Origin of the sequence: Desulfitobacterium sp. THU1 (genome assembly GCF_038181555.1) — a bacterium.
GTDB lineage: Bacteria > Bacillota > Desulfitobacteriia > Desulfitobacteriales > Desulfitobacteriaceae > Desulfitobacterium.
Window position 1 is genome coordinate 288,358 of sequence record NZ_JBBWUA010000001.1, and the last position, 57,671, is coordinate 346,028.

48 protein-coding genes and 2 pseudogenes (1 of these 50 running past the window's edge) are annotated in these 57,671 nt (G+C 42.7%); 35 read left to right on the forward strand and 15 right to left on the reverse strand.

The features are described from left to right. The 5 genes from AAC978_RS01310 to AAC978_RS01330 all read right to left on the reverse strand — a co-directional run. Positions 1-1,036, reverse strand: partial view of a glycosyltransferase gene (locus tag AAC978_RS01310; protein ID WP_341546156.1) — the 5' portion only. The gene continues 227 nt to the left of window position 1, outside the view; 1,036 of the gene's 1,263 nt are visible here — the first part of the coding sequence; the start codon lies at positions 1,034-1,036; its stop codon lies beyond the left edge, outside the window. Positions 1,037-1,158: 122 nt separating this feature from the next. Next, a complete protein-coding gene (locus AAC978_RS01315; RefSeq protein WP_341546157.1) occupies positions 1,159-1,359 on the reverse strand; it encodes a hypothetical protein in 201 nt (66 codons plus the stop codon). 70 nt (positions 1,360-1,429) lie between these two features. Continuing rightward, positions 1,430-2,788 (reverse strand): glycosyltransferase family 4 protein, encoded by a 1,359-nt coding sequence (locus AAC978_RS01320; protein ID WP_341546158.1) that lies wholly within the window; start codon positions 2,786-2,788, stop codon positions 1,430-1,432. Further along, entirely contained in the window at positions 2,785-4,116 is a 1,332-nt protein-coding gene (locus AAC978_RS01325; protein ID WP_341546159.1) for an O-antigen ligase family protein, read from the reverse strand. The genes AAC978_RS01320 and AAC978_RS01325 overlap by 4 nt, the downstream gene beginning before the upstream one ends. A 112-nt stretch (positions 4,117-4,228) precedes the next feature. Beyond that, positions 4,229-5,341, reverse strand: a complete 1,113-nt coding sequence (locus tag AAC978_RS01330; protein ID WP_341546160.1) for a DegT/DnrJ/EryC1/StrS family aminotransferase — start codon at positions 5,339-5,341, stop codon at positions 4,229-4,231. A gap of 260 nt (positions 5,342-5,601) precedes the next feature. Between AAC978_RS01330 and relB the strand changes: the two genes are divergently transcribed. Together relB and AAC978_RS01340 are read left to right on the forward strand one after the other, a co-directional pair. Further along, complete coding sequence (relB, locus tag AAC978_RS01335; RefSeq protein ID WP_341546161.1) at positions 5,602-5,823, forward strand: type II toxin-antitoxin system RelB family antitoxin; 222 nt, start codon at positions 5,602-5,604, stop codon at positions 5,821-5,823. Continuing rightward, a complete protein-coding gene (locus AAC978_RS01340) occupies positions 5,820-6,083 on the forward strand; it encodes a type II toxin-antitoxin system RelE family toxin (protein ID WP_341546162.1) in 264 nt (87 codons plus the stop codon). Before relB ends, AAC978_RS01340 begins: the two co-directional genes overlap by 4 nt. A 70-nt stretch (positions 6,084-6,153) precedes the next feature. Here the strand turns inward: AAC978_RS01340 and AAC978_RS01345 are convergent, their stop codons facing one another. Next, positions 6,154-8,214: a cell wall-binding repeat-containing protein gene (locus AAC978_RS01345; protein ID WP_341546163.1), complete on the reverse strand. Its 2,061-nt coding sequence runs from the start codon at positions 8,212-8,214 to the stop codon at positions 6,154-6,156. Between the two features lie 449 nt (positions 8,215-8,663). On the opposite strand from AAC978_RS01345, the gene AAC978_RS01350 reads away from it, so the two are divergent. From AAC978_RS01350 to rfbB, 11 genes and pseudogenes are all read left to right on the forward strand, one after another. Beyond that, positions 8,664-10,295: an N-acetylmuramoyl-L-alanine amidase gene (locus AAC978_RS01350; RefSeq protein ID WP_341546164.1), complete on the forward strand. Its 1,632-nt coding sequence runs from the start codon at positions 8,664-8,666 to the stop codon at positions 10,293-10,295. A 492-nt stretch (positions 10,296-10,787) separates the two neighbouring features. Next, positions 10,788-13,430, forward strand: a complete 2,643-nt coding sequence (locus AAC978_RS01355) for a cell wall-binding repeat-containing protein (protein WP_341546165.1) — start codon at positions 10,788-10,790, stop codon at positions 13,428-13,430. A 298-nt stretch (positions 13,431-13,728) separates the two neighbouring features. Further along, positions 13,729-14,829: a TolC family protein gene (locus AAC978_RS01360; protein WP_341546166.1), complete on the forward strand. Its 1,101-nt coding sequence runs from the start codon at positions 13,729-13,731 to the stop codon at positions 14,827-14,829. Between the two features lie 297 nt (positions 14,830-15,126). Then, positions 15,127-15,582 carry a hypothetical protein gene (locus AAC978_RS01365; RefSeq protein WP_341546167.1) on the forward strand — a complete coding sequence of 152 codons (456 nt, stop codon included), beginning with the start codon at positions 15,127-15,129 and terminating at the stop codon, positions 15,580-15,582. A gap of 21 nt (positions 15,583-15,603) precedes the next feature. Further along, positions 15,604-16,413 (forward strand): S8 family serine peptidase, encoded by an 810-nt coding sequence (locus AAC978_RS01370; protein ID WP_341546168.1) that lies wholly within the window; start codon positions 15,604-15,606, stop codon positions 16,411-16,413. Between the two features lie 180 nt (positions 16,414-16,593). Further along, the gene (locus AAC978_RS01375) at positions 16,594-16,890 is read left to right on the forward strand and encodes a hypothetical protein (RefSeq protein ID WP_445900265.1); all 297 of its coding nucleotides are present in this window, start codon (positions 16,594-16,596) and stop codon (positions 16,888-16,890) included. Positions 16,891-16,898: 8 nt separating this feature from the next. Then, a complete protein-coding gene (locus tag AAC978_RS01380; protein ID WP_341546169.1) occupies positions 16,899-17,390 on the forward strand; it encodes a fibronectin type III domain-containing protein in 492 nt (163 codons plus the stop codon). Between the two features lie 794 nt (positions 17,391-18,184). Then, entirely contained in the window at positions 18,185-20,098 is a 1,914-nt protein-coding gene (locus AAC978_RS01385; protein WP_341546170.1) for a cell wall-binding repeat-containing protein, read from the forward strand. A gap of 304 nt (positions 20,099-20,402) precedes the next feature. Continuing rightward, positions 20,403-20,740 (forward strand): annotated as a pseudogene (locus tag AAC978_RS01390) (NAD-dependent epimerase/dehydratase family protein); the annotation flags it as partial. A gap of 145 nt (positions 20,741-20,885) precedes the next feature. Continuing rightward, positions 20,886-21,761 (forward strand): glucose-1-phosphate thymidylyltransferase RfbA, encoded by an 876-nt coding sequence (gene rfbA / locus AAC978_RS01395; RefSeq protein ID WP_341546171.1) that lies wholly within the window; start codon positions 20,886-20,888, stop codon positions 21,759-21,761. Next, positions 21,758-22,741, forward strand: coding sequence for a dTDP-glucose 4,6-dehydratase (gene rfbB / locus AAC978_RS01400; protein WP_341546172.1), 984 nt, complete (start codon positions 21,758-21,760; stop codon positions 22,739-22,741). Before rfbA ends, rfbB begins: the two co-directional genes overlap by 4 nt. On the opposite strand, the gene AAC978_RS01405 is transcribed toward rfbB, so the two are convergent. After that, positions 22,731-23,657, reverse strand: coding sequence for a DUF3102 domain-containing protein (locus tag AAC978_RS01405; RefSeq protein WP_341546173.1), 927 nt, complete (start codon positions 23,655-23,657; stop codon positions 22,731-22,733). The two genes, rfbB and AAC978_RS01405, sit on opposite strands and share 11 nt — an antisense overlap. A 321-nt stretch (positions 23,658-23,978) precedes the next feature. Between AAC978_RS01405 and AAC978_RS01410 the strand changes: the two genes are divergently transcribed. The 10 genes from AAC978_RS01410 to AAC978_RS01455 all read left to right on the forward strand — a co-directional run bounded on the left by AAC978_RS01410 (position 23,979) and on the right by AAC978_RS01455 (position 35,368). Beyond that, complete coding sequence (locus AAC978_RS01410; protein WP_341546174.1) at positions 23,979-25,271, forward strand: HD domain-containing protein; 1,293 nt, start codon at positions 23,979-23,981, stop codon at positions 25,269-25,271. Between the two features lie 3 nt (positions 25,272-25,274). Beyond that, positions 25,275-25,757, forward strand: a complete 483-nt coding sequence (locus tag AAC978_RS01415) for a YwgA family protein (RefSeq protein WP_341546175.1) — start codon at positions 25,275-25,277, stop codon at positions 25,755-25,757. A 118-nt stretch (positions 25,758-25,875) separates the two neighbouring features. Beyond that, entirely contained in the window at positions 25,876-26,868 is a 993-nt protein-coding gene (gene galE / locus AAC978_RS01420) for a UDP-glucose 4-epimerase GalE (protein WP_341546176.1), read from the forward strand. A gap of 24 nt (positions 26,869-26,892) precedes the next feature. Then, complete coding sequence (locus AAC978_RS01425) at positions 26,893-27,237, forward strand: VanZ family protein (protein WP_341546177.1); 345 nt, start codon at positions 26,893-26,895, stop codon at positions 27,235-27,237. 4 nt (positions 27,238-27,241) lie between these two features. Continuing rightward, on the forward strand, positions 27,242-27,334 hold the full coding sequence (locus tag AAC978_RS01430) for a VanZ family protein (RefSeq protein WP_341546178.1): 93 nt from the start codon (positions 27,242-27,244) through the stop codon (positions 27,332-27,334). A gap of 427 nt (positions 27,335-27,761) precedes the next feature. Then, positions 27,762-28,856 carry an AAA family ATPase gene (locus AAC978_RS01435; RefSeq protein ID WP_341546179.1) on the forward strand — a complete coding sequence of 365 codons (1,095 nt, stop codon included), beginning with the start codon at positions 27,762-27,764 and terminating at the stop codon, positions 28,854-28,856. 20 nt (positions 28,857-28,876) lie between these two features. Then, on the forward strand, positions 28,877-31,234 hold the full coding sequence (locus AAC978_RS01440; RefSeq protein ID WP_341546180.1) for a S8 family peptidase: 2,358 nt from the start codon (positions 28,877-28,879) through the stop codon (positions 31,232-31,234). A gap of 173 nt (positions 31,235-31,407) precedes the next feature. Next, positions 31,408-32,088, forward strand: a complete 681-nt coding sequence (locus tag AAC978_RS01445) for a hypothetical protein (RefSeq protein WP_341546181.1) — start codon at positions 31,408-31,410, stop codon at positions 32,086-32,088. Then, complete coding sequence (locus AAC978_RS01450) at positions 32,088-33,182, forward strand: hypothetical protein (RefSeq protein WP_341546182.1); 1,095 nt, start codon at positions 32,088-32,090, stop codon at positions 33,180-33,182. Before AAC978_RS01445 ends, AAC978_RS01450 begins: the two co-directional genes overlap by 1 nt. After that, on the forward strand, positions 33,179-35,368 hold the full coding sequence (locus AAC978_RS01455; protein ID WP_341546183.1) for a ThiF family adenylyltransferase: 2,190 nt from the start codon (positions 33,179-33,181) through the stop codon (positions 35,366-35,368). Before AAC978_RS01450 ends, AAC978_RS01455 begins: the two co-directional genes overlap by 4 nt. A gap of 1,247 nt (positions 35,369-36,615) precedes the next feature. Here AAC978_RS01455 and AAC978_RS01460 read toward each other — a convergent pair. Further along, positions 36,616-36,834 carry a DUF3102 domain-containing protein gene (locus AAC978_RS01460; protein WP_341546344.1) on the reverse strand — a complete coding sequence of 73 codons (219 nt, stop codon included), beginning with the start codon at positions 36,832-36,834 and terminating at the stop codon, positions 36,616-36,618. 60 nt (positions 36,835-36,894) lie between these two features. Between AAC978_RS01460 and AAC978_RS01465 the strand changes: the two genes are divergently transcribed. After that, positions 36,895-37,584 carry a hypothetical protein gene (locus AAC978_RS01465; protein ID WP_341546184.1) on the forward strand — a complete coding sequence of 230 codons (690 nt, stop codon included), beginning with the start codon at positions 36,895-36,897 and terminating at the stop codon, positions 37,582-37,584. 93 nt (positions 37,585-37,677) lie between these two features. Then, positions 37,678-38,046: pseudogene (locus AAC978_RS16165) on the forward strand (helicase-related protein); the annotation flags it as partial. A gap of 147 nt (positions 38,047-38,193) precedes the next feature. Here the strand turns inward: AAC978_RS16165 and AAC978_RS16170 are convergent. From AAC978_RS16170 to AAC978_RS01480, 3 genes are read right to left on the reverse strand one after another with little or no spacing between them, the layout of a single operon-like run. Continuing rightward, positions 38,194-38,499 (reverse strand): type II toxin-antitoxin system RelE/ParE family toxin, encoded by a 306-nt coding sequence (locus AAC978_RS16170; protein ID WP_445900266.1) that lies wholly within the window; start codon positions 38,497-38,499, stop codon positions 38,194-38,196. After that, the gene (locus AAC978_RS01475) at positions 38,489-38,755 is read right to left on the reverse strand and encodes a type II toxin-antitoxin system Phd/YefM family antitoxin (protein WP_341546186.1); all 267 of its coding nucleotides are present in this window, start codon (positions 38,753-38,755) and stop codon (positions 38,489-38,491) included. Before AAC978_RS01475 ends, AAC978_RS16170 begins: the two co-directional genes overlap by 11 nt. A gap of 35 nt (positions 38,756-38,790) precedes the next feature. Further along, positions 38,791-39,138 (reverse strand): DUF3102 domain-containing protein, encoded by a 348-nt coding sequence (locus AAC978_RS01480; RefSeq protein WP_341546345.1) that lies wholly within the window; start codon positions 39,136-39,138, stop codon positions 38,791-38,793. On the opposite strand from AAC978_RS01480, the gene AAC978_RS01485 reads away from it, so the two are divergent. The 5 genes from AAC978_RS01485 to AAC978_RS01505 all read left to right on the forward strand — a co-directional run bounded on the left by AAC978_RS01485 (position 39,108) and on the right by AAC978_RS01505 (position 41,928). Next, on the forward strand, positions 39,108-39,293 hold the full coding sequence (locus AAC978_RS01485; protein ID WP_341546346.1) for a transcriptional regulator: 186 nt from the start codon (positions 39,108-39,110) through the stop codon (positions 39,291-39,293). The genes AAC978_RS01480 and AAC978_RS01485 overlap by 31 nt on opposite strands. 23 nt (positions 39,294-39,316) lie before the next feature. Next, positions 39,317-39,883 carry an ABC transporter permease gene (locus tag AAC978_RS01490; protein ID WP_341546187.1) on the forward strand — a complete coding sequence of 189 codons (567 nt, stop codon included), beginning with the start codon at positions 39,317-39,319 and terminating at the stop codon, positions 39,881-39,883. Further along, positions 39,880-40,215 carry a cell wall-binding repeat-containing protein gene (locus AAC978_RS01495; protein ID WP_341546188.1) on the forward strand — a complete coding sequence of 112 codons (336 nt, stop codon included), beginning with the start codon at positions 39,880-39,882 and terminating at the stop codon, positions 40,213-40,215. Before AAC978_RS01490 ends, AAC978_RS01495 begins: the two co-directional genes overlap by 4 nt. 154 nt (positions 40,216-40,369) lie before the next feature. Further along, the gene (locus tag AAC978_RS01500; RefSeq protein ID WP_341546189.1) at positions 40,370-41,050 is read left to right on the forward strand and encodes a helix-turn-helix domain-containing protein; all 681 of its coding nucleotides are present in this window, start codon (positions 40,370-40,372) and stop codon (positions 41,048-41,050) included. Then, positions 41,038-41,928, forward strand: a complete 891-nt coding sequence (locus AAC978_RS01505; RefSeq protein ID WP_341546190.1) for an IS3 family transposase — start codon at positions 41,038-41,040, stop codon at positions 41,926-41,928. The genes AAC978_RS01500 and AAC978_RS01505 overlap by 13 nt, the downstream gene beginning before the upstream one ends. Before the next feature lie 159 nt (positions 41,929-42,087). Here AAC978_RS01505 and ald read toward each other — a convergent pair whose 3' ends face one another. Next, the gene (gene ald / locus AAC978_RS01510) at positions 42,088-43,203 is read right to left on the reverse strand and encodes an alanine dehydrogenase (RefSeq protein ID WP_341546191.1); all 1,116 of its coding nucleotides are present in this window, start codon (positions 43,201-43,203) and stop codon (positions 42,088-42,090) included. Between the two features lie 205 nt (positions 43,204-43,408). Here ald and AAC978_RS01515 point away from each other — a divergent pair, with 205 nt between their 5' ends. Next, positions 43,409-43,642 (forward strand): helix-turn-helix domain-containing protein, encoded by a 234-nt coding sequence (locus AAC978_RS01515; protein WP_341546192.1) that lies wholly within the window; start codon positions 43,409-43,411, stop codon positions 43,640-43,642. A 124-nt stretch (positions 43,643-43,766) separates the two neighbouring features. On the opposite strand, the gene AAC978_RS01520 is transcribed toward AAC978_RS01515, so the two are convergent. Further along, entirely contained in the window at positions 43,767-45,107 is a 1,341-nt protein-coding gene (locus AAC978_RS01520) for an Ig-like domain-containing protein (protein ID WP_341546193.1), read from the reverse strand. 453 nt (positions 45,108-45,560) lie between these two features. Here AAC978_RS01520 and AAC978_RS01525 point away from each other — a divergent pair, with 453 nt between their 5' ends. The 3 genes from AAC978_RS01525 to AAC978_RS01535 all read left to right on the forward strand — a co-directional run bounded on the left by AAC978_RS01525 (position 45,561) and on the right by AAC978_RS01535 (position 54,096). After that, on the forward strand, positions 45,561-46,580 hold the full coding sequence (locus AAC978_RS01525) for a LysM peptidoglycan-binding domain-containing protein (protein ID WP_341546194.1): 1,020 nt from the start codon (positions 45,561-45,563) through the stop codon (positions 46,578-46,580). 344 nt (positions 46,581-46,924) lie between these two features. Next, complete coding sequence (locus AAC978_RS01530; RefSeq protein ID WP_445900267.1) at positions 46,925-48,517, forward strand: LysM peptidoglycan-binding domain-containing protein; 1,593 nt, start codon at positions 46,925-46,927, stop codon at positions 48,515-48,517. Positions 48,518-49,029: 512 nt separating this feature from the next. After that, a complete protein-coding gene (locus AAC978_RS01535) occupies positions 49,030-54,096 on the forward strand; it encodes a cell wall-binding repeat-containing protein (RefSeq protein WP_341546196.1) in 5,067 nt (1,688 codons plus the stop codon). Between the two features lie 128 nt (positions 54,097-54,224). Here the strand turns inward: AAC978_RS01535 and AAC978_RS01540 are convergent, their stop codons facing one another. Next, a complete protein-coding gene (locus AAC978_RS01540) occupies positions 54,225-54,644 on the reverse strand; it encodes a hypothetical protein (RefSeq protein WP_341546197.1) in 420 nt (139 codons plus the stop codon). Positions 54,645-54,818: 174 nt separating this feature from the next. On the opposite strand from AAC978_RS01540, the gene AAC978_RS01545 reads away from it, so the two are divergent. Next, positions 54,819-55,982: a Fic family protein gene (locus AAC978_RS01545; RefSeq protein ID WP_341546347.1), complete on the forward strand. Its 1,164-nt coding sequence runs from the start codon at positions 54,819-54,821 to the stop codon at positions 55,980-55,982. Between the two features lie 75 nt (positions 55,983-56,057). Here the strand turns inward: AAC978_RS01545 and AAC978_RS01550 are convergent, their stop codons facing one another. After that, entirely contained in the window at positions 56,058-57,557 is a 1,500-nt protein-coding gene (locus tag AAC978_RS01550) for a VanW family protein (protein ID WP_341546198.1), read from the reverse strand. Positions 57,558-57,671: the final 114 nt, after the last annotated feature.

Sequence of the window (57,671 nt, forward strand, 5' to 3'; positions counted from 1 at the left end):
GGATAAGAGGGGCAATCCCTTCCCCCTTCGTACCGATGATCGGTTTCCCTTGAGAGAGTGCTTCCAAATAAACTACACCAAAAGCCTCGTTCCAACTCGGCATCACGAAAATATCACACCGGGCCATCTCCGCCATAGCTTGGGGATGGGGGAGACTCCCTAAAAATTCCACATGCTTCTCTAGGCCTAAAGCCCTCACCTGCGCTTCGAGGTTTTGTCGTTCTGCTCCATCACCGGCGATGCGGTAGAGTAAATTTGGATAATCCTGCAGGAGTTGAGAATTAGCTAGAGCCTCTAAGACATAAGCATGTCCCTTAGGTTCTCGCAAAAAACCCACCGTCAACAGCACAGGCCCTCGTTGTTCATCGTGAATCGCATTTTCGCAGCTAGCTGACTTCTGCACTTCCGCTTGCGCCTTTGCATCTACGTCCTCGAATTCTGCACCATTATAAATCACCCGATACTTACTGAGGCTATCGGCCCACAGCTCCAGACCATAATTCTCACGCAATTTATCGCTGACGAGAACCACGCGCCGAGCTTGGCGTAGGGTATCCTTGACGCTCTCAGCGCAGCGAGGAGAGCGGTTCAAGGTATGAGCGAAATCCTGTCCATGAATGGTGACCACCACAGGTAGATTATATTGTTTTCCCAAAGCCACAGCGGCAGCACCATCGGGATGAGCCACATGAGCATGGATCAGGTCAGGTTTCTTATCACGCACAAGTCGTGCTATCAGCTTGCCCATCCCTAGGCGATAGGTCAGGGGGTAATGAGCAAAGAAATAGCCGCGGGGAAACTCCAGAACTCTCGGGTGGTAAATATCCATACCCTGATGGAGCTCGTGATCGGGTACCTGGGCGTATTTTCCCCATTTCCCCAACCCCTTAAGAGCACGCGGAAACCAAGGAGTTGGATTCACCAGGGTGACCTCGACACCTTGAGCGTGGATGGCCTCGATTTGCTGTTGGACGAATATCCCACTCAGAGGCTGGACAGCCGTCGGGTAGAGGTGGGAGATGACTAGAACGTTCATAGATTGTCCTTTCTTTGGGGCTGCTTTAGAGAGTGTCTCCAGGATTTTGCTATACACGTTCGCTCAGAAAGCTGCGCGCACCCGTTCTAGTGCTCAAGCTTTCCGCTCCGTCGGGACGCTGGCTAAATCGGCTCCTGCCTCATAGCCAGTTGGAAACGTCCTGTTTCCAACCCGACTCCGCTGCAAGCTTTTCGCGAAGAACGGGTAGCTGCTCGCTTTGAAGTCGCTCTCTTCCGTATATCAAAATCCTTGGGTATTCTTTCAAGTGAATAACGGGGACAGGTCCCTTGATTCATGGTTTGCGACTTTCGCGAAACCCTCATTCGAATTTCATCGTATAAATCGCCTCTAGCTACTCGCGTGTTCTATCGATGACTTGCATCCTCAGTAATGCTAGAACTTTCTTTCCTGCCCCCCGAGTATCTGCTCATACACCGCTAATAGCTTCTTTTCTTCGCTTTCCCAGGAGTACTTCTCGTGGAACGCGTCCCAGCCGTTCTGGGCATATTTTAGAGTTTGAGCAGGGTTATCGATGAGAGTGCATATCTCTTGGGCTAAAGATTGGGGGTCGCCGGGATCGGCAATGCGGCCGCATTTATCTTCGCTTAGAATCTGCTCTATGTAGCCAAAACGGGAGCCGACTACGGGTAGCCCGGCTGCCATGTATTCGATGAGCTTTACGGGGATAGCTTTTGTGTAATTCAGGGTCGGGAGTAAGGGCACAAGTGCTATATGGCTGTCTCTGAGGATGCCGGGGACTTGGCTATAGGGGACTTTCCCTAGGACTTGGATATTGCCCTTTTCCAGCCAGCTTTCCATTGGGAGGTACTTCTCAGAGATTCCTCCCAACTCCAGTGGTCCCACTAGCTTACAGACCGCATCGGGATGCTTCTCGCGCACGAGGGGCATAGCTTCTAGGATAACTTCTAGGCCCCGTTCGCGATTGATTCCCCCTAAATACAGAATCACCGGAGCTACAGAGCCGACGGAGACGCCAGAACAGTCAGAGCTATCAAAGCCCTCCCGAGCTTCCTTATTGACCCTTTCAGTGAGTTCCTCAGAAGCTTTTTGAAAACTGGGACCTGCCCCCAGTTCGCATGTCCCCAGTTCGCATTTTGGTCGTTCAAACTGGAACTGCTCTTGCAGAGGAAAATTAAACAAGCTGGCTCCCACTGGATTGTACTGCTTAAATAAACCCTCCATGTGGTGGTTCACCGTCATGATTCCGGCAAAGCGTCGTGCGGCACCTTTTTCCAGCCGTTCGAATACAGCCGCCGCTGTTTTGCGCAAGGGTGCGGGCAGCCAATACCGTGTCTTTAGGCTGTCGGCGTAATACTCATGGACATCATAGATCACCGGCTTGCCCAGCTTCTTTTGGAGGGTTAATCCCGTCCAGATCAGATCAGGATCATGAAAATGATACAGATCGGCGTGCTCCTCCACTGCGGCCTGATAAATAGCCCGCAGATTGCGAACCCGCTGGAGCCTCGAGGAGAAAGGAGGCACATAGCGAATCCGAATCCCCTCCACGATTTCTTCCAGCGGATACCCCGCCGAGACCACAGTTTTCATTTCAGGCACCCCGGTCTCATGAAAACTGGGACCTGACCCCGTTTCGCACGCCTGCACTTGGCGGGGATATGGGGCGATGAGTACGACATCATAGCCTGCCCTTCGCAAAGAGCAGGCTTCCTTATAGAAGATGCGGCCATCCAAAGGTGGATGGGCAGATGTTAGGATGCAGATTTTCAATATTCTTCCCTCGCAGTGTTATACACCAAGCCGATAATGATGCAGAAGATCGTCATGAGCTGAAGATTATAGAACACCCCGGCCATGAAATTATAGAGGAAAACCGCCGGCAACAGGGCAATATAAGACATACCAATCCAAGTCTTTACATCAAAGTATTCCTTCATGCGTCCGGCCGCTTCGACACGATAGCGTTTCAGGGCGAAAAGCCAAGGCTGAATGAAGAACCACAGATAGATGGCCAGCCCCACAAACCCATAACGGCGGGTGAAAAGAGCATACTCATTATCTACCACCGTAGTCATGGCGTATTTTTGAGTACCCCAGCCGAGGACCGGGGATTGCCAGATGGACCCCACCGCGGCCCCGAGACGCTCCACATGGCCGATGAAGGAGTTGCTGGTGGAGAAGTTGAAGCCGTCCGTTAAACGCACGAAGAAGCCGTCGGAGGCTGTGGCAAAAAGCAACATGGTCACGAGGAACAACGCCCCGATCCGCAGTAGGATTCCTTTGCTTTTCCTATAATAGAAGAAAGCCCAAACACTTAAGATCGTCAAAACAATCCCGATTCCCGCCAAAGCGGTGCGGGAGATGGTCAAATACTCGACCTTTATTACTAACCCGATCAGAATCAGCAGAATGAAGGGAAAATATATCTTCGATTCCACAAAGTAATAGCGAGCCACCAAAAAGGCTAAAGTCATAACCGTGAACGTTCCGAACACATTGGGATTATCAAAGGTTCCCAGGACCCGCGCCGGGTTGCCGAGAATCATGGTTTCCCAGTGGCTCGGATTAAAAAAGGGCGAAAACCAAGCGTTTAAATTAAACAGGTTCAGACTTTGGGCAAAACTGAATAGAATTAGGAAGCCTAATGCTCCTAAGAAGGTATAACTCAGGACCGCAAACTCAGCATCCCGAAAGTTGATGGAGAGGACTAAGGTAACCACAAGGAAATATTTGAAAAAGGTCACCAGCTCCATCACATCCCGTAAACCGTATGCTCCGGCGCCGAGAATGACGACCCCGTAAAAGTTTGAGATAGCATAGGAAAGGACCAGGCAGCTAAAAATGAGCACAATCCGCTTCAAGGCCGAACCCTGCAGACGCAACTCCTCCCGGGCATCCGCTGAAAAGCGAAAGCCTTTGAAGATGAAAGCCAAGATATTCAGACCAAAGACGCCAAATAAAAGCAACTCATCGACCCGAATGTTCGGGAGCGTTGGGTGGATTTCAAAGGAAGGAAGCAGCATGGCCGAAAGCATCACTAGGAGCAAAACAATTAAACGACTATCGTTGCCTTTAGTCAGCCCATTATTCCAAAACATAAATTCCTCCTCAGTACTATATAGAACACCGGACTAACCACTCTTAGGTTCCCTGCCCCTTTAGGCAATGAGTATTAAAGGGTGGTTAGGTCCAGTATGGACTCGACTAAACTTAACCCAAGACCTCAAGGATGACCTGGACAATCTCATGCAACTGACCATCAGTTAATTCGGGATAGCAAGGGATAGCTAAAGCTTGGGTGCAAGCTTCCTCAGCGAGCGGGAAATCTCCTACCTGATAACCGAGATCCACAAAGGCTTTTTGCAGGTGCAACGGAACTGGATAATAAATAGCATTAGCGATGGCCTTGGCCGTTAAAGCAGCCATGAGCTTTTCTCGTTCTGGGGTTCTCAGTACATAAAGATGGAACACATGCTTCAATCCAGCCTCTTGATAAGGCAAAACAACCTTGCCATCGGCGGCCAAAGGAGCTAATAGCTCATCATAGAAAGCAGCCTTATCAGCCCGTGCCTGATTCCACTCATCGATATAGCGCAGCTTCACCCGCAGAATCGCTGCTTGCAGCTCATCAAGGCGGCTGTTATAGCCGATCTCATCATGGTAATACTTCGTCTTACAACCGTGGAAGCGCAGGACGCGAGCTGCCTCTGCCAATGCATCATCATTGGTGACAATCATACCGCCGTCCCCGTAGCCGCCCAAGTTTTTGGTCGGGAAAAAGCTAAAGGTTCCCGCATCCCCCAAGAAGCCGGCTTTATGTCCTTTATATTCTGCCCCTATCGCTTGGGCTGCATCCTCAATCACTTTTAAATTGTACTTCTTAGCTAGCCCTAAGATGGGATCCATATCCGCCATTTGGCCAAAAATATGTACTGGAATAATCCCTTTGGTCTTCGCCGTGATCTTACCTTCCAGCTGGGCCACGTCCATATTCAGGGTCTGAGGATCAATCTCCACAAACACCGGTGTTGCCCCCACCTGGGCAATGCTCTCCGCAGAAGCAAAGAACGTAAAAGGACTGGTGATCACTTCATCCCCGGGGCCGATTCCACAAGCCTTTAAAACAATCACTAAAGCATCTGTACCATTGCCCACGGCCACGGCATGCTTCGTACCGCAGTAGGCAGCGATTTCCTCTTCAAAGGTTTTCATCTCAGGGCCGAAGATAAATTTACTTGAATCCAGAACCCCTAAAACGGCCTGGTCAATTTCCTCTTTAATCGCAAGATATTGGGCTTTCAAATCTAACAATGGAATAGACATCGTCAATTCGTCCTTTCATCACATAGTGTATTATAATTAATTCGATTTAATGGGTTAAAATTCTACACTTAAGGGTACAACGAATAAGATTACTTTTCAAGGACTGTACATTGTTTCCGTAAAAAAAGTAGTGTAGGATCTTCCATAGTGCAGGCGAAGAATACTGCAGCTAAATTGCTGTTCGTGTGGTTGACAAAAAACGGAGTTTTGCAATACAATGTATTACAAAAGAATGTTGCAAACGAAAGGTGGTTTGCCCGATGACAATTTCTATTCGGCTTAGTCCGACTGAAGCAGAACTCATTAAGAGCTATGCAATACTAAAAAACCAAAGCGTATCTGATGTGATGAGGAAAGCAATTCTTCAGCAGATCGAAGATGAATATGATCTTGAAGTTTATGAAAAAGCAATGGCCGAATATCACAAAAATCCTGTGACCTACTCCCTTGAGGAAGTTGAAAAGGAACTGGGATTAAGATGATGTATCACGTCATCCTTACTGATGGAGCCAAAAAGGAAATTAAAAAGCTGGATAGGCCGATTGCCCTTCTTATTCTGGCTTGGATACGCAAGAATTTAGAGGGGTGCGATAATCCCCGACTCCATGGCAAAGCGCTTAAAGGCAATTTAGATAGTAGATGGAGTTATCGGGTGGGCGATTATCGTTTGCTTGCTGAGATACAGGACAGTGAAGTTATCATATTAATAGTGAGTGTCGGTCATCGAAGAGAAGTATATTAAAGCTAGTACTAAAGGGAGTGTTGTCTACTATATAAGTAGTAGACAACACTCCCGATTTTATGCACTGGTTCTACCGCAGATGCTGATTGAGCAGGGGATAGAGTCCCTCGGCGGTTTCTTCATCCACCCAGCCCATAGCCCAAGGACCGACACCGGCCAGGCCAAACTCATTGATTACGCCTAGCTTGGCATTCCAACTGGTGTAATCATCGAAAAATACCGTATGCTCGACACCCTTATCGTCCGTGTACTTAAAGGTTGGGGTACCGACAGGGTCATTACCAGGGTACTTAGCGTAAGTGATTTCGGCACCATAAGTTTGGGCGATCTCCATGGCCTTGGAATAGCCAAAGGCAGTGGAATTATAAGTGGGATTGCCGCTGGCATCCTTGCCGGTGACCACCCAATCCCGTCCGTAGTAGGGTAGTCCCATCATGACCTTGCTCATATCCACCCCTTGATCCTTTACATAGGTAAGAACCTGTTTGATCCAAGGATAAGGAGCGATGGCCCCCGGAGCGGAGGTCCGGTAGTGATGATCATAGGTCATCACATGCATATAATCCACCACATTAGAGAGCGCTTCATAATCAAAGGCATCTAGCCAGTACTGACTGGAGGACATTCGAGGCATCACAGTCATGACCACAATCTTATTCATGGGCTTTAACTCAGCGTAAAGAGATTCCATAAAGGCAGTTAAATCATTTCTCACCCCATCATTAGGGTCCTTAGCATCGCCATAATCCAAAGGAGTCTCAAAATCGATGACCACCCCATCAGAACGGGTGTCTTCAATCAACTTCACAATCTCGCCGATCATTTTTTCTTGAGCAGCAGGACTTTTTAGCAGAGTGTTGATGGAAGCGCCACTGCCGTTGATCAGAGGCAGAACCTTCATCCCTAAGCCGTGAGCCATATTGGTGAGCTGAAGATAATTACTAGAGCCCTCCTCCCAAACCAACTTCAGGGTCCCGTCCGCACCGATGGAGGAGCGCCAGTTGGGGGAGACATAGTCCACATAATCCGTAGCACGATTGGGGATCATGGCAAGTTGATTGAGATAGGTTTCGTATTTGGCATAACCATCCCAGTATTGCAGAGAAATCTTCGGATGCAAATTGCCCGTGCGAATAATGCTCTCCATACCGTAGCTAATCACTCCCCAGCCACCCAGCAGGATAAAGTGTGCACTTTCCTCCCGACGTGCACCCAGATAATCCATGCTCGCTTCCTTAAGATCCTTTTGCGGGACCAAAACAATCGGGTTATTGTTCTTAGCGGCTAAGGCAGCTCCGGCCAGGGCATCCGGGAATTTTGTGCCCGTAGCGACATAAATCGCTTCATTATTAAAGCTTAAGCTATTGAGGATTTCCAGATTGGTTCCATAGCGATCGGTTCCGGCTAAACGATCCACACTGAAGCTCAATTCTTCTAACTGAGTCTTTACCTCAGGGAGAATAACCCCCTCGCCACCAATCAGGGTCACCTCTTTGACTCCCAAGCTTTGCAGGGTTTCCAACGTAACCTCAGGGACCTTTTTCTTCTCAGTCAAAAGCAGAGGAATTCCTTGAGCAGCAGCATAAGAGGAAATGCTCAAAGCATCGGGGAAATCCGTGCCCAAAGCCAAGAAGGCCTTTTCGGTTTGAGGTACAGCGACCTTAGCGATCTCACTGGCCGTAATATAGCGGTCCGTTCCCTCGAGACGTTCCACGGTCAATCCTTCACTGATCAGAGTATTTTCCACTGCTTCTGAGACAGCCCCCCGACTGCCTAAGATGTAAACTGTCGAGGCCTCCAGTCGCTTAATTTCCTCTAACACTCCAGCAGTTAGCTGCTTAGTTTCTGTTAATAGCAAGGGAGCATTCACACTCGTGGTCAGCACCACCCCGGCTAAAGCATCGGGAAAATCATCCCCGCGAGCCAAGACAACGGACTCAGCGTAATCCCATCCCCCTTGGGAGACTTGGATCGCCGTATCGTAGCGAGAGGTCCCCGCTAAGCGCAAAGGTTGAGTTATAGAAGTTTCGGCCTGAACAGCTTGAGGCACCAAAGGCATTATGCCCGAGTTTGTGAATAAAAGGGTGAAGGCTGTCAAAGTCACAACGGCAATTTTTATAGTTTTCTTCATTTTTCTCTCCTTTTTGTTATTCATTGATACTAGGGTTGCTAATAGGGCGACCGACATTTAGGCCGCCCTACATACGTACATAATTAGGAACACAATAAAGAACATAATCATAATTAAGAAGTGTTCTTGGTTTTAGACTAACACTGTCCGTTAAATCTGACACGGTTCTCTGTTGTCTCTGCGAATACTTCGCTAAAAAGCAAAGAAACCCTTTACAAAATAAAGGAGAATAACAAGAGTTAATAAATTTTTAACATATTAAGAGGAAGAAAAGGTGATCCTTGTCAGTCTATTACTATGTAAGGATTCACAGTCCTCGGCAACCGCAAAGGGGACGAACTGACCATCGCTTGCCCAGCAAATGGTCAAGATTCCCAAAAGGATTCAGTAATATCCCGTCGAAACATGCAAAGTACCAAAAGGTTTACAACGATCAAGGAGGGTTTTCCGTGTGGCTACCACCAAAAAAATGGAGCGCTCTCCTCGCCGCTTCCTTTAGTCTTTGGCTATTAGGTCAAGCACCGGTTGCAGCAGCTCCTCTAACAGCAGATGTAGATCGCCTCTACGGAGCAACGCGCATTGAGACAGCTTTAAAGATTTCCCAGGCAGGCTGGGGCGAAGCTCAGACCGTTCTCCTAGCCCGCGGAGATGCCTTCCCGGACTCCTTAGTCTCCGTCCCTCTTTCCAAGCGCTATGATGCCCCCATTCTTCTGACCGGTTCTAAGGGCTTGGACCATGAAGTGCTAGAGGAAATTAAACGACTCAAGGCTCAGCATGTGATCTTACTGGGAGGTGCCGGTGTCATGGGGACACCCATCAGCAAGGCTCTGGAAACCGCTGGACTGACCTGGGAACGCATCGGCGGAGCGGATCGCTATGAGACCGCCGCCCTAGTCGCTGAGCACCTAGGAGGCAATGGCCAGGTGGTCCTCACCAGTGGCGAGAATTTCCCCGATGCCCTAGCCATCGGACCCTATGCCGGTATCACCGAGACCCCCATCTTGCTCACGAAAGCTCAAGAACTTCCCGCTGTCACTCGGCATAAGTTAGAAGCGTTGGGCGCATACCAGCTCAATGAGGAGGCAGAAGCCGTGACCCGGACTATCGTGGTCGGAGGAGAGGGAGTCATTGCCCCCATTACCTTAGAAGGATTAACCGGAATGACGCGGCTAAGCGGCCAAGACCGCTACGAGACCGCTGCCCAAGCCTTTTGGTTCACCCAAGAGGAGTTCGGGACGGACCCGTCCGACGCTCCCGAGGAGCAACGGGCTTTCCTTGTCACCGGGGAGAATTTCCCCGATGCCTTAGTCACCGGCGCCTTAGCCGTCAAACAGAATGCCTACCTATTTATGTCCAGTCATGCCGGACTACCGGCCATCACCTATTCCGCCATGGGCAATGCCACCGTGAATCAGCTCTTGGTCACCATGATTGGCGGGGAAGTCATACTCTCCGACCGAGTCAAAGGTATCGTCGCCGGCACGATTCAACCGCCCTATCTCCTAGCCGGTCTCACCATAGTTGTGGACCCTGGCCATGGGGGTAAAGATGTAGGAGCAGTGGGGGCTAGCGGTTCCTATGAGAAGAACTCGACCCTGCCTGTGGGGTTAAATCTGACGAATCTACTCCGCCAAGCGGGAGCCAAAGTTGTGATGACCCGCACCGGGGATACCCCGCCCTCCGGCGCAAGCTATGTAGAATTAAAAGATTTACAAACTCGGGTCAAAATTGCGAATCAGATTGAGGCTGATGTTTACGTCTCTATACACAACGATGCTTTTTCCAATCCGGAGGCAGGGGGAGTGACAACGTATATTTCCGCGGCTAATCCCAGAGGTGAAGAGGGAAGAAAACTGGCTACTGCAGTTCAGCAAGAAGTGATCAAGCAAGTGGAGCTCCAGGACCGCAAAGTCAAGACGGCCAACTTTTATGTGATTAAAAATACCACGATGCCGGCTATTCTTGTGGAACTAGGCTTTATTTCAAATCCTCAGGAAGAAAAGTTGATCATTAGTCCAGAATTTCAACAAAAAGCAGCTCTAGGGATCTACCGAGGCATTCTAATTTACCGGGGTTATTAGCAAATACCCAACATTAATGGACATAAGCATGGTAATTAAGAAAAAGTTAATAAAAAAATTTACAAAAGGTCTAGAAAAAACCTTGATAATTAGGTAAACTAATCTATGCAACTCGTAGGATGTAAATCTCCCAATTATTTCTTGTGAAAATTTCTGAGAGATTGCAGGAATATTGTTTTCCGCATCGAATAGTTATACGAGTGTAGAACCTGTTTAGGGTTTCTTCATTAACTTTGTCTAAAGGGTAAGCCACCCGAGAGGCGTAAGCCTTCTAGGGGGGACGCCCCCGTTAAAGGGTGGGATGCCTTTAGATATTGCGCAATGTCTAAAGATTTGCGGCTTATATTAAGGGGGTGAGTGACGACCACTGATCATCGCAGGTGAGAGGTACGGTAAATAGGTTGCTTTCTTAATTAAGAAAAACACATATGTGACCGTGACTTCGGAAGACACAAAAACGTTACCACGTAAATGAGAGGAGAAATTCACTACATGAAAAAGACAAAAAAGGCTTTAGCCTCCTTAGCTATCGCCGGTATGGTACTGTCCATGGCTCCAGCTAGCATTTTTGCTGCTAATGCAGACACTGACAGACTCGCAGGTACAGATCGTATCGGTACTGCCCTTGCTATCGCAGACGAAGGTTGGGATTCTGCTAATACAGTAATCTTGGCTCCTGCTGATCAAGCCAATCTCGTTGACTCTCTTGCTGCTGCTCCACTAGCAGGTCAAGAAAATGCCCCAGTTCTTTTAACCTTTAAAGGCAAGTTAGATGCAGGCGTGAAAACCAGAATCGCTGACTTGAAAGCAGGCAAAGTTTATGTTATCGGTGCTATTTCCGATGCAGTTGCTGCTGAAGTAGATGCTATTGATGGCGTTTCTGTTGAGAAACTTGCTGGTGCTGACCGTTGGGCCACTGCTGATAAAATCAATACTAAATTAAGTAAGCCTGCAGGCACTTTCGTTGTTGGTTACAATGCTATTCCCGATGCTCTTTCCGTAGCTTCCTATGCTGCAGCTGAAGACTATGCTATCGTGCTCGCTAATGCCGATGGCACAGTACCAGCTTCCAAGCTTGTTGGCGACAAAACCTACTTAGTAGGCGGATCCGGCGTCGTTAAAGACTACAGCGGCGCTACCCGTCTTGGCGGTGCAGATCGTTATGCTACCAACAAATCTGTCGTAGAAGGACTTTCCTACAACTTTGACAAAGTTTATGTTGCAAACGGCTTATCCATGGTTGACGCTCTTGCAGCTTCTTCCCTGGCAGCTCAAAATGATGCCGCTATTCTTCTGACTAACGGCACTAGTGTTCCTGCTGGCGCAGGCATTAAAGACAAGCTAGGCATGGTTGTTGCTCTCGGCGGAACGGGTGTTGTATCCGATTCTGTTATTAATTCACTCACCGGCGAGCTTGGCAATGTAGTCAAAGCTGCTGTTGAAGAGAAAAACTATGATAACGACACAAAGAATCAATATGTCGCATTTACTGTCAACGGTAAAAAAGTCACAGTCGAAGCTATAAACGCTCAGGGCTGGGATCTGGAATTCACCGCTGGCACTACCAAATCCAGTCCTACAGGATCAGCTATCTTTGCTGATGCAACTACTGGCCTCTTAGAGGATAGCATTGCATTGGACGACTACTATGTACAATTGACCTTAACCAAAGGTTCGGATGTTGTTATTTCCGATGTTGCTAAGATCACAGTTAAGAATCTGAATCTTGCTGCTACCGGAATTTCCGATTACACACTCACCAATGCCAGCCTTGGTTCTGCCACTGCTCAAATGAAGAGCACAAAATTAGTTGTCGGTGAAACTGCTACCTTCGAGGAGATTACAGTAACCGCCGGTACTGCCAAAGAAGATATTACCTACACAGGTAGTGAATTCTCAATTAAAACTTCTGATGCCGGTGTAATATCGAAGTTGAATAATACGATTACCGCTCAGACACCTGGCACAGCTACCATAACCATCGCTTATGGAAATACAACCAAAGCTGTTACCTTCACTGTTGTAAATGATTCCCGTGAAGCTAAGAGTATTCAGGTTAAGCAGGCTTCTGACGGTGCAGTTGTTACATCCTTGAAAACTTCTACAGATGTTGATTTAGTAGCAACCGTGCTTGACCAATACGGAGACCCAGATAAGGGTTCAGTCCTTACAGCAGATGTTTCAAATGAAGTTGTCTTAGATGCTGCTACCGAGACTCTTGCTTCTGGAGCATTCACTGTTACTCTTGCAACCCCAAAAGCATCTGGAAACTCTACAGTTACATTCTTTGCTGATGGAATTAAAATCGGTACATTCGTTGTAACTGTATCAACTGACACAGCTATTAACAAAAAGACCTTTGAAATGTACAAAGTTGATACCACTCAAAAGCTTGCTACCATGAATGCTGCTTTGGCTGCTACTCTTGAAAAGAGCAATTTCAGCACAGACACAACAATTGACATTGCTGATGATCAATATCTAGTTTATCAAGTTGCCAACTTTAATGCTGGTAACATATTCCTAGGCAATGACACTCTGAGCTTTACTTTTGCTACAGATGTCATTGAATCAAAATCAGGTGTTCTGGATTCTACTGACACTGCTATCGTTACTGATGCAGATGGTAATGACAGACTTGTTATCAAAGCAGGAACTGAAACAGGTACAGCAACAGTCAAGGTTAAGGACAATTCCGGCAAACTGTATACTGTTAAAGTTACCGTGATAAACCAAGGCTATACCATTAAGAGTGTCTCCTTGAAAACTCCTGCTACTTCAAATTATGGCAAGACTTATGATTATAAGTCCGTGCTGAACTACACTGCAGCCGGAACCGGTAGCCATCCTATCGTTACTGGTATTACACTGAACAAAGCTGCAGCACAGGAGCTCCGTTTTGATACTACTAACGCTGAGTTCTACATTGATAAGGACAGCGATGGCACCAATAATGATAGTGCTGTTGTTGGAACCTTGGTGATTACTGGCGTTGGTACAATTGGTGGAGTTTCGAATCCTGGCGATGCTAGCTCCTTCACAACACAAACAGGCGATAATGGAACTATCGTATTCAAAATTTTGGATAATGATGGTAAAATCGTTGCTAGTAAATCAGTTGGAGTAGATATCTAATTTAATCTTTAAGGACTGACTTAAGGTCAGCTATAAAAGATTAGCAAATGGCTGGACTTTGGTGCAGGATTCTGTGCCAAAGTCCTTCTATTTATTCGGTTATTTGTCAAATTGCCTTAGTGAAGAATTTACTCGCTAAACAATTAAATTCAATTGGAAAATGGATTTTAGAAAGCATTCCTAGGAGGCGTTCAGTAGGAATGGCTCAAATGTTTACGATGTTATATTGACTGAGCTATCCACTCGAGGTAAGATATAATAAGAGAGATAACGCATTGCCTAGATTGGAGGAAATATTGTGAAGAAGTTCTTAGCATTTTTGTTAGTTGCTACAATGATGATACCTACTACAGTATTTGCTGATACCGATAAGACAGTTCAAGTACCAAGATTAGAGTTTACTCAGATTGAAGAAGAAGTTAGTACTTATAATGCTCAATATCGAAAAATTGAAGATTCTTTTGATGATGTCAATAATAGTGTGCATAGCGGCAGTCAGGCTATCAAGGCTGCTGAGGATGCCATATCCGATCTGCAGCAAAGATATATTGCGGATCATGTGAGTGGTGCTGATCCGACATTAGATGAAGCAATTTTGGCTCTCCTGGAAAGCCAGAAGCGTACTCTAAGCTCTCAAATGGGTTCCCTTCCCGATGTTCAGAATTTAAAACAACAAGGTGATAAAGGGAAAGATCAGATAGTAGCAGGTGTTCAGTCCTTATTCATCTCTTATAATTCGATAGGCAGACAGCTTGAAGAACTGCGGGCCAGTATGACCTTACTGGAAACGCAGATGGAAGTAATGAAGATCAGAGTCGAGTTAGGTATGGATTCTCAGCTAAACCTTGATGCTACTGAATATAATTTTAAGACACTTTATGCAAGTACCCAGGCTTTACAAAATACTCACGATAACCTAAAGCATCAACTTAATCTAGCGTTCGCCCAAGAATATGATGCGGAAATCGAAATCGGGGAGAATCCAAGAGTAGAAGCTGAGGAGATTGCCCTGATCGATGTGGCATCAGATTTTCTGGAGGCGCAGAACAACAGCTATGACATTGAGTCTAGTAAGGATGAATATGATTATGTGTTAGGGGATGCATACCGCCAGTTTGAGAACTCATTTTATGAGCTCTATGAGAATGTTAAAACCAAGCAGCGGGCTCTTGAAGCTGAAGAGCTTAACTTAAAAACAGCAAAAATCAATAGTGAAATTCTGGAACTGAGAAATAAACTAGGTATAGTTTCTTCCATTCAGTATGAGCAAGAAAAAATGCAGTATCAGACAGTACAAAACAAATACGCTACTGTACAGGATGAACTTTTTATCGCATATAACAATTATCAATGGGCTAAAAAGGGCTTAATCCTGGGTAACTCTTTAGCTACAAGGTAGTGCACGACCAGAAAATCAGCTTTAGCCAATTTATAGAAGGAAGCCGTTAGCGTTCCCCATCAAAATTAGAAAATCAGCAAAGAAGATCCGTTGCCCTTTGGGGTGGCGGGTCTGTTTTTGTTTCCTCTTTTCCCCACTGGCGAAAAACTAAAATACTGAGTATTTTGGAATGCAAGCTGGTTTTAATTATAGAGGAAATAAGATAATTTTGTTGAATACATGAATACATGAATATATGAATACAGATTGACAGAGAACGGGGTTAAAATAATTATAAATTATATAGGAGTTGAGTTTATGTTCAGGAAATATTTAGCTATGACATTAGTGATTACAGTATTATTAAGCGGAGTTATTGCTTTTGTTCATACTGATGTAGCGAATGCTCAAGGATTATATGTGAATCCTTTTAGTTCATTAGATAAGGTACGTGAAGAAAAGCTTAAAAGTATTATAGAAGACCCTGGTATTCGGGTTCCTTTGTACAAAAGTCAATCATTAGATGAGGGTAATTTTATCGAGGATTCATTATCAAGCGGTGAGACACAGTACATTATAAAATTCAAAGACGATATACCAATGAATCAAATCTTTGAGAGTATAAGCCCGTATAAATATAGTCGGACTTTTATACTCAAACTTGTGGACTTACAGGATTTTGAACAACGTATCAAAGGTTTGATTGATTTTATTGAGGAAAACGGTAAAAAAATATCACAAATTATTCCTTCGGATCCATATTATCAATACTAGTGGGCTTTGCCGGCTATTAATATGCCGAACGCATGGGATATTAGTCGGGGATCAGATTCGGTATATGTTGCTGTAATTGATTCTGGGATTTATAGAAATCACCCCGATTTTGCTGGTGCAAATATTAGAAGTGGCTGGGACTTTATTTTTGATGATTATTGTGATTGGGATTCTACGGGTCATGGTACAAATGTAACAGGCGTCATCGGTGCACAAACAAATAACGCCAAAGGAGTTGCTGGTGTTAATTGGAATGTAGCTATTTTACCCATGCGTGTAATATGGTCCGATGGAACTGGAAGCACTTCTGATGTAATTCAAGCTATTTATCTTGCAGCAAATCTGGGATGTGATGTAATTAACCTTAGTTTAGGTGGCAACGAATTCTCGTCTGCAGAAAATAGCGCTATAGCTTATGCAATTGCAAAAGGGAGCATCGTTGTAGCATCAGCGGGTAACAGTGGGACATCAGACTATAGTTATCCCGCATCCTATAATGGCGTTCTCAGTGTTGGATCTATTGATAGCAACCTTTCTCGCTCCTCTTTCTCCCAGTATAATGATAAGGTAGACCTGACAGCTCCGGGAAGTGGTATTCTTACGACAGCAGATTGGATATATGATGGTGATGACTACGTTTATGTAGATGCCATCTCTTTTTCAGCGCCATATGTATCAGGAGTTGCCGCTCTTGCATCAGCGATTAAGCCGTCAATTACTGCTGCAGAGTTTAGTGAGGCACTAAAAGAAGCAAGTACAGATTTAGGGGCTCCAGGCTTCGATTTTCATTACGGGTATGGATTATTAAACGCTGAGAAAACACTAAGATAATTCGTATCACCGAGTTCGCCGAGGGACTTTATTGTAAGTTCTGTTGGTGATAAAGCTATTTCTTTAAACTGGACTGCAAATCAATAGTATAATTTTAGCGGATATCAGCTTGAATACAAACTAGATACAGCTACGAAATGGTCGTCTATCAGTATAGGTAAGTCTATAACAAACTATGCAGTGAATAATTTAACAAATGGGGTATTATATAATTTTAGATTTAAAGCAAAAAATTCAAGGGGGTATTGGTCTGAGTATACTAATGAAGTAAGCGGCCAACCGATTGATAATGTAGACCCACCCACTCCCTTAGGATTAAAGATCAACTCAGTCGACGATAGACAAGCAAGCTTAGGTTGGACAGTAGTAAGGGCAGCCGATCTTGCGGGATATCAGCTTGAGTATAAAACGGCAGAAGACTTAGACTGGATAGGGATTCCGGTCGGGAAGGTCACAACCTACACCGTAACAGGATAACGAATGAAGTGCCGTACAGCGTTCAAATCAAGGCCAAGGATACCTCGTCGAACCTGTCTAGTCCATCGAATCAGGTGATTGTAATCCCCGTCGATAAAATGCCCCCTAGCATCCCATCAGGATTGAAGGTGGCTTCCCTAGGGATGAATAAAGAGGTAACACTTACCAGGAACGCAAATACAGATATAGACTTGGCAGGCTACGAATTAGCTTATCAAAAATATGGGGCCAGGACTTGGGTGACACAGGCACTCGAAGCAGAAACAACCAGCACAACGATTGAAGGATTAGAACATAATATAAAATTCGTCTTCAAGATACGGGCAAAGGATCAAAAGGATAATTGGTCGAACTACACCGCGCTAGTCACCGCGATTCCGAAGGATCAAATCGCACCAGATAAGCCCACAGGCTTAACGACCGAGCCAAGTGATAGAAGTGTGTACTTAACTTGGGAAGCGAATATAGAAGAGGATCTTGGCGGATATCAGCTAGAATAAAAGGCAACGACAGCAACGAGATGGTTGACCGTTAGTGTCTTGAAAGGTGTAAATACGTATAAAGCCAGTAACTTAATTAATGGAACAAACTATGAGTTTAGACTTAAAGCCAAAGATATAGCAGGGAATTGGTCGGCATACACAGATGATGTCACTGAGGTACCTGGGCAGTGACCCAACTCCTTCACGGGGGGACCCTTCCCATTGGTCAGTTACATTTTCCAATCAGCCCCTATTAGTCACTTGGTCAGCATCTCTAATTAAAGAAAGATCCGTGATAGAAATAGTTTTAGAATCATATTTAACTAATCCCTCATTACGCATTTTCTAAATTCTCTGCTAAAGTAGACCTTTGAAGACCTGGCTTTTCAGCTAGGTTTTTTGTGATTATTGCTTTATGCGAGTGCTTTTTCGAGGTTTATATTTATGCTTTAAAAAGTTGACAATACTTTTTATCATGAGTATTTGTAACGCACGGGATGCTAACTCTTAGCCAAGACCGTAGGCTAGAGACATTCATATTGTTTTCTGAGCATCCATGCAACGGTCACGCGGGAGGAACGTTAATCCCTAAAAAACATCCTCGTAACTATCTGTTTATTAGGATATAATTTAATTGATAGATTCGAACGTGTATACTCATTACACGGATTAAGACCTCAGTGGAGGAACGTATTACTATTATTAGGTTGAAGCTGAAAATAATACCAATAGTTTCACAAAATCAGATACTATAACTGCAATAATGTTAAATTAGGTATTGCTTAAATGTAGATTTAAAGGAGGATTTTCTGTTGTTAAATTTGAAGAGGATAGCCATTCTAGTAACAAGTGCATGGATCTTTACTTTGATGATGGTTCAGGGAGCGGATGCGGAAGTATTGAGTTCGCGTCTTGCAGGTAGTGATCGCTATCAAACAGCAATTGCAGCAAGCCAAAGTGGCTGGCCTACGGGATCCAAGGCAGTAGTTGTTACTACCGGCGAGAATTATCCGGATGCATTAAGTGCAGCACCCTTGGCTGGGAAATACGATGCGCCACTCTTGCTTGTTCCTCGTTCGGGATTAAGCACGGATATATTAAACGAATTGAAGAGATTGAGTCCTAAGAATGCGTATATCGTCGGTGGTAACGGCGTGATTTCGGCTTCTGTTGAGAAGCAGATATCCTCCATGGGTATATCTGTAAGAAGATACTCGGGGCAAGATCGCTATGATACCGCCCAGGCGGTGGCTCGAGAGGTGGGAACTGGTCAAGGCGTGTTTGTTACTTCGGGAACAGGATTTGCGGATGCACTAGCTGTAGCACCTATCGCGACGTCCAAGGGGATGCCTATTCTACTTGTTCCTAAGGATGAGCTTACACCAAGCCTGAAAAAGTATGTTGGTAGAATGAAAAATGTCGACATCGTAATTGTCGGTAGTGAACGAGAGGTTTCCAGGGCCATTGAGGCACAGCTTCCTGTAGCGACAAGGATTGGGGGAGTAGATGCTTATGCGCGCAACATAGCTCTGCTCCAATTTTACAAGGATTCAATCAACCAAACAAAGATTTACTTTGCTACGGGTGAGTCCTACCCTGACGCTCTTGGTGCTGCAGCATTAGCTAAGCAAGGTCATAATCCGTTGATTTTATTGAAAGGGAAGCAAATTCCTAATGCGGCACAAAATTATCTCAGATCTAAAGTAATAAACCAGATGATAATTTTTGGTGGCGAAGGAATTATTCCCGCGAGTACGATTAATCAATTAGCAGCCTTACCGGCAGAGATAGCTGAAGTGAAAAATATAAGAGTCAATGTTAAAGAGCAACAAACCTATAACCTACCGAAGACTGTTGCAGTTAAAACAAGCAGGGGCAATCTGGAAGAAGTGCCGGTAACTTGGAATCTGGGTAATGTATCTACTCAAAGGGCAGGAACGTACTATTATAGCGGTCAGATTGAAGGATATTACACTACTGTAGAGTTAGAGCTCATCGTTGAACCATTGCTTGGCAAAGCGGATACGTTCACAGCGGAAGTCATCCAGGGTAGTCACTATAGCTTGCCGAACTCTGTAGTCGTTACCCTTAGCGATCAAAGCATTAAACAGTATCCTGTCATTTGGAGCTCTAGCCCTACGGTTAGCATGTTAAATAAAATTGGTACCTATACATTTACAGGAACTGTCGGGGACACCAATCTGAAGACTACTCTGACACTGAAAGTATCAGAGGATACAGCGATTACGATCAAAGATTCAAATTTTTTATGGGCTCTTAAATATTTACTAGATAAACCTTATTCTACCCAGCCGATTTATCGAAGTGATGTCTTGAGTATTACTCATCTCGATGTCAAAGAATGCGGGATCTCGGATCTTACCGGTTTGGAAATGTTCACTAATCTAAAGTCTGTGGATTTGCGCAATAATTATCTTGAATCATCTGCGCTCGCTCCCTTGCAGCAGTTAAAGAACTTGAAGTACTTAGACCTATCTTTTAATAATTTAGAAAGCATTACTTCTCTATCGAATCTTACTAGCTTGACCTATCTGGATTTAGGATATAACAACATCAAGGATTATGCCCCGATTAAGGGTATGACGCGGCTGACTAGATTGTTTCTTGAAGGAAATGCCTCTGAGGATTATAGTCCGATTCGTGGGTATTATGATCAATTAATAGACAAAGATTTCTTTTTAGATTCAGTAGATTATCAAAATTAATATCATTACAACTTAAAGTCAGAAGACGTTGACATACATTTGCATGCTATGATGCCGACCAATACAAACGATAGCACCTAGCTGCCTAAGAGCCCATGGATATCGAAAAAACTGCTATATATACTATTGTTAATTCTCGACTCATAAAAAGTAGTCTGAGGTTAGAATACATGCATAGAAGTTTCGCAAATAACAAGGGTTATGTGAATCAATTGAAGAATGCAATACTCCATGAGTGCAGCGATTCATTTTGCCGCACGGAGACTAGTGGGGGAACCCGTGCAAAAGCCGGATCTGTATTTCTGATGGGACCTGTATCTGGGATTATATCCATGTCTTAGATCTCGCAGAAGCCCATATCCGTGCCTTGGAAGCCTTAGATCAAGGAACAGCGTGCGGTACTTACAATGTAGGAGCAGGGGCAGGGTATTCAGTGGGGAAGTGGTCAACATGGCCAAGAGAGTTACCAGCATAGATATTCCGGTGGTTGAGGCTTCCAGAAGAGCAGGAGATCCGGATGTCTTAGTGGCTAAAGTAGATAAAATCCAAAAAATATTGGGGTGGCAAGCTCGGTATAGTGATTTGGAGACTATCATCTCTTCAGGATGGGGATGGCATAAAATACATCCTTATGAGAAATGATTTTGGATTTGGATAGAGAAGCAAATGAAAAATAGAAAAACGAATAGAAGATTAATTCTTATACTATCATGGGCAGCAGTTCTGCTTTGGTTGGGGCTACTACGTTTTTTATTCAATGGATATAAGCGGGTTAGGAGGAAATGTGATGAAAGGAATTGTTCTAGCGGGAGGAAATGGAACTCGTCTTTATCCCCTAACTAAAGTAACATCTAAGCAACTTTTACCGATATATGATAAACCGATGATTTTTTATCCGCTTTCTGTGCTTATGATGTCAGGAATACGAGAAATTCTGATTATCTCCACTCCACAGGATTTGCCGAATTTCAAACGTCTTCTAGGCAATGGCAGTGATTACGGCTTATCGCTCAGCTACGCTGAGCAACCTTCACCTCATGGACTAGCCGAGGCGTTTATTATAGGCGAAGAATTTATTTCAGGTGAACGATGCGCCATGATTTTAGGCGACAATATTTTCTATGGTGCAGGCTTAGTGAGTAGCTTGCGGGAGGCCGCATCAAGGGAACATGGGGCTACAGTATTTGGTTACTATGTCGTCGACCCGGAGCGTTTCGGAGTGGTGGAGATAGATGGTAAAGGAAAGGCTATATCTATAGAGGAAAAGCCGGTAAAGCCAAAAAGTAATTATTGTGTGACCGGTCTGTACTTTTACGACGAACGAGTATCAAAATGGGCTAAAGAGCTTAGACCCTCGGCAAGAGGCGAGCTTGAAATAACAGATTTGAACCGTATGTATTTGGACGATGGAAGTTTAAATGTGATAACGCTGGGACGCGGCTATGCTTGGTTGGATACAGGTACTATGGAAAGTTTGGCAGATGCAACGGAATTTGTCAGGGTGATGCAAAATAGGACCGGTACTATCATTGCGGCGTTGGAGGAAGTGGCGTACAGAAATGGTTGGATATCAAAGGATGCCCTTATTAAACATGCGGAGGCCTATGGAAAATCTCCCTATGGCCTCCACTTGAAGCATGTTACGGAAGGGAAAATAATATGAAGATATTGGTTACCGGTGGTGCCGGCTTTATCGGCAGCAATTTTATTTTTTATGAACTTGCAAAACACCCTGAGGATAGCATAATCTGTGTGGATTTGCTCACATATGCCGGAAATCTTGAAACCTTAGAAAGCGTAATGTCCAGCCCTGCCTTTAAATTTATAAAGGCTGATATTGCGGATCAAAAAGCTATTTACCCTATATTTGAGTCTGAGAAACCGGATATCGTAGTCAATTTCGCTGCAGAAAGCCATGTAGATCGTTCAATTGAAAATCCGGCTTTATTCCTCACCACAAACGTTATAGGTACACAAGTGCTTCTGGATGCTTGCCGCATTTTTGGTGTTGAAAGATTTCATCAGGTTTCAACTGACGAGATATATGGAGACCTTCCCCTCGACCGCCCCGACCTTTTCTTTACCGAGCAAACACAAATACATGCTTCATCGCCATACTCAGCTTCCAAAGCTTCCGCAGATTTGCTTACAATGGCATATTCTCGCACATTCAAGGTGCCTGTTAGCATTTCCCGGTGTTCAAACAACTACGGACCGTATCAGTTCCCCGAGAAGCTTATTCCTCTGATGATTGCCAATACCTTAAATGATAAGCCGCTACCTGTATATGGCAAAGGGGAAAATGTGCGGGACTGGCTGTATGTCGAAGATCATTGTTCGGCAATTGATTTGATTATCCGACACGGAAAGGAAGGCGAGATTTATAATGTCGGGGGGCATAATGAACGGACCAATCTTGAGGTTGTTGAAACAATCATCCATGAGTTGGGGCGTGGCCGTATCGAATTCGTCAAAGACCGGGCAGGACACGATCTGAGGTATGCCATAGATTCCTCGAAAATACAGCATGATCTGGGCTGGTTGCCATCCACAGCCTTCGACGAAGGAATTCGGATGACTATTCGTTGGTATCTTGACAATAAGGCATGGTGGCAACGGATTCTCAGCAACCCTATCGAATAACAGTGAAGGTTGGTATAGGCGGGTACACTTCAAGTTGATTGGTCAGGTTTTGCATCATTGTATGGGCCGCCTCGCGGTGTTTCTCTTTCACCTCAGGACTCTTAAAGCTTAATTCGCGGAGGGCTATTAAAATAGCTTCAAATGCCCTGAGCAGTTGATCCCGAGAAGAGATGTATTTCTCTTCAGACTTCATGATCTGATTTTCCAAGTTAGTGTTGGGCATAGAATCACTTTCTCTCATGGCTTTCTGCCCCTCTCCAGAGTTAACAGAACTGCTGCTTTGAGCCTGTTGCTCTAGAGAGTGATTTTGCACGGTTAACCGATTGATTTGGCTTATATTTTCGGCCACCTGCGCTTTCAATTCTTGGTTTACCTGTGTGAGTTTCTCAATTTTTTGGCTACTCTCTTTTCCGGCCTCAACGGCCAGCTCTTTTTCTCTTTGGGCTTGGTCTCGTTCCCGTAAGGCCTCTTTCTTTTCTGCTACTGCTTTTTGCAACTGTTGGGTAGTCATGCCTTCAATATCTAATTCAGCGACGAAATCAGCGCGTTCTTCTTCGGGAATGCCTAAAAGAAGGAGGGCCTTGGAGTAAGTCAGATTGGGAAGAGCCTGTGTCCGAGTGACGGTGCCAAGGGATTCAGGGTGTAGGGGGCCGTAGGCGGTTGCAATGCGCATCAGTTTTTCGGCCTTGTTTTGTGAGAAGTTGACGGATTCCTTAAGCCATGTGCCCCATTCACCATGGTTAACTTGGGCCTTGGCCTCCTGCAAGCGTTTGCCGATCTCGATGAAACTATAAAGCAGGATCCTCCCGGCTTGATGTTTAATAGTATTGATTTCCGCGGCGATGACCTGAGGTGTTCGCTCCATTGCCAAGGGGGCCTCTGTCATGGCCGGATCGTAGATGATTATATCTGACATAGTGTAAGCTCCTCTTTTTTTATACTTCACTCATAAGATATGCTGAAGAAGATGGATAAGTGTGCCAAGCAAAGAGTAGCTTGTCCGGTGAAAATCGTACACGTGTAAGATTTTGGAGTTAACATCTAGAGCTACTGCTTGCAAAGGAGTCAAGGGAATCTCAATATGCAAATGTTCGCCGGGAGGTTAGGAATTGTCCCCCATCCGGGGGTTTATGGAGAAGGCGGTTAAGGGATTTAAGACTTTTATCTAAAACATGAAGGGATTTTTGATTTGTTATAGAAGATTACTCTAGAGCAAACATATGTTTGGAGGATTTTTATGAAAACCTTCAGGGACCCAGTACATAATATCATTTCTTTTGATAAGATCAGTGAGAAAGTTTTGCTTGATTTAATTGATACCAAAGAATTTCAGAGGCTACGACATATTAAACAATTAGGGTTATCATCCTTTACCTATCCTGGTGCAGAACACACTAGATTTATGCACTCGTTAGGCGTGGTCCACTTGACCAAGAGATTTATTGATAAAATTTGCACATTAAAAAATATCGATCTCAGATATATTGATGAACTTAAAGAAAACCGTATACTGGCGTTAGCCGCAGCTTTATTACACGATATTGGCCATGGACCATTTTCTCATGCGCTCGAAAAAACTACAAAAGTTAAACATGAGACATGGACAATTGAAATCATTACTGGAGATACAGAGATAAAATCTGTTTTAGAGTCTTACAAGACAGGCTTCTCTCGAGAGGTAGCAGAGGTTATTCACAGAACCCATGAATCAAAGGCGATAGTGAAACTCTTGTCAAGTCAACTGGATACAGACCGTATCGATTATCTTATAAGGGATTCTAAGTTTTCCGGAGCAGGTTACGGTGCATTTGATTTAGAATGGTTGATTAATTGCCTAAGAATCGGAGAAGTTAATGGAGATACAGAATTCGGGTTGGATCTAAATAAGGGACTTAGTATTGCTGAAGATTTTATTATGGCGAGATATTATATGTATGTAAATGTTTATTTCCACAGGGCAACAAGAAGTGCAGAGCTAATTATCGATAAAATATTTCAGCGGGCTGCTGAGTTAGATAGGGAAGGAAAAGTCGGCTTACCTGAGGACCTGTCAGAAATTATTCAAAGGATTTCTGTTCATGATACCTTGAATAATTATCTTAATCTCACTGAAAGTACTATATTGCATTATTTTTCTTTATGGACTAAGAGCAATGATGAGATTTTGACGGACTTGTGTAATAGACTCTTAAACAGGAAGCTATTTAAAGAAATTCAGTTTGATGGTAACTTATTTGAATTTTGGGCAAAGGCCGTTAAAATATTTGGGGAAAAGGGGATACCGACAGACTATTATTTATTGATGGATGAAGCAACTAGCAGCACCTATAAAGATTACTATATTTCCCAAAAACCGAAAGCTGAGGAAAGCGAAAGAGAAGCTTCGGAACAAATCTTTTTGTTTGATAAAATAGGAAATGGTATTGAATTAACCAATAAATCAAAAATCATTAATCAAATAAGAAACGAAGGGATAAAAATCAACAGAATGTTCATGCCTGAAGAATATAAAAAATTTTTAGGGGGATAAGTTATGTTTAAGGGTGCAGGTTATTTATTAGAGATCTTTTCAAAAACAGATATTAAAGGCAGGAAAAAAATACAGAAAATCGTATTTATTCTAGAGAATGATGGTATGGATGCACCATATAAATATAGCTATCATCATTACGGACCATATTCGGCTCAATTACAGGAGGAAATTGATTTTTTGGTTCAACATAATTTATTGGAAGAAATCACAAAGAACGGAACATATGAATATAAGATAACCGATGAAGGAAGAAAGTTCAGTAAGCAAATAAAAAAGGGCCAGGAAGTTGCCGTAAATGATGATTTACTATTGAAACTTAATAACGAGAGCCCGCAATTCTTAGAGATGTTAAGCACTTATATTTTCTTGTTGGAATCTGGTTATGAGAAAGAATCAGCAAGGAATAAGGCTGTTGACCTCAAGCCTCACTTGAAGGATTTAATTGATCAAGCTGTGAAATACTATGAGCAAAATCTGAATTAGATTCGCCAAAGCATCCAAAATGGTTCAATATGAATCTTGCCCAGCCGCATCATCAAGCGGCTGGGCCTTATACTCATACAAAGGAAATCTTTATTGACCCATATATAAGAGGTGAAGCATGAAGAAGATTCTAATTTCAGGCGGTGCAGGGTATATCGGCAGCCATACCGTTCAGGCTTTGTCTAAAGCAGGGTATGGGCCTGTGGTGCTGGATAGCTTAATCACCGGACATCGTAAGGCTGTGAGTAAGAATATTTCCTTTTATCAAGGAGATATAGCCGATGATGGCCTTGTTTCAAACATTATAAAGAAGGAAAACGTGAGCGCAGCGATTCATTTCGCCGCACGGAGCCTAGTGGGGGAATCCGTGCAAAAGCCGGATTTGTACTTTGAAGAAAATGTAGCCAAGACAAATCGGTTTATGAGTACTTTGCTTAAGTGTGGTGTAAATAAAGTCGTCTTCTCCTCGACAGCTGCCACTTATGGGAACCCTGAGGTAACCCCCATAGCGGAAGAATCAGGGACAGAGCCCATTAATCCTTATGGAGCTTCTAAGCTTATGATTGAGCAATCCCTTTATTGGTTGGAGCAGGCTTATGGGTTAAAGTGGGTAGCCTTACGTTATTTTAACGCCGCAGGAGCGGCTTTGGATGGCTCTCTGGGGGAGGATCATACAACGGAGACCCATTTGATCCCGCTGATCCTTAAAACGGCCCTAGGACATAGAGAGGCGATCTCAATTCTTGGCACTGATTACAACACTCCTGATGGGACCTGTATCCGGGATTATATCCATGTCTTAGATTTGGCAGAGGCCCATATCCGTGCCTTGGAGGCCTTAGATCAAGGAGTAGCGTGCGGTGCTTACAATGTAGGAACAGGGGCAGGGTATTCTGTGCGAGAAGTGGTCAACATGGCCAAGAGAGTTACCGGCATGGATATTCCGGTGGTTGAGGCTCACAGAAGAGCTGGAGATCCGGATGTCTTAGTGGCTAAGGTAGAGAAGATCCAAAAAACGCTGGGGTGGCAAGCTCGGTATAGTGATTTAGAGACTATCATAAAGACAGCCTGGGAGTGGCATCAAAAGCATCCACATGGATATGAGAAATGATTTTTGATTAGGATATAGAAGCAAATGAGAGATAGAAAAACGAAAAGTAGATTGATCCTTATACTATCCTGGACGGCGGTTTTGTTTTGGATGGGCCTGGTATTTTATCTGTCAGATCAAGTGGCATCGCAGTCTGATGAACTGAGTCAAGGAATTGCCGAGAGGCTCTATGGTGTTATTGCAATGGCCTTTCCAGGATTTAATGCCGATTCTCTCCAATCTAATTTTATTGTTCGGAAATCAGCCCACTTCCTGTCTTATTTAGTTCTTAGTGTGCTGACTATGAATGCTTTGAGAAAAAGTGGTATCAACGGGTTGGGGCAAATTGTCCTCGCTATTGGGGATATGTGCGCTCTATGCTACCAGTGATGAAGTGCATCAACTCTTTGTGCCGGGGCGTAGCGGTCAGATTAAAGATGTGCTGCTCGACAGTGGGGGAGCCATTGTGGGTGTGGTCTTTCTATAGGCTGATCTATACGAGAGCATAAAGGAATATCTATGGCTAGTGCGTATTATATTCAATGGATAAGCAGGTTAGGAGGAAATGCCACTACCTAATATATGGCAAAGGAAAAAGAAGACGAAATTTATAAATTGATCAGTGTTGCTGTCCGAAAACTGATCAATTTATTTTACCACTCACACCTGAATAGAAATCAGTGATACACATCATACCGAGAGAGTAAAAGAGTCAACTAAGAGGCCTTTTTTGAAGGGGTCTCTTGGTTGTTTTTGTCTTTGAGGGACATATAATGATTTGTTTAACGAAACGAAAATACAACTTAAAATTACAAAAGCATGAATCAAAATAACAAATATGGAATATAAATAACAAATACATTGACGGGACATGCATTGAAGGGTTAGGATATATGTGTCTGGAGGAATGAAAAATGTACACAGAGATTGTGAAAATTATAGAGGGCGGAATGATTGGTGATAAGGAGAAGGTGTATAATTATGCCCAGGTTCTAGCAGAAAACCTAGAAAAATCTGGTGATGTTTCTCTAGCCAAGAAAATACGATCTCTTTTGGTGAATAAGAAAACTAGAATGGCCTCTTTAGATGATTTTTCCACTAAACCGGTGGATTCTGAAAGCCGTATGGATATGGTGGATATCTTTATACCGGATAAATCATTTGAGGTGCCGATATTGAAGCCTTATATTCTCGAAGAAATCGATGAATTTATTAATGGCTATAGTCAAAGGGACGCGATTTTACGAGCTGGAATTGAAATGGTAAGCTCTTTGCTTTTGTATGGTCCACCAGGGTGTGGTAAAACAACGGTAGCAAAATTTGTAGCATATAAGACGGGGTTACCGCTTGTGACCGTCAGACTTGATGGCTTGGTCTCATCGCTCCTAGGAAGCACAGCAAAAAATATCAGAAAGATATTTGACTATGCTTCAAAAAGGGACTGTATTCTGTTCCTTGATGAGTTTGATGTTGTAGCAAAGCTTAGGGATGACAAGCATGAACTAGGAGAACTCAAAAGGGTTGTGAACAGCTTGCTCCAAAACATTGATGATTTTAGCCAAAACAGTATTTTAATTGCAGCAACCAATCATCACGAATTATTGGACCCAGCAGTTTGGAGAAGATTCTCAAAGATCATTACATTAGAGAAGCCTAACAAAGAAGAGATCATGCAACTGATAAAGCTGCATACAAGAAATATAAACAGTAACGTGATGGATAATGAAAAGAAACTGGAGATGCTGGCAGCTGCTTTTGATGGCATTAGTCATGCAGATGTTAAGACCGTAGTAAATAACGCAATAAAGAAATCCATTATTAATAAAAAAGATACAACCCACAATTGGGATATGCTACAGGAGGTTTATTTATACAGAAAGCATAAGATTATCAGTGAGAATGACTTCATTAAATACCTACTGCAATATGGAGTGACACAAAAGGAAATAACAGATAATTATGATTTTTCGATTAGAAAGGTGAGAGAGGTAGCAAATTCTCCAGAGTAAAATGAAGGGAGGCATAGAAAATGGCTGATGAAAGATTACCCATTAAGTTTTTTGCTAAAAGAGAAGTAGACAATATGAGAGTGGAAGCTGGTGGCGGAGGGGAACCACCAAAATTTGTATTAAGTCCTGAAGAACTAAAGATTAAGTCCAGAGTCTTTGTGGATGTGATTCAGGAGTTTAAATCGGAAGTGTTGAAGAGGGAAAGAGAAAACTCCTTAATTCCAGTCGTTTTTAAGACGAAAATTATTGATGATGCAGCTGCTAAAACACATAGACGTGAAGTAAGCAACTTATTTAGGACTGGTACAGATAATAATGTATTGGGGTTAGCTGATGAAGATGAACTGATAATCAAAGTAGATGACTCTCGAGAAGTCGATAAAATCCTTGAACGTTTGAAGAATACTCAGCGATATTCACATGCTTTATCTGCTATTGACAGCATATCTGGCTTCGAGCCAATAATTAGCAAGAGCAAAAATGCCGAGCCTGTTGACTACAAAGTTAAACTCATTGATTTTCAAAACTATGAGCAAAATACAGCCGTTAGAAATTACTTTGAAAGATTAATGGAACAAATGGGGCACGAAGTAATCAGGACCAATTATACACCAAGTCATGTGGTCTATAATGTCAAAGGCATTAATCTTGATAAGTTTATGACGCTTAATAAAAATGAAATCTTTGAAGCTATTTTTTCCATCGAACCTATGCCAAAGTATGCAATTGCTCTAGATATGGAAGAAGACGAGGCAACGATTAGCATTTCAACTCCTAAAGAAGGAAAAAAGTATGCAACTGTAGGAATCTTGGATAATGGTATAGCAGATATCCCTCATCTAAAACCATGGCTTGCAGAAGAAAGATATACTGCATATCCAGAACCCTATGTAAAAAGGGATCATGGAACTTTTGTTTCTGGAGTAGTTGTCTATGGTGATCACTTAGAGGGTGAGAATTGGGTCGGTACTGAGGGTGTCAAAGTTCTGGATGCATGTGTTTACCCAGATGCTGATAAGGAGGGCATCAAAGAAGATGAGTTAATTCGAAATATTCAAGAGGCAGTTAAAGCTCACCATAGAGATGTGAAAGTATGGAATCTGTCAATCAGCATAATCAATGAAGTGGATAACTATAGTTTTTCTGATTTTGCTGTTGCGCTGGATGCTCTACAGGATCAATACGGAGTTTTAATCTGTAAATCTGCAGGAAATTGCAAAAATTTTAAGACGGGCCATCCAAAGGGAAGGATTCATCAAGGTGCTGATAGTGTAAGGTCCATAGTGGTCGGATCTATCGCACATAAAAAATCTTCATTGGATTTGGCCGAGGTTGATAATCCATCTCCATTTACTCGTATAGGACGAGGGCCATCTTATATTATTAAGCCTGAAGTAGTGCATTATGGTGGAAACGCGGGTGTGGATGTTGCAGGAAGGATGGTTACAACAGGAGTTAAATCATTCGGATTGGATGGCGCTATCCGCCAATCAGTGGGGACAAGCTACTCTACACCTCGCATTGCAGCGCTTGCAGCAGGTTTACATCAAGAAATGGAGGAAGAGTTTGATCCATTGTTAATTAAGGCTTTGATGGTTCACTCTGCAAGCTATTCAGAAAATCTCACTGTTCCAGTAACAGAAAGAGTTAATCAAGTAGGCTTTGGGAAACCACAGCCTGTAAGGGATATCCTATATAATTCACCTCATGAAGTAACCCTGATTCTACGTGATGAAATTGCAAAGGGTGCGTACATAGATATGATGGACTTTCCTATGCCTGACTGTCTTGTAGATGGAGATTATTATACAGGACAAATCATTGTGACCTTGGTTTATAACCCTATTTTGGATTCAACACAGAGAGCAGAGTATTGCCAATCTAATTTGGATATTAAAATGGGGACTTATGATGCTAAGAAAGACAGGGATACATCTATAAAGAATATTCTTAATCCAGTAGGGCGTGATGGTTCTCAAAATGTGCTTCTCGAAGACTACTATAGTAAGAAAAAAATGAGAAGCAATACTGATGAATTTGCTTTGAAAGAAAGACTGCTGATTAAATATGGGGATAAATACTATCCTGTGAAGAAGTATGCAGTTGATCTGTCCGAAATGACTGATGGCAATCAACTAAAGTACTTGACGAAGGATAAGAATTGGTATTTGTATATAAAAGGCCTTTACAGAGATCACATCGAAGTTAAGTCTCAAATGGAAGGTACTGTACCAAGCCAAGAGTTCTGTCTCATTGTAACAATCAAGGACCCGACAGGAACAAAGCCTGTATATAATGAAACAAACCAAAAGCTAAACGAATATAACTTCTGGCACAACAACATCAAGCTACAAACAGATGTTACAGTTCGCAACTAAAAATAGCAGAGGCTTTATGGAAATTATTTGGAGGCGCGAGGTAAACCTTGCGATGTAATAATACTATTTTTCTTGATCGCTCTCATTAATCTTGTTCACTGTATTCGTAAGGAGTAGGCTCTTCGCCGAGCTAGCTAATCAATTCATCCGTTAATTCTTTGGGGAGTGATTATTTGAAAGATTATAGAACAAAAGAAATGAAGTATCTACTAGTTGCATATTCTCTATTATTTTTACTCTGGTGCACTCCGATCTTTGAGCAAATTCCTGAAACAATAAAAAGCGACTATAAGATAATAATATCTATTTCGGAAGGTGTCGCTATCTCAGGGGTATTATCTCTCATAGTTTTTCTTGGTGATTCGTTAATAAGTAGTAGTCTAAAAGATAAATTAGTCGGTTTATTTTTCATACCACGAGCTGGACAAACCATTTTTACACGTATTTCTAATAAAGAAGTTAATGATGATCGATTTTTGAGTTATGATGCAATTTCTCTCTATTCTACTATTATAGAAAATATGCCATCGCTGAAAAAGGAGAAACTCCATTATGAAAATACCAATTGGTATAAGATTTATAGTCAGCACAAGGAAGATGCGGCTATCATGCAAACACAGAAGGATTTTTTGCTTTGCCGGGATTTATTTATTGAAACCTTAGAATTTGTTATGCTTTATATTATTTCCTTATTTATATTCAATGGTTCTGTGCTGTTTTCTTGGCGTTTAATTCTTACACTATTAGTAATGGTGGTAATAACAAATATTTCCACGCACGTTAAGATGAATCGTTTCGTCAACACGGTGATTGCTGTTGATATTTCAAAAACAAAAAAACAGGAGGCTAAATAATGAGTCAAAAACTTACTTTTTACCCACTTGGAAATGCTGAAACTTGCTTACTAGAGTTGTCCAATGAAGATAAGTTTCTATTTGACTATGCTGCTATGAATGATGGGTCGGCTACGGATGAGCGCATAGATATAAAGCAGGAGTTGTCTGGAATCAGTGAATTTAAAGTTGTAATGTTCTCTCATGCTCATGATGACCATACAAAAGGTGCAAGCGATTTTTTCTACCTTGATCACGCCATTAAATATCAATCTGAGGATAGAGCAAAAATTAATGAATTATGGGTTTCGTCTGCATTTCTTTTAGAAACCGATCTTGAAAATGGTGCCGATGCGAAAATTATCAGAAATGAAGCCCAATATCGCTTAAAAGAAGGCTATGGGATAAAGATATTTGCAGCCCCTGATAGTCTTTCATCATGGCTGGAAGCGCATGAAATTGAATACGATGATATTAAACACTTGGTTGTGCATGCAGGCGAAATCATTGAAATTGAGGGCGCAGAAGATGAAGTGCAGGTTTTTGTTCATGCGCCTTTTTCAGAGGATAGCGAAGAAGTGCAGGATAAGAACGATCCCTCTATTGTGTTGCAGATAAGATTGTTTAACGATGATAGGAAAACGAATATTCTAATGACAGGTGATACTCCATATAAAATCCTTGATAAGATTGTAGATATCTCAAAAGCGAATGGGAACGAAGATTACTTGATTTGGGATATATATGATATACCTCATCATTGCAGCCATACTGGACTTAATAAGAAGGAAGAAAAAGATACATTCAGGATTACTCCCACAGAGAATGTCCAGTGGATTTTGCAGCAGGCACAACAGAATGCAATGATGGTGGCATCATGCGTGAAAATTACTGAAGAAACTTCTCCGCCGCATATAATTGCAAAAAGGGCATATGAATTTTATACTTCCTCTGATGTGAAATTAATGGTAACGATGGAACATACGTCGCTGGAAAGTAGTAAACCTACGCCGATTGTTTTTGAAATCGACAAGTTGGGCATTACCCTTAAATCAGAGAATATTCAAGCGGCTTATCTCAAAAAGTCTGCGCCGAGAGCCGGGTACGAGCTATGAACACATTAGCGTCTTTACAGCTTGCGTTTTCAAAGGAGATTGTATTCTCTCTGGAGCGTACCGGAATTGGGAAAGTCATTTCGATTAGCACCGCACCGGAACATGGATGGGAGCTGTTAGAGGTAGATATTATAGCAATCGAATTGCCCCAATATCCTGTCTTTCCAGTAAAGGCTATCGAACGCATCAAAATAAAGATAATTGATGATTGCCTTCCGGAGGTATTTTGCCGCCAAGATTTCCCTGTCGTTCCACACCTAAATGTCTATGAGAACGGCGATAAAACCCTATGTTTATTTGATGTAGCTTTTCACGATATAAAATACATGTTCAACGCAAGCATGTTTATCAACAGAATCATCTACTGGTTTTCAAAAACGGCACGTGGCGAGTTGCACCAGCCTGATCAGCCTTTAGAGCCATTCTTCCCGTCAGTACGCGAATCTGTGATACTTAATGTAAATGAACATACCAATAAACTCCCGTTCATTCGCTTTGAAGAAATTACAACATCATCTGGGAGGCTCTTAACTGAGATCCCCCTCAAAGAAACCGAAAGAGGAAAGCTATTTGCTTATTTGCGCATTGATATTAAAAAACACTATATTGACAATATAATCAACAGCCTACCACAAACTTTACTTGGACTAAATGATGCCTTTGGTGAGGATATCCTGAAAGAAATAGACCAATGTATATTACCTATTTGGGAAATTAAGCAGAATCCCAAAGAGTATATGCTGTTATTTGAGCAAAAAGAAACTGAGCTCAAGAATTGTTCTATAATGCTACTGGTATCCATATCGCGTGCACGATCCCCTGAGGTCGATCCTGAGCATCTTGAATTTAAAGCCTTTACAATTGAAACAACCTTCCAAACTTTATATCAGGCTTTTGGATACTATAAGGAAGGGGCTAAGTTAGTAAAGAAGCATAATTTGGTAAATGCACATGAAATAATGATTATGCAACATGAGGTACTGTGTCACTTAAATCGCAATTTTGCTCAGGTTCTCAATGAAGCCAAAGATGCTAATTGCGATAGTAACTTCGTCCAAATAGGTGTAGGTGCTCTTGGATCTCAGATTGCAAATAACTGTATTAGGTCTGGATATGGAAAATGGACCTATATCGATCCAGATGTGGTATATCCTCATAACTTATCTAGGCATTGTCTTAATGTTGCGGACATTGGCCAAAATAAGGCAAAGTCGATGAGCTTATATGCTGAAAGTATATTCCCCGATAAAGCGGATTCTTGTATAAACGCAGTTATGGAAACCAATATTCTATCTCCAGAAAGTAAAAGTGCTTATTCGGATGCTATAGGAAATGCTAAAATGCTCATAGACACATCGGCTTCTGTTGCGGTTGAACGCTATGTATGCCATGAACTTGCGAGGAATACAAGATGTGTTAGTTTTTTCATGAATCCATCTGGGTCTTGTGCGGTAATGCTACTGGAAGATGAAGGCAGAGAAATCACGTTAGATATTTTAGAGATGCAATATTATAATCTATTAAAAAACAATCCGAAGTATTTTTTTGATCACCTAAAGTCAGAACGACGGGTCATCTATTCTTCCAGTTGTAGAAGCACTAGTCTAAAGTATCCGCAAGACAATATGGCAATTTTTTCAGGACTTTGTTCCAAGGCAATCAAAGATGCTGCTAATAATTTTAAGGGACTTATTGCTATTTGGAAAATAGATGGTTTAGCTATTGATTCAAAAATATACTCAGCTGAGCCATATAAAAATTATACTTATAGTAACTGGACAATAAAAGTTGCACATCAGGTTGAAACTAAATTTTATGTTAACAGGAAAAGGAAACTCCCTTGCGAAACTGGAGGAGTACTAATCGGTTCTTACGATTATGAGAGAAAGATTTGCTATATCGTGGACTTTATATCTTCACCAGAAGATAGTATTGAGTCCCCGTATTCGTATATAAGAGGATCTAAAGGCTTATTGCAAAAAATCAGAAGAATTGAGGATATTACAGCAGGAAACTTAGGTTATGTGGGTGAGTGGCATTCCCATCCTAATGATTCTACTGAACAAAGCCAAGATGATAAAACACTAATGAAATCAATAGTAGACTATAATGCAACTCAAAGTTGCCCCGGATGTATGGTGATTGTTGGAGAAACGCATTTCTCTGTATATATTGAGGAGATTTAGCACCTTCTTTCAGTCTTATCGAGTGAAACTATCTCTCAATATAACGTGTTAAGGATTTTTACAGGAGTGGAGGTCATTAGATATTAACAACATAGGATACGATGAATTCGTAGAGCACATCGAGGGACTCATTAAAAGAAAACACTTTGAAGGTCCGCTTGAGGAAGTTTATGAGAAGACTGAAATAGAGTTTGCTCAGTATCAAGAAAACCGAAATATTATGAATACCCATGAGGATATTAAAAAGCTTAAAAGCTTATTGAGAACAGATCTAAATTCGATAGACTTTGGCTACCTTTGGGGATCAATTGGTATTATAGTTGCAATTCTGATATGTATGTTTTCAATGCTTATTGATAGTGAAAGTAACCCTCTTTTAAAGTCTATTCTAGTGCTTATTAGCATATCTGTCTTTTTATATTACTTGATTCAAATTTTAAAAGTCGGTAAGAAGTACTATCCAAAAAGAAAAATACTTTATATTTGTTTGGAGATCCTTAACAGAAATAATGACATAACAATTAAACGAAACAAGGAGCAATTAGAGACGGTTTTTTCAGAATGCAGGGACTATAGGCAAATCGAAATCTGTAAAAGAGACTACAAAGCCATTTTCCTTTATCGGAATAATCGAAATAGACAATAGTGGCTAGTAAATTTATAAGTGAATACTATTTAGTGAATTGCTCCACGGCTGAATCTCCGCAGGATGATCGACAGAAGACTTATACCTAGCCACTCTAATGAACGACCAAGGTTCCTTCAAATGGTCGTTAGTTGATAATATTTTTAAATATCTAAATTATAAGAAGTTCATGATATAATTGCTTTGTACCACTTAAAAAGGCTGGGTGGGCTACCAATCCTCTTTGAAAGGGGTGAAGTCAAAGCCTTTTATGCCGATTCTAGTAAACCTAATGAACAAAGGATAATATGTAATTATCCAGCGTTGGGAAGGCATAATAGTGGACTTTCCGAAAGCACTTAATATTGCAAATGAACTACTAAAATTACACATAGATTCACTTGATATTGTCTTGGTCGCTCATGTATTAACTCTAAGAGGCTGTGATAACCCCTTACAGGTTAATTGTTCGGAAACAGAACACTTTACAGTGCAGAAATTTAACGAAATTTATCAGGGCATTGTAGGTGCAGGCTTTTACTAGGAAGGTCTTTTTTTCTCTTTGGGCTTGGTCTCGTTCATGTAAGGCCTCTTTCTTTTCTGCTACTGCTTTATGCAGCTCCTAGGTAGTTATATCTTCGATCTCCAGTTCAGCGACGAAATCTGCCCGCTCATCTTCGGGGATGCCTAACAAGAGAAGGGACTTGGAGTAAGTCAGATTGGAAAAAACCTGTGTCCGAGTGCCGGTGTCAAGGGATTCAGGGTGTAGGGGGCCGTAGGCGGTGGCGATGCGCATCAGCTCTTCGGCCTTATTTTGTGAGAAGTTGACGGATTCCTTCAGCTATGTGCCTAATGTATGCTTGGATGAGAACAGTAGTATATTTACGGGGGTTAAAATTACATGTCACTAGTAAAATCAAAAAAAGCAAGAGAATTAAACGCATACTTCACTCCGGAAGGTTTTGTAATTGAGGAAACGCCAGACGACATAGATAAGCTACAGATAGATCAGCAATATCCCCTTAATGAATGGATCGGACAATTTGAAGTAAATAAGTACATAGCCTTATTTCATCTTGGCTTTTTAGAAAAGGAAAAGTGGTTTTCACCTGCAATTGAATATCTTTATCATATTGCAGATTTACTAATTAAAAAAATATCTAAGCAGTCTGATCTTGAATTTAGTCGGGAGTCCGTACAAGTTGAATTAATTGAAGAAGAGCTAGATAGGTTAATAGAAGAGGTGCCCTTTGTTGTTGGGGCGGAGTATGTAGACGCCACTTGGCTTCAAGCGATATGGGAGAAACTGCTAGCAGTTTTCAGGATGGAAATCAGGACGTATGAAGGTACAGTCTCCAGGTATTTTGCGGAGTATAGCTCCAATATCAATGTCGTAGGAAGAGTGTTTTTCCACCTAGTTGAAAATAAGGAAGAGCAGTACCCTTTTGCTTTTATGGCCACTTATTCAACAAAACCAGTTAAAAGTAAAAAAGCAGTACATACCCCTTTGAAAAATGCCTTGGTGGAGTTTAAAGGGGATGATAAGACGCTGCTTGCGCTCATGGCAACGGTCATCAAGGCAGCAGAGTAAAGTAGCTTCATCTCGGAATTGCTAGAGAGCGGTGAGCTGTTTGCGCCGCTGAAACTCACTAGCAAGGAAGCGTACACCTTCTTAAAAGAGATTGTGATCTATGAAGGGGCTGGCATCCTGTGCAGAGATCATCCTGACCAGTATCTGGGCAGGGAGGAATATAAGCCGGAAAACAGTGGCAAGTTTGAACAGCTCAGAGAAATATGTGAAACGATTTATGAAAAAAGAGAGAGAGTCCTTGTATTTACACAGTTTAGAGAGATGACCGAGCCGATCTCAGATTTCTTAAAGAGCATATTTTTAAAAGAGGGCCTTGTCTTACATGGGGGTACCCCAGTAAAAAAACGCAATCAAATGGTTGAACAATTTAATGGCGAGCATTACATTCCTTATATGGTGCTTTCTCTAAAGGCTGGGGGTGTCGGACTGAATTTGACTGCAGCAAATCATGTGATTCATTTTGACAGATGGTGGAATCCAGCCGTTGAAAATCAAGCCACAGATCGAGCGTTTCGGATTGGTCAGACTAAGAATGTCATGGTGCACAAATTCGTGACTAAAGGAACAGTGGAAGAAAAGATTGATGCTATGATTATGAAGCTAAGGCCCTTAGTAAAACAACTTCGTGTAGTCTGTCTGGGTATCAGCGATATGGTAAATATAGATGACATCCATAATCCTACGATAAATCGCAATATGCTTTCTACAAATAACCATACGAAAGCCTTGCTCATTCAACCACGCATCAGGTGTCATAGAACCTGTATCTGGGAAATCCTCCAACCGTTCTATAGTATTTAAGATATTGTCACTGACCTTAATTGAAGTTGGCAAATCGAACTGTATCTGATAATAATCCTCAATCCTTTTTAAATCCTCCCAGGCAGAAGGTAGAATTTCAATATTACACTTCATTTGCCCGCTCCCTTAATCTTCTTCTCGCTTCCGAAATACTGAGGGTTTCCGCTCCGCTGATTCTTTCCTGCTCAGCCTGCAAAATTCTGGCACGAAGCTGCAAAATCTGTTCCCTTTTTTCAAAAGCATCAATACTCATGAGAACCAAATCTCCCTCACCATTTTTTGTAATATATATAGGCTCTTTTGTTTCCTTTGCCAGATTTGAAATCGTAGAATATTCATTCCGCAATGTCGCTGATGGTTTTATTATCATAGTCCCACACTCCTGATATCAATTTTATGATATAATTATATCTTGAATTTGCTATAAAGTAAAGGAAGTGTGTATTTCGTGATCCGGACACCGGAAGACGAAAATGCCCCGTTTCTTACTCTATCGAATGGCTGTGAAGGTTGGTTTAATTCTCGGAGAGCTATTAAAATATTTTCTTGTAAGGCCTCTTTCTTTTCGGCTACGACTTTTTGTAGCTCCAAGGTTGTCATGCCTTCGATCTTCAGTTCTGCGACGAAATCTGCCCGCTCATCTTCGGGGATACCTAAGAGGAGGAGGGCCTTGGAGTAAGTCAGATTGGGAAGAACCTGTGTCCGAGTGCCGGTGGCAAGGGATGTCGGGTAAGGAGTTAAGGAAAAATCAATATCTTACGGCTAAAGAGTTAGCTGATAAGCTTCATATCGATACGATAGATGTCCTGAACATGGATGATAAAAGGCTCAAGGATATTGAGGAGCCCCTTAAGTCGGAGATGATTCCCATCCTTAGAGGGGATTATATGGATAGGTTGCCGAATTAAGGCTTGTCCAAGAATAGACAACGTTGTCTATTCTTGGACAAGTTAGCGTTCGCCACAGGCAAAGGCCTTCGGAGATTTTTCTTCGGGGGTCTTTCTTTAACGCTCTCTTAAAACATTCGGGACCGACTGTGGTGGAGAATCTCATGGGTGATGCCAACGGGGAAATCATCGGTAAAAATATTAAGCTGAACAATGTTCCTTACAAAGTGATTGGAGTCACGGTAAGTCAAGGCTCCTCGGGAATGACCAATAATGATGATATGATCTTTGCTCCCATCTCTTCAGTGCAATCACGTTTGGTGGGGAGCAAGAGCGTGCGCCAAATCTATATCGAGGTTCAAACTGCTGAACTGATGACAGAAGCCCAAAACCAGGTGACTTATGCCTTGCAGACTGCCCATAAGCTTCAAGACGGTCAGGAAAATGATTTTAATATTACCAATCAGGCGGAGATTCTCGAGTCGATGGAGGAAATATCTGGCGGTCTCATCGGGATTTTGTTGGGTTGGGGAGGTTCGCTGCTTGCCAGTAGCATTTTTGGAGTCGCCGCAAGCGTGTCTTTAGGTAGCTCAAGGCTAAGTATGCGGTGAAGCGCTGGGGGGGAGCGGACCGGTATGGCACCCAGCAGATCATCCTACAAAACCTCGTTACCGAGCAAGCACCGATATATATCACCTCAAGCCAAGTCTCACCCAAAGATGTGAGTCATGGGCAACCTAAGGCCGATGCCTTGATGGCTGCGGCCCTAGGCGCCAAAAATGGAAGATTCGTGGTTACCGTCCCGCAAAGCAGCCTTCCATCCGCTGTAAACTATTCCTTGCTTTACAATAAGGGGTATATTTCCGGTGCTACGGTGGTGGGTAATGCAGAAGCCGTCAGTGTGAGTTTAGAAAAGAAAATTCATGAGTTGTTAGAGCATTAGGCTTCGGCAAAATCGAAGAAACCTGGTCGCTCAAATCAGAGTGGCCAGGTTTCTAGGCATACATAAATAAAAGGCTGTTGTGTATAGTGATATGCTCCCCTTATGGTAGACAGGTTAAATAATAAAAACCTATTATCATGAGAGGAGCATTTTTATGTCTAAAATAAACCAATATAGTGCTGCTGAAAAACTAGCTATATTGAAAGAGCTTGAATCTGGGCATAGTCAGCCAGATATTGCTCGAAAATATGATGTTAGTACATATACTTTGTTTAAATGGAGACGGCGTTATGAATTATATGGATATGAGGGGTTAGAGGTTAGAACTCGAAATAATAGCTATTCTGTAGAACTTAAAGTTCAAGCGGTTCAGGATTATCTTTCGGGAAAACATTCACAGTATGAAATCATAGATAAATATAAAATAGCCAGTCGTACTCAACTCACGAATTGGGTTAACAAGTATAATAGTCATAGTGGTTTAAAAAGTTCTAAAAGCGGAGGATCAAGCACTATGACTAAGGGACGTTCTACTAGCTGGCAGGAACGGATTGATATTGTCTTATACTGTCTCTCTAATAATCAAGATTATCTGAAAACCTCGGAGAAATTTGAGGTTTCATATCAACAGGTTTACCAATGGGTTAAGAAGTATGAAGTGGGTGGAAAAGATGCGCTAAAGGATGGACGTGGACGGAAAAAGGAACTTGAGGAATTAAGCCCAGAAGAACTACAGAAACTTGCTATAAAGAAACTAGAATACGAAAATGAAAAGCTCAGAGCTGAAAATGCTTTGTTAAAAAAGTTACAGGAACTCGAAGGGTGGCGGTTTTAAGCCAAGTTAAACATGAGAAAATCTATCGAGCTATCCAAGCTGTGCAGCAAAAAGGACATTTTAGTGTAAATCTTTTATGTCAAATAGCAAAGATTTCACGCTCAAGCTATTATAAATGGCTTAAACGTCAGGTTAGTCCTCGTGAACAAGTAAATAAAGAACTTATTGACGCGATGATTTTACTATACGAAAAGGTAGATGGTATTTACGGTTATCGTCAATTAACCCTTAGTTTAAGAAGACAAACGAATCAAGCGATTAATCATAAGCGGGTATATCGTCTCATGAAGATTGCTGGAATCCAATCTGCTATTCGTAAAAAGAAGAAGAGGTATGTTAAGTCAACTCCAGAACAGATTGCCGAGAACCTCTTAAATCGCGAATTTATAGCAGAAAACCCAAACGAAAAATGGTTAACCGACGTTACCGAATTTAAATATGGAAATGGTCAGAAAGCTTATCTTAGTGCTATCCTCGATTTGAATGATAAATCCATTGTGTCATACGTTTTAGGTCATTCAAACAACAACCGCCTTGTTTTCGAGACCCTAGATCTAGCCTTACAAGCTGCACCCCAGAGCACACCACTAATCCACAGCGACCGTGGTTTTCAATATACCTCTTGGGGTTTTAAGAGGAGGTTGGAAGCATATGGTTTAACTCAGAGTATGTCACGTGTTGGTAAGTGCATTGACAATGGACCCATGGAAGCTTTTTGGGGAACACTCAAGTGTGAAAAGTATTACCTACATAAATACCCAACCTTTGAAACTCTAAAAAAAGATATTGATGATTATATCCATTTCTACAATTACGAAAGATTACAGAAGAAACTAAACAGCCTTAGTCCAATGGAATTTAGGACCAAGGCTGCATAATGACTTTTTATTTTTTGTGTTGTCTACTTGACGGGGTGCAGTTCAATAGAGTCAACAGCCTTTTATTTATGTATGATCAAAACGTAAATATAGCTTAAGTATTACTTAAATATTACTTAAATATAACTTAAATAAAATTGAGATATAACTGAGATGAAACTAAAATAGCCCCTCACTAGGAGTATACTCTAAGTCATGAGCCTCAGCCACAGCCTTAATCGTCAACTTTCCTTTGTAGGTATTCAGCCCTCTTCGCAGTGCGGCATCTTCACTCATCGATTTTTCTGCACCCAAATTGGCAACCTTTAAGACATAGGGCAAGGTCGCATTCGTTAAAGCCTGGGTGGAGGTCCGGGGCACGGCGCCTGGCATATTGCCTACGGAATAGTGAATAATTCCATGCTTAACAAAATAGGGATCGTCCAAGGAAGTAACACGATCCATACTCTCAATGGCTCCACCTTGGTCGATGGCTACATCTACCAGTACCGCACCGGGCTTCATGGTCTTTACCATATCCTCCGTAACCACTTTAGGGGTCTTGGCACCGGGAATCAAAACGGCACCGATGACTAAGTCGGCTTTCCTAACTGCTTTAGCAATATTATAATTATTAGACATCAAGGTGATAACCCGACCGCCAAAAATATCATCCAGATAGGATAGTCTGGCACCACTGACATCCAGCACCATAACCTGAGCACCTAAGCCAACGGCGATCTTCACCGCGTTAATGCCGACACTACCACCGCCGATGATGACTACCTTAGCCGGTTCTACTCCTGAAACGCCACCGAGAAGGATACCTCTGCCACCGTTTGTTTTTTCCAGCAAGTAAGCACCTACTTGAATAGCCATGCGGCCGGCTACTTCACTCATCGGTGCCAGCAGGGGCAAGGACTTATTAGGAAGCTCAACCGTTTCATAAGCTAACCCGATAACCTTAGACTCCAGAAGAGCTTGTGTTAATTCAGGATTGGGAGCTAAATGGAGATAGGTGAAGAGAATTTGATTCTCCTTTAAAAAGGGATACTCAGATTTTAAGGGTTCCTTAACTTTAACGATCATCTCCGCTCGTTCATATACTTCTCGGGCGGTATCGACAATAAGAGCACCAGCCTCAATATATTCCTCATCAGGGAAACCACTGCCCAAACCGGCTGATTTCTCCAGATAACAAGTATGACCGGCCTTAACAAGAGCGTCAACGCCGGCAGGAGGCATGCCTACCCGATTTTCATGGGCTTTAATCTCTTTTGGTATTCCTATTATCATTTTAATCACCTTTTATCCTAGTTTCTTTTATATAAAATATTCTGTAATAATATAATAATATATAATAGGAAAGAAAATGTAAATATATAAAGTAGATCTATATTTTAACTAGAATATGGTATAATATGGTTAGAAATATGCCGATATTGGATGATCCGGTGCTAAGATGTTCGCAACAAGCTACGAATTGGGGGGAATGTCATTTATGTGTAAAAATAATAACCTGCGCGAGTGGCGTTTAGCGAATAGCATGACTTTGCAAGAGTTGGCGGAGAGAACCGGACTTAAGATGAGTTATTTGAGCCAGCTGGAAAGTGGCTTGCGGAAAGGGACGCCTAATACTTGGATTAAGATTGCGAAGGAATTAAAGGTACCTGCGAAGACCTTCTTCTCCGACGAGATTAAGGAAGCCGGAGCGCTGTATTGCTGTTCGATTTGAGAGTGCGTTTTCATAGGATTCGTTAGTTGTATGAAATTAAAAAAGTATGATATAGACAATAGTACGATATAGTTAAGAACCCTAGTCGCTCATGAGAGTGGCTAGGGTTCTTTGCGCGAACAGTCTAGTAGATCGTTACACTAGTTCCGTCGGAGGTTTTTTCAACTGTTGGTGAGTATATACCTGCGGCATTCTGAATGTTGATAAGGAAGGTTCCGGGTAGACCGGTAATCGGATCTCCGGAATCCACAAGGTGTTTTGCAGTATAGGTGTAGGTTCCGTCACTATTAAGGGCCTGAACAAAACTATCCGGATTGCTACCGTTGATCTTAAAGTTACTGAGCTTGGTAATCGCTTCATCGGTGTTGAACTTTAAGGTGATGACATCGCCAAGGGTGGCTTTGGTTGGGATTGCGTTATCAGAAGCTATCGTTACTTTAGAGATGCGGGCATATTTATTGATGATGGTAACTGCACTTCCGTCCGATGTTGCCTCAATCGTCTGAGAGTAGATCCCTGCTGCGTTTTGGACGTTGATTTGGAAGGTCGCAGGTACCCCTGTGATTAGATCTCCCGAATCGACTAAGTGTGTGGCCGTATATACATTTCCGACCTGTGTGAAGGTATCGGGGTTACTTCCATTGATCTTGAAGTTACTTAATTTTGTAACGGGTACACTTGAGGTAAAGGTTAGAGTAATAGTATCACCATTCATAGCTTTTGACGTATCTGCGTTATTTGAGGAGATCTTAACATTGCTGATGATGGGCTGTGCCACGACATTTACTGTGGCCTGTGCTGTCTTTAAGCCATCCTCTGTTGTGACTGTAATTGCTGCCACACCCTGAGCTAAAGGAGTGACTACGCCCTGAGTATTAACCGTTGCCACGGCTAAGTTACTGGATGTCCACGTTACCTTTTTGTTCGTTGCGTTGCTAGGGGATACAGTGGCGGTGAGTAAACCTGTTGACCCGCCCGCGGACAGATTTAAAGTCGATGGGTTTAAGGTGACTCCGGTTACCTTTGTCACATCAGTTTCATGGGAATTAGCTACGGTAACCCTACAAGTCGCTGTCTTGCTTCCGTCTTCAGCTGTTGCTGTAACATAAGCTCGACCGGCACTGACACCGACGACTTTTCCGTTGGCATCAACTGTTGCTATAGCTGTGTCGCTGGATTTCCAGATGACCTTTTGATTTGCTTTTTTCGGTGCGATTTTCACGGCCAGAGTAGAACTGTCCCCAACCTTCAGGAACATTCTCTTTTTTAGAATGATAGAAGATACTTTGTGAGGTTTCTTAGTCTTATAGAAATCATGATCTTCTGTTTTTTCTGAAATGGGGTAGTTGGATTTTTCATGAGACTGAGCCCAAGATGGGGGTGAGGCTAAGACAGGTAACGAAGAAGTTAAGATTAAACTCGCCATGCAGATCGTTGAGAATATAGCTTTCGTTGTTCGTTTCATTCGGTGTTCCTCCTTAAATTTTACTATGGAAATTTTTCAAAGGGTGTCGATTCTTCTTTTCACCCTTCTATTATCCATTACGAAGGGGTACAGGTATTTTATGGGGGGGCTACCGGATTTTATGAAAAGGAATTAGAGAGTTAGAAATTCAAAAAAGTCAAGAGATCTAGCGAAAAATTTTCAGTGTATAAATTGTAGAAATTTCAAATTTCGATATTGACTTAGGTTTTAACATGTGTTAATTTTTACATGTCGGTACAATATTTACATAAACAATAATTGCTTCTCTCAATGATTGTTAAGAGCATACATATCCTTATGAAAGTTAGAACTTGGACTACATAATTTGTTGCAATTTTCATTTGCCGGTACCTGGATAGGTTTGGGATTCATAACGTCAGGTTATTCGAGTCCTAAAAAATAAACAATTACTATTTTTAGAGGAGGAGAAACATGAAAAAGACCCTAGCTATTATCTTATCTGCATCACTCGTTCTCTCTGCAACTGCATTGCCAGTATTTGCAGTTGACACAACGACATCTTCTACAATTCCTGCAGAATCAGCAGCACCTGTTGCTGCACCGGCAGCTCCCAAAGCTCCAGCAGCTACCAAAGCACCTGCAACACCTGCAACCGTGATTAAAGGTGATACTTACACTGTAGTAAGTGGAGATGTTCTCTGGAAAATCGCTCAAAAGCATAACATGACAACAGAAGCATTAATTAAATTGAATCCACAACTCAAAAACACCAACTTAATCTTCCCTGGCGATAAAATCGTCGTCAAAGCTGCTGCTGTAACACCTGCAACACCTGCAGCTGCTCCTGCTGTTGCTGCTAAAAAGCTTTACCAAGGAATTGGTATGGTAGCTAACTATCGTGACAACAGTGCAAGAGGCGCAAATAACGACAATTTAAACATTACTACCGCTACTGTATTATTCGATGACAAAGGTAAGATCGTCGACCTCGAGTGGGATGTTTTAGAAATCACTCCTGCTATGTTCCCCGGTTGGATGGATCCTAAAGCAACAGACAAAACTCTTTATAAAGATGCTCAAACCAAGGGATTCCCTTGGGAAACCAAACGTGAAGAAGGCTACGCTTATGACATGACTCATTTGAAATCAAAAGGCGCAGCGGATAACCTCTCTAAGAGTGAGTGGTTCGTCCAACTTGACATCTATGAAGATCTCTTCAAAGGTATGACTGTTGCAGAAGTTAACGACTGGTTTGCAAAATATTGCGGTCCAGACGGAAGACCTTACAAATTAGCTTACTTAACTAATGAAAAGATCACTGCTGCTGACAAGGCAAATGCCGAAAAAGCTATGGCTACCTTCACAGATGCAGAGAAGAAAATGCTTGTAGACGTTACAACCGGTGCTACCATGGCACTTCAAGATCCTCACTCCCGTTTCATCGATGCTTTAAACAAAGCATATGATGATCAAAAAGAAGTAAAATACTAAGATCAACTAACTCTTAACGTAAAGAGCCCTGATCACGCGTTTGTGTGATTGGGGCTCTTTTGTTCATTAATCAGAAAGTATAAGTTTTAGGTACCACTTCACTCATGTCATCCTGAGCGCAGCGAAGGATCTTGACTTGTGAAGCAGCATAGGTCAAGATTCTTCGGCTATGCCTCAGAAAGACATGTATAGTGAAAAGGCGCGCAGCGTTTTTTAATATACGGGCTATTCGATTTGTTGCTTAATTGTACGGAAGTCGAAAAATATTTAGCAAAATAAAGGGAATTTCCAGTTGATATTGAATTCTCTTATGAACTGGAATTTTACTTACAGAGGAGGATTTAATGAAGATGAAGAAAAAGCAAGTTTTGCTTGTCCTGTTATTATCCGTGATGCTCGTTTTGACAGGATGTACATCAAACCAAATGGAGATTTTTGATGCTTCCCTGAAAACACAAAAGGCAACATCCATGCAACAGCACCTTGACCTTTCCCTAGAGTTAAGCGGTACTGGATTGCAACCGGATGTTCAAGCACAAGTGGACAGTGTGGCAGCGATGCTAAATGAGTCAAGCCTTGTTCTCGATATGAAGACTTCGGGCAATGCAGATAAAACTGCGGTTCAAGCGGAAGTCGATATGAAGATGGCCATGCCTGGCATGGAGCTCAATATGCCCTATTGGATCGACATGGATCTGACCGGCGACCATCCTAAGCTAGTTGAGATTTTCCAGCTGCCGACCATGGCTAAAGCCTCATTACCACCAGAATTCATGGGCAAGGATTATATGGTCATGAATTTGACGGAGCTAGATAATCAAGGACTAAACACCCTAGATATGAAAAAGCTGATGGACTTCAGCGTCAATTTTCAAACCAAGTGGAATGATTTCTTGGTGCGCTATGCCGAACAGTTTAGCCCTGATCTGGAAATCGTGAAGGTCCCGGTCAATACTGGGGCTGCGCAGAAATACACCATCAAGCTTGATGATGCCGAATTCAAGAATTTGTTGAGCTATGCGGTCAACAATTTTGCCCAAAATGAAGAAGCCACCGGTTTTCTTAATGATTACATAAAGACGATTATGGAGTTCAGCGCAGGTGCCGGTACTCCTGAAGCCACCATGGAGATGGAGGAAGCTATAGCCGAGTTAGAAACTGGTTCAGCCGAGGCTCTGGACCAATTTAATGAGATCTTAGAATCATTACAGGGTGTGGCTATTCTCGGTGAGCAGGGTATCGAATTAACGTATACCGTCACAGACGGATATATTACGAATAGCAGTGGTAGCATAGATTTTCAACTGGACTTGGCTCAGCTTAGTGAGATTTTGAATGGTTCTGGCGAATTTGCTGAGCCTTCAGAAGAGCTGAAGGGGGTCATCAATTTAGTTCTTCGTTACACTACGGATACCTCAAACATCAATGCCCCATTGGACATCGAGATTCCGGAAGTAACCGCTGCTAACTCCTTTGATTACTTTGAGATGATCGAATCAACCTTGTCTTCTCTAGAGCCGACTATGGAACCAACTCCCGAACCAACCTCGGATTCAGGAGCACTCCCTAACCCAGTTGCTACGGACTATACTGTCAAGGCTGGGGATACCTTGGCGACGATCGCCCTTAATCATTATGGTAGCTATGAGAATTCCCTGAAGATATACCAAGCGAATCTCGACTTGTTTAAGAAAAGCAATAATCGCGTAGATGCCGGAATGATCCTGCATCTTCCTACCGAAGGGTTACTGACCCCTTTATCGACTGAAGGAATCAAGGAAGTATACACCGTAAAGGCTGGCGAGACCCTAGGGATTATTGCTGAAAAGGTCTATGGGGATGGCTCACTTTACACAAAAATATTTGAAGCGAATAAAGCAAGACTGAAGAGCCCAGATTTAATTTACGAGGGACAAAAACTGATCATTCCCAATTAAGGTTTTGCCCCGGAACTTAATTCATGATCTAAAAGTCTATGAAATTTGACTACTGGCAGAAAACCCCTGATCACTCTTTTTTGAGCGATCAGGGGTTTCTCATTGTGTCGGTCGGAATATCAAGTCATATTAGAGAGATAAATAAATAATGTTTAGAAGAAGGTGTCAGAAGTGGTCGTTATTTTTGTAAAGGAAAATAACGAGAAAGCTAGAACTAATAATGGACTGATTACCTACGATTATAGTACCTTTGGCCTAGTTAGCCTAAAAGAGGAGGCGTTAAGTTAAGGCATGCCAAATGACAGCCTTAGAATAAGGAAAGACCTAACGAAAAGGTAGAAACCAATCCGTCAGGCCTGAGAGTATGAAAAAGCACAGTATCCCCTTGAACTGATTGCAGCAGATCAAGAGGCAGAAGATCCGTGAAACCGCAATGTTTCTCGGTGGGTTTCTTATACGCTTTTTCAGATTAACGATACCATATTTTAAGGAGATTCTCCATTGATTTTTGTGTGAATGAAGTATATGTGGATGTCGGAGAGGAGATTAATATGAATTATCGATTGAAAAGAACTACCCATAAAGCCAAGCAAAGTGCTTTAGCATGGGTGTTAACTATTTGTTTTCTTTTGACTCAAATCTTTTCAGCATCGCCCGTATGGGGTGCTACTGCAGATCCTTCAACCCACGCCTCCGGGACAACACGACTTGCCGGAGGGGACAGATATGAGACAGCAGTTGCGGTAGCTCAAAAAGGCTGGGAAGAATCAGAATATGCTGTTGTGGCTAGAGGGGATGCGTTTCCTGATGCTCTCAGTGCCGGTCCCTTGGCCTATGCGTATGATGCCCCCATTTTACTGACTGCTCCAGGTGCTCTGAACGAAGCTACCTTCAATGAGTTAAAACGCTTAGGCAGTAAAAAGGTCTTTCTAGTTGGTGGAGAAGCGGCCATTTCTCAGAAGGTAGCCGATACTATCAGTAATTCCGGGATGGAAATTGAACGTATAAAGGGGGGTTCACGCTACGATACTGCTGTCGCTGTGGCTCAAAAACTTGGTGCGAAGAGCGAAGTTATCTTGGCCACAGGGAGTGACTTTCCTGATACCCTCTCTATTTCAGCTCTAGCTGCCAAACTCGGTATCCCCATTCTCCTTACCGGGAAGGATGAGTTGCCGAAAAATGTACAAGCTTATCTGCAAGAAAATGCAGTCACCAAGACCTATCTTCTGGGCGGTACTGGGGTTATTAGCACCGCTATCGAGCAAACTGTTCCTCACCCTGTACGTATCCAGGGAGAGGACCGCTATGGGACGAATATCGCGGTGATGGAGCATTTTGCTGCTGAATTGGATTATAGTAATATCTATGTCGCCCAGGGCAGTAATTTCCCAGATGCACTAGCGGGGGCAGTCCTAGCAGCCAAGAAATCCGCCCCCCTCGTTTTAGCTGGCAAGACTCTATCTGATAGTACCAATAAACACCTTACATCTAACCTAGAACTGGATACCAAGGTTATCGGACTTGGCGGTAAGCAAGTTGTGGCAGCCGAGATTTTAGCCGGGATTGTCAACAGTAAAGCACAGATCAAGGCAAGTGAGAAATACAGTAGCGCGGGAACCTACGGACCGGAAAGTGGATCCGCAACGATCGCAGGGGATGTTATCATCAGCAGTCGTGATGTTACCCTGCGAAACACAGTCATCGAAGGAGATCTCTTACTGGCCGCCAGCATCGGTGATGGCAATGTGGAATTAAATAACGTCACGGTCCAAGGGAAAACCATTGTCAACGGTGGCGGTCCCAATAGTATTATCTTAATTGATTTTAATGGTCAAAGCGTAATCGTCGATGTACCCGAAGGAAGCAATGTACGCTTAGTTGCTCAGGGAAGCACGAGTGTTGGAAGTTTGTCCATGGAATCAAACGGTCAACTCCAGGAATCAAATCTCACCGGAGCCGGCTTTACGACAGTAGTGATCCCAGCCGGCGCACAAGTGACTTTGAGCGGAACCTTTGACCAGGTCAATATCCAAAGTGCAGGTGCCCAAGTCAATGTGCAGCAAGGTAGTATTAATACGATGACCATTGCCCCATCGGCGACAAATGCTGCGGTTAACTTGGCAGCCAATGCTACAGTAACCACTTTAAATGCTGAAGCAGCCGCCAACGTGACTGGACAAGGTCAAATAACTACCGCTAACATCAAGACCGATGGCGTGTCCATCGAGCAGAAACCCCAGAATATCACCGTTTCTGAAGGGGTCAAGGATGCCAGTGTAGGCGGTGAGAAGGTGGATGATACAACTCCTTCGACGACACCAGCACCGGCTGCAGGTGGTGGCGGGGGATTTGGTGGCGGCGGTGGCGATAATACGCCGAGCACAACGCCGGTAAGTGGTGTGAGTGTTACCGGTGATGCTACTGTCGGACAAATTCTGACAGCAAATCCAACACCGGTAAATGCGACGGTATCCTACCAGTGGATGAGATCCGATTCTCTAAACGGCACGTACACTAACATTAGCGGGGCAACAAGCAAAACGTATACTCTAACTAATGAGGATTTGTTCAAGTTTATCAAAGTTACTGTTACCGGTACTAGTAGATATACGGGAACACAAACAAGTACAGCAGTTGAGGTAGCCAAGGTGATCATAACAGCAACTGAACTTAAGGCAGCAGTAGCAGATGCAAATGTCAAGCTGATCAAGTTGGGCGCAGACATTACCTTAGACTCGTACTTGAATGTGACTAGGGACATAACAATTGATGGTAATAATCATAAGCTGATAAGAGACGTAGCAGATCCGGCAACTGACAATGAAAGCTATGTCGTGATGGTATTCTCAGGCAAGCTAATTGCAAAGAATATTGAGCTTGTATCCAACAACACACAGACGAGTCCAGTGGCGAATGCAGTGGGGATTACAGTGCAGACGGGTGCATCGTTGGATTTGGATGGCGCAAAGATCACTTCAGCAAGCGCCAATAGAAATGCTTACGGTGTTTACCTTCAAAGCGGTGTAGTTGCAGCATCGATTAAGAACACGGTATTCAATCTTACCGCAAATGCAGTGAATAAAAGTAGGATTGCGATCGGATTGGAAACATCAGATGTGGGAAATGCCAATCCATTCAGCATCCTTACCAAGAGTGGCAACACAATTCCCGCCGGGGCTTATGAATTATCCTTCTATGTGCCCGCAGGTTTTAGGGGAGACCCAGAGGAATTGATGGAGGCAGCATTGGCTAGTGGTCAACACGGCAAGTACTGGGGAGATAGAGTAATAGTAACGGTTAGCACAAAGGAAGACTTGTTAGCAAAATTAGCAGACCCAAGTGTCAATCTAATCAAATTAGATGCGAACATTACCTTAGACAGTACTTTAGTTGTAGGCAGAGCAGTTACAATTGACGGAAAAGGATTTTCTGTTAATCAGGCTGTAAACATTACTGCAGCTGATGTGAGTATTAAGAATCTTACCGGCACGGTGGTGGATAGAACCGTTCATCAATTAAGCGGGGTAGGGAGTGCGACGGCGTTCTTTGTCAATGCCAATAATGTTGCCTTGGAAAACATCAAGGTCGATGGAAAATCTGCTGCTCCTACAATTGCGGTAATTGGCTGGAAGGGCGCGAAGTTTTCCGTTTCGAACTCAAATTTTGCCAATGTAACAACAGGTATTTTTGCCCATCTTGGCTACACAGAATCACCGTTTCAAAGTAAGTTAACCGCTACAGGAAACACATTTACAAATGTATTAGCTGGTATTGGTGGTACGCAAAAAACTGATTTGACCGCGACAGGCAACATATTCACCTCTATTCAAGCAGGCGGAGAGGGTATTGGACTAGGCAGTGGTGTCAATGTTATCGGTTCAACAGACCCGGGTGTAAGTGGTGCCGATGTTAGTTATCTTGAATCGAACAATGCATTCAGCTATGGCGAAGGTAATAAAGTCAAGGATTATCGGCTAGCGGCTGTAACAACAAAAGCTGAATTAGAAGCAGCACTAGCCAATGTTAATACTTCAATTATCAATATAAGCGGTACAATCGGGGCAGCCGGCAATTATACGGCTTACGAAATAACCAAGCCTGTTACTATTGCTGGTCAGCCGGGAGCAGAGATTTACGGATCATTTATCATCAAGACTGATGGTGTTACGATCAATGGATTAACTATGTACACTCGCGGTGGTGGTAATGGACCGTTAAAAGCAGCAATTGACGTTATTGCTAAGACTGTCACTATTACCAATAATATTTTTGAATTACCTAATCCAGCTGCTTTAGCGACGAATGGTGGAGTTGGTAATGGAGTAACTATATGGCCTAATGGACTCGCAAGTATTACTGACGCTAGCTACAACATTAGTGGTAATACCTTTGTGGGTTACAGCGCCGATACAGCAAACTGGTCATCAACAGGCTTACAGATTGCAGAAGGATTGGACTTAGCAAGATTTAATATGGGCGGTACTGTATCTGCAGTTGTAGATCTTGGCGTAGCAGAAGAAAACTTAGCAAAGGGTAATATTTATACAAATTGTTCGAATAATTATGTCCACAGTAATTGGACGGGTGGAATGACATACAAATACTATTTCGCTTCCGATGTAGAGCAACTAAGTTCCCTTGAATATATGGGAGACGGCGGGACTATGCTACTGGCGTCAGGTGAGTATAAACTAGCAAAACAACTGAAGATTACCAAACCCTTATCTATCGTAGGCGCGGGGGGAGTAGCGATTACAGTTGCCGATCCTTTCTACCAGGGGACCCAAAACTCAGATAAGCACTTAATTTCAATTAATAGTGTCCGCGGCCTAGTTGAACTTGAAAACTTGGTTATTCATAGTTCTACTCGATCAGGGATTAATGTCTTTGAATCGGACAACGTGACATTGAAAAATATTTCATCTTATAATAACGCAGGGGCTGGCTTGGTCGTTAATAACTCTATAGTTGTCGCTGATGGATTTAATACAAGCGGCAATGCTTGGGGATATGGAATTAATGTTGACAACGGCTCAAGTCCTAGTCCAGGCGCACCGGCAACAAAATTCACGCTCAATAGTGGAATAGTAGCTGAAGCGAAGCAAATTGTTTCTGATGCAGGCAATGTGGAAATAGTTGCACCAAATTATTCGATACTTATCAAAGACGTAAGTAAGGTGTTCGGAGCAAATATCACAGGCTGGTATGGTGAAGGGAATCAACTTTTAGATACATCAGTCAACTTTGATTTTGATATCATTAATGTTTCGGACATTGATTCAATCAAATTCTCCTTGTACAACAATGATGAATTACTAGGCACGCGATTATCAACCGGTGCTAATCTAGTTACATTATTAAAAGACTGTGCCCAATATTGGGAAAAGACCGCAGATACCTATACGCAAGTTAAGGGTAAAAGAACGATGTCAGCTGCCTTTAGCACTAGGACTGAACAAAATGATAATAGTTACTGGATAAGTTCGCCTTGTACAGCAACCAATGCATATATACCGAATCGATTGGTTGTTGAGGTTTTTGTTGATAATGTGACCTATACAGCGACTTATTCAAGATAATCCTATAAGGCCCCCTGTATTGAATATCAATATCAGAGAACCCAGGTCACTCTTTTGAGCGACCTGGGTTCTTACTGCAGTTCATCATTTGCGTAATTTCATCTATACCGAAACGTCCCTTTTATTGATTAGCTAATGACTTTGCCGGAGATATTGGCTGGTCCAGAGATGACGATATCTCCTTGTGCAGGCTGCAAGTTCGAAGCAAGCAATCGATAGACGTGGTGACCGGCCGGTACGTTGGTTAAAACAGCTTGGAACGAGGTGGTCATCTCGAGATCCGCATCTTCACCATCGACAACGGATTCCTGATGGACTGAGGCAACTGCGATACCATCTTGTAATACCACAAGCCTAATGGTAGGTTGTAAACTACCAACGGGGTTCACGACTTCCCAGCCAACAGAGGTTAACAATTCTACAAAGTTAACCGACTGAGGGACAAAAAGACCAAACTCTAATACAAGGGTCTCTAAGCCTGTGAGTGGTAGAAAAGTGGTATCGACTTGATTGGTCAAGAGGCTTCTGTTGTAGTTTAATAGTGCCATTTACATTTCTCCTCCTCAATATTTCGTAGTAGCTAGACAATCACTGCTACACTAATAGCATATTAAGAAAGACGAAAAGTGTGTGGACAATCGTTTACATTTTGTATTTTTATGGTAAAATATAGCTGATACATATTGATACTAAGATATATCAGAGGGGGTGTAGAAGTGACTATGGAATTGAAAATCTTTACTGAGATGCTTAAAGATAAAAATGCCTTAAATTTTAATAAACTAAAGTACAAATATGGAGAAGCTAATCTAACTGGATACATAGCCACCCTAAGTGAGAGCTTCTATAATAAGCTCCCAGTGTGTGATTTTAATGGTATGCCAGTAGTAATACTTCCCGCAAAGATCAACCTAACAACTCAGCTTTCAAGGTCTATAGGAAGTTCCTATTCGGGTGAAAAGTACGGGATTCAAGCCATGGAGGATGAAATTATGTCAACGCTGTCCATTGAGCAAATTGACTCTTCAAGGGAGAGCGTAAGGAAAATCTTAAATGGTGGGGCGCCCGAAACAAGTAATGAAAACAAAGCTTATGGTATTAAACGAGGCTTGGATTTTATAGCAGACTCTACAAACAAAATCACAGAGGAGAATTTATATCAGCTTTACAAGCTGGCAGTCGGCGATTTTTTAGATGATGAAGATCGACTGCTACAGGAGCGAAAATATCGGCATGACGCAGTATATATAGTGGGACAGGATATTGAGCATCAGGGACTTAAGCATCAGCTACTTCCGGAGTATATAGCGAATTTGATTGACTATATGCACAAGGATGACGGGTTGGACCAAATTGTTAAATCCATTGTAATTCACTACTATTTTGCCTATCTGCATCCTTATTTCGATGGCAATGGAAGAATGGCAAGGCTTATGCAGCTTTGGTATCTGGTGCAAAAGGGCTATACTTCCGCGCTGTTCATTCCTTTTTCTGCCTATATTGATGACAGTAGGAGCACGTATTACAAAGCGTTTACTTCAATAATGAATAATTATAAGGTTTCCCAGATTCTAGACGTGACCCCGTTTGTTAACTATTTTATTGACTACGTGTTTGTCAAGCTACTGAAAAAACCTGAACCAACGGATGCTCTTCAGAGATTTGAGGAGCTGCTTCAAAGTGGAGAGATTACAGCTAAGGAAAAAGATTTATTTCATTATGTGCTGTCTGCCTATGGTACTCAGGAATTTTCTACAAAGCATCTTGAAAAGGATTATAAAAACGCAGCCTATGCAACGATTAGGAATTTTGTCCTTAAACTTGAGGACAAAGGGCTATTATCGGCACAACGGTATGGCAATAGAGTGCGTTATCGGTTGAAATAAGAAAATCCTGGTCGCTCAAGAGAGTGGCCAGGATTCTTTGCCTATGGTTATGGATGATCTAGCTTTTGCCCGCTGTCAAGCTTCAGGGTTAGTTACCGGTTCAGTCCCCGACCCGGTCTCCGGTTCTACTGTGGGAGGCTTGGGTTCCCCCTCAGGGGTCGCAGGCTCTTCAGGAGGAGTTTCAGGCTCGGCAGGTGCTGGCGGTTCGGGGTTAGGTTCCGGCTTCGGCTTTGCCGGTAGTGCCGGTCCCTTCACAATGATCTTCGGAAGAGAAATGTAGGTGCTTTTGCCTAAGGCTTGAGTTTCTATTACTTCTCCGTTAACCTTGATGGTCCGAGAAGCGGTAGCCACATAGCCGTTTTGTCCGTTTTGTTTGATGATTTCCGTTCCGGGGGCTAAGGTATTGTCTTGAGTGGTTTGAGTCTCGAAGGGAATCACTTGCTCTACTTGATTGGCAATGATAATCTCTCGTCCAGGTGTTGTTTTGCCGTAAAATTCGATAGTAACTGAGCCACCACTAAGCTTAGAACGTATGAGCATATAGCGGTCGGTATCATTTTTAAGCTTTAGATCAATAGCTCCATAGACAACGGTAGCATCACGCCCCAAGGGCACATAGGCTACAGCTAAGCCGTGATTGGTACGTTCTTCAATCTTGAGGTTCGCTAGAAGACCGGCATTGTAGAGGGTGCTGGAGACTTGACAGATGCCACCGCCCAAGCCGGGTACGAATTCACCATTGACGATGATGAGGGCATCTTGGTAGCCTCGGTCACCGGTTCTTTCGCCGACAATTTTATTAAAGGAGATAATCCCTCCGGGTTCGATCAGGGCACCATCCAAGGATTCGGCCGCAAGGCGGACATTGGCGCTTCGTTCAATATTACCGGGGTCGAACCAAGTCGTATAGCTGGCAATCAGCCCGTCAATTTTCTTGGCCTCCAGCTCGGCGGCGGTGACAGTAGGCGCTACTTCTACCCGATCGACCTTAAGCGGGGTTAGTTCTTGGAGCATGTGGATCTCTTTAATTTGGGTGAGAAGAGCGACCGTATCGATGGATTGACCGATTTGTTCCGCTTGGATACTCATCTGGTTCTGATCATTGATCGTAAAGGAAGCATCCATGGGTGCTTTTTCAAAAGAGGCTAAGCTTTTCTTTAAGGTATCGGCAAGCTTTTGCTCATCCCAATGGAGTCCGAGATCTAGGGGTGCACCTTGGGAAGCATTCGCCTTTTGGATTCGGGCAAAGAGTGAACCCGGTTGATTCTGTGCATAAGCCTCAGCAATGAGGGTGTCGACTTCTACTCTAGGGTCAAGGTCTTTCAAGGGTAGCTCGACAATTTCTCCGTCGATCTGGAATTTGAGCGGTTGAGCTAACCAGGTTTCGAGCTCGGCAGTGATTTTTTCTTTGGCCTGCTCTTGGGTGAGCTTGCTAATATCAACTCCGGCGAGGGTGGTGCCTTCGCTGAAGGGTCGATCATTTTGCGCATAGAAGAAATAGTTAATTCCCAAGGTGGTGGCTAAGGAGAGGCCGACAAACAGGAGGGCTAATACTACATATTTTTTGGTCTTCAAGCTGTTTCCCCCAAATATAAATTCTGAAATACAATTTTGTATCTTGCGAGATTCTTCGTCTAAAATTATTAATCGTCTAGTAATTATTCTTCGTCTAGAGTGATTTTCCTCTAT

What these genes read in the sequence shown, in the direction of transcription:
- AAC978_RS01315 (WP_341546157.1), bottom strand. Translation starts at nt 1,359, where the DNA reads ATGAGGGTTTCGCGAAAGTCGCAAACCATGAATCAAGGGACCTGTCCC.
- AAC978_RS01325 (WP_341546159.1), bottom strand. Translation starts at nt 4,116, where the DNA reads ATGTTTTGGAATAATGGGCTGACTAAAGGCAACGATAGTCGTTTAATT.
- AAC978_RS01330 (WP_341546160.1), bottom strand. Translation starts at nt 5,341, where the DNA reads ATGTCTATTCCATTGTTAGATTTGAAAGCCCAATATCTTGCGATTAAA.
- relB (WP_341546161.1), top strand. Translation starts at nt 5,602, where the DNA reads ATGACAATTTCTATTCGGCTTAGTCCGACTGAAGCAGAACTCATTAAG.
- AAC978_RS01340 (WP_341546162.1), top strand. Translation starts at nt 5,820, where the DNA reads ATGATGTATCACGTCATCCTTACTGATGGAGCCAAAAAGGAAATTAAA.
- AAC978_RS01345 (WP_341546163.1), bottom strand. Translation starts at nt 8,214, where the DNA reads ATGAAGAAAACTATAAAAATTGCCGTTGTGACTTTGACAGCCTTCACC.
- AAC978_RS01355 (WP_341546165.1), top strand. Translation starts at nt 10,788, where the DNA reads ATGAAAAAGACAAAAAAGGCTTTAGCCTCCTTAGCTATCGCCGGTATG.
- AAC978_RS01365 (WP_341546167.1), top strand. Translation starts at nt 15,127, where the DNA reads ATGTTCAGGAAATATTTAGCTATGACATTAGTGATTACAGTATTATTA.
- AAC978_RS01370 (WP_341546168.1), top strand. Translation starts at nt 15,604, where the DNA reads ATGCCGAACGCATGGGATATTAGTCGGGGATCAGATTCGGTATATGTT.
- rfbA (WP_341546171.1), top strand. Translation starts at nt 20,886, where the DNA reads ATGAAAGGAATTGTTCTAGCGGGAGGAAATGGAACTCGTCTTTATCCC.
- rfbB (WP_341546172.1), top strand. Translation starts at nt 21,758, where the DNA reads ATGAAGATATTGGTTACCGGTGGTGCCGGCTTTATCGGCAGCAATTTT.
- AAC978_RS01405 (WP_341546173.1), bottom strand. Translation starts at nt 23,657, where the DNA reads ATGTCAGATATAATCATCTACGATCCGGCCATGACAGAGGCCCCCTTG.
- AAC978_RS01410 (WP_341546174.1), top strand. Translation starts at nt 23,979, where the DNA reads ATGAAAACCTTCAGGGACCCAGTACATAATATCATTTCTTTTGATAAG.
- AAC978_RS01415 (WP_341546175.1), top strand. Translation starts at nt 25,275, where the DNA reads ATGTTTAAGGGTGCAGGTTATTTATTAGAGATCTTTTCAAAAACAGAT.
- galE (WP_341546176.1), top strand. Translation starts at nt 25,876, where the DNA reads ATGAAGAAGATTCTAATTTCAGGCGGTGCAGGGTATATCGGCAGCCAT.
- AAC978_RS01425 (WP_341546177.1), top strand. Translation starts at nt 26,893, where the DNA reads ATGAGAGATAGAAAAACGAAAAGTAGATTGATCCTTATACTATCCTGG.
- AAC978_RS01435 (WP_341546179.1), top strand. Translation starts at nt 27,762, where the DNA reads ATGTACACAGAGATTGTGAAAATTATAGAGGGCGGAATGATTGGTGAT.
- AAC978_RS01440 (WP_341546180.1), top strand. Translation starts at nt 28,877, where the DNA reads ATGGCTGATGAAAGATTACCCATTAAGTTTTTTGCTAAAAGAGAAGTA.
- AAC978_RS01450 (WP_341546182.1), top strand. Translation starts at nt 32,088, where the DNA reads ATGAGTCAAAAACTTACTTTTTACCCACTTGGAAATGCTGAAACTTGC.
- AAC978_RS01455 (WP_341546183.1), top strand. Translation starts at nt 33,179, where the DNA reads ATGAACACATTAGCGTCTTTACAGCTTGCGTTTTCAAAGGAGATTGTA.
- AAC978_RS01465 (WP_341546184.1), top strand. Translation starts at nt 36,895, where the DNA reads ATGTCACTAGTAAAATCAAAAAAAGCAAGAGAATTAAACGCATACTTC.
- AAC978_RS16170 (WP_445900266.1), bottom strand. Translation starts at nt 38,499, where the DNA reads ATGAAGTGTAATATTGAAATTCTACCTTCTGCCTGGGAGGATTTAAAA.
- AAC978_RS01475 (WP_341546186.1), bottom strand. Translation starts at nt 38,755, where the DNA reads ATGATAATAAAACCATCAGCGACATTGCGGAATGAATATTCTACGATT.
- AAC978_RS01485 (WP_341546346.1), top strand. Translation starts at nt 39,108, where the DNA reads ATGTCGGGTAAGGAGTTAAGGAAAAATCAATATCTTACGGCTAAAGAG.
- AAC978_RS01500 (WP_341546189.1), top strand. Translation starts at nt 40,370, where the DNA reads ATGTCTAAAATAAACCAATATAGTGCTGCTGAAAAACTAGCTATATTG.
- ald (WP_341546191.1), bottom strand. Translation starts at nt 43,203, where the DNA reads ATGATAATAGGAATACCAAAAGAGATTAAAGCCCATGAAAATCGGGTA.
- AAC978_RS01515 (WP_341546192.1), top strand. Translation starts at nt 43,409, where the DNA reads ATGTGTAAAAATAATAACCTGCGCGAGTGGCGTTTAGCGAATAGCATG.
- AAC978_RS01520 (WP_341546193.1), bottom strand. Translation starts at nt 45,107, where the DNA reads ATGAAACGAACAACGAAAGCTATATTCTCAACGATCTGCATGGCGAGT.
- AAC978_RS01525 (WP_341546194.1), top strand. Translation starts at nt 45,561, where the DNA reads ATGAAAAAGACCCTAGCTATTATCTTATCTGCATCACTCGTTCTCTCT.
- AAC978_RS01530 (WP_445900267.1), top strand. Translation starts at nt 46,925, where the DNA reads ATGAAGATGAAGAAAAAGCAAGTTTTGCTTGTCCTGTTATTATCCGTG.
- AAC978_RS01540 (WP_341546197.1), bottom strand. Translation starts at nt 54,644, where the DNA reads ATGGCACTATTAAACTACAACAGAAGCCTCTTGACCAATCAAGTCGAT.
- AAC978_RS01545 (WP_341546347.1), top strand. Translation starts at nt 54,819, where the DNA reads ATGGAATTGAAAATCTTTACTGAGATGCTTAAAGATAAAAATGCCTTA.